The sequence below is a fragment of the Streptomyces sp. GLSS-08 genome (assembly GCF_056387915.1).
Map to the genome: position 1 here is coordinate 452,679 of NZ_JBWJAQ010000002.1, position 53,268 is coordinate 505,946.

58 protein-coding genes and 3 pseudogenes (2 of these 61 running past the window's edge) are annotated in these 53,268 nt (G+C 71.3%); 35 read left to right on the forward strand and 26 right to left on the reverse strand.

Translation table 11 applies throughout. The features are described 5' to 3' along the window. Window positions 1–115: the end of a hypothetical protein gene (locus tag AC0ZLC_RS04775; RefSeq protein WP_476750588.1), read on the forward strand. Its footprint begins 182 nt before the window's first position; 115 of the gene's 297 nt are visible here — the last part of the coding sequence; its start codon lies off the left edge, out of view; it ends in the stop codon at window positions 113–115. 500 nt (window positions 116–615) lie between these two features. Here AC0ZLC_RS04775 and AC0ZLC_RS04780 read toward each other — a convergent pair whose 3' ends face one another. Continuing rightward, window positions 616–1,089 (reverse strand): MarR family transcriptional regulator, encoded by a 474-nt coding sequence (locus AC0ZLC_RS04780; protein WP_476750589.1) that lies wholly within the window; start codon window positions 1,087–1,089, stop codon window positions 616–618. A gap of 92 nt (window positions 1,090–1,181) precedes the next feature. Between AC0ZLC_RS04780 and AC0ZLC_RS04785 the strand changes: the two genes are divergently transcribed. After that, window positions 1,182–1,571 (forward strand): HGxxPAAW family protein, encoded by a 390-nt coding sequence (locus AC0ZLC_RS04785; protein WP_476750590.1) that lies wholly within the window; start codon window positions 1,182–1,184, stop codon window positions 1,569–1,571. A 327-nt stretch (window positions 1,572–1,898) separates the two neighbouring features. Here the strand turns inward: AC0ZLC_RS04785 and AC0ZLC_RS04790 are convergent, their stop codons facing one another. Then, window positions 1,899–2,306 (reverse strand): DUF6355 family natural product biosynthesis protein, encoded by a 408-nt coding sequence (locus tag AC0ZLC_RS04790; protein ID WP_476750591.1) that lies wholly within the window; start codon window positions 2,304–2,306, stop codon window positions 1,899–1,901. Then, window positions 2,305–2,478 (reverse strand): annotated as a pseudogene (locus tag AC0ZLC_RS04795) (HD domain-containing protein); the annotation flags it as partial. The pseudogene AC0ZLC_RS04795 and the gene AC0ZLC_RS04790, both read right to left, overlap by 2 nt. 324 nt (window positions 2,479–2,802) lie before the next feature. Between AC0ZLC_RS04795 and uppS the strand changes: the two are divergent. Both uppS and AC0ZLC_RS04805 read left to right on the forward strand, forming a co-directional pair. Next, window positions 2,803–3,504: a polyprenyl diphosphate synthase gene (gene uppS / locus AC0ZLC_RS04800; protein ID WP_476750747.1), complete on the forward strand. Its 702-nt coding sequence runs from the start codon at window positions 2,803–2,805 to the stop codon at window positions 3,502–3,504. Then, window positions 3,501–5,012 carry an oxygenase MpaB family protein gene (locus AC0ZLC_RS04805; protein ID WP_476750592.1) on the forward strand — a complete coding sequence of 504 codons (1,512 nt, stop codon included), beginning with the start codon at window positions 3,501–3,503 and terminating at the stop codon, window positions 5,010–5,012. Before uppS ends, AC0ZLC_RS04805 begins: the two co-directional genes overlap by 4 nt. 58 nt (window positions 5,013–5,070) lie before the next feature. Here the strand turns inward: AC0ZLC_RS04805 and AC0ZLC_RS04810 are convergent, their stop codons facing one another. Continuing rightward, a complete protein-coding gene (locus AC0ZLC_RS04810) occupies window positions 5,071–6,087 on the reverse strand; it encodes an NAD-dependent epimerase/dehydratase family protein (protein ID WP_476750593.1) in 1,017 nt (338 codons plus the stop codon). Between the two features lie 548 nt (window positions 6,088–6,635). Between AC0ZLC_RS04810 and AC0ZLC_RS04815 the strand changes: the two genes are divergently transcribed. From AC0ZLC_RS04815 to AC0ZLC_RS04825, 3 genes are read left to right on the forward strand one after another with little or no spacing between them, the layout of a single operon-like run. After that, entirely contained in the window at window positions 6,636–7,241 is a 606-nt protein-coding gene (locus AC0ZLC_RS04815) for a hypothetical protein (protein ID WP_476750594.1), read from the forward strand. Between the two features lies 1 nt (window position 7,242). Continuing rightward, window positions 7,243–7,650, forward strand: a complete 408-nt coding sequence (locus tag AC0ZLC_RS04820) for a phage holin family protein (protein WP_476750595.1) — start codon at window positions 7,243–7,245, stop codon at window positions 7,648–7,650. Next, a complete protein-coding gene (locus AC0ZLC_RS04825; protein WP_358852545.1) occupies window positions 7,626–8,306 on the forward strand; it encodes a DUF3618 domain-containing protein in 681 nt (226 codons plus the stop codon). The genes AC0ZLC_RS04820 and AC0ZLC_RS04825 overlap by 25 nt, the downstream gene beginning before the upstream one ends. 304 nt (window positions 8,307–8,610) lie before the next feature. Here AC0ZLC_RS04825 and AC0ZLC_RS04830 read toward each other — a convergent pair. Beyond that, window positions 8,611–9,702, reverse strand: a pseudogene (locus AC0ZLC_RS04830) (vWA domain-containing protein); the annotation flags it as partial. A 108-nt stretch (window positions 9,703–9,810) separates the two neighbouring features. On the opposite strand from AC0ZLC_RS04830, the gene AC0ZLC_RS04835 reads away from it, so the two are divergent. Then, complete coding sequence (locus tag AC0ZLC_RS04835) at window positions 9,811–10,308, forward strand: cupin domain-containing protein (protein ID WP_476750596.1); 498 nt, start codon at window positions 9,811–9,813, stop codon at window positions 10,306–10,308. Window positions 10,309–10,444: 136 nt separating this feature from the next. On the opposite strand, the gene AC0ZLC_RS04840 is transcribed toward AC0ZLC_RS04835, so the two are convergent. Further along, window positions 10,445–10,630: a hypothetical protein gene (locus tag AC0ZLC_RS04840; RefSeq protein ID WP_476750597.1), complete on the reverse strand. Its 186-nt coding sequence runs from the start codon at window positions 10,628–10,630 to the stop codon at window positions 10,445–10,447. A 164-nt stretch (window positions 10,631–10,794) separates the two neighbouring features. Continuing rightward, entirely contained in the window at window positions 10,795–11,682 is an 888-nt protein-coding gene (locus tag AC0ZLC_RS04845) for a LysR family transcriptional regulator (RefSeq protein ID WP_476750598.1), read from the reverse strand. Between the two features lie 92 nt (window positions 11,683–11,774). Between AC0ZLC_RS04845 and AC0ZLC_RS04850 the strand changes: the two genes are divergently transcribed. The 4 genes from AC0ZLC_RS04850 (at window position 11,775) to AC0ZLC_RS04865 (ending at window position 14,626) form a co-directional block, all read left to right on the forward strand. Further along, window positions 11,775–12,638: a PhzF family phenazine biosynthesis isomerase gene (locus tag AC0ZLC_RS04850; RefSeq protein WP_476750599.1), complete on the forward strand. Its 864-nt coding sequence runs from the start codon at window positions 11,775–11,777 to the stop codon at window positions 12,636–12,638. Between the two features lie 229 nt (window positions 12,639–12,867). Further along, a complete protein-coding gene (locus AC0ZLC_RS04855) occupies window positions 12,868–13,347 on the forward strand; it encodes a carboxymuconolactone decarboxylase family protein (RefSeq protein ID WP_476750600.1) in 480 nt (159 codons plus the stop codon). 201 nt (window positions 13,348–13,548) lie between these two features. Further along, complete coding sequence (locus AC0ZLC_RS04860; RefSeq protein ID WP_358852537.1) at window positions 13,549–13,752, forward strand: cold-shock protein; 204 nt, start codon at window positions 13,549–13,551, stop codon at window positions 13,750–13,752. Between the two features lie 178 nt (window positions 13,753–13,930). Further along, window positions 13,931–14,626 carry a DNA alkylation repair protein gene (locus AC0ZLC_RS04865; RefSeq protein WP_476750601.1) on the forward strand — a complete coding sequence of 232 codons (696 nt, stop codon included), beginning with the start codon at window positions 13,931–13,933 and terminating at the stop codon, window positions 14,624–14,626. 441 nt (window positions 14,627–15,067) lie between these two features. On the opposite strand, the gene AC0ZLC_RS04870 is transcribed toward AC0ZLC_RS04865, so the two are convergent. Further along, window positions 15,068–16,366: an MFS transporter gene (locus AC0ZLC_RS04870; RefSeq protein ID WP_476750602.1), complete on the reverse strand. Its 1,299-nt coding sequence runs from the start codon at window positions 16,364–16,366 to the stop codon at window positions 15,068–15,070. A 74-nt stretch (window positions 16,367–16,440) separates the two neighbouring features. Between AC0ZLC_RS04870 and AC0ZLC_RS04875 the strand changes: the two genes are divergently transcribed. The 6 genes from AC0ZLC_RS04875 to AC0ZLC_RS04900 all read left to right on the forward strand — a co-directional run bounded on the left by AC0ZLC_RS04875 (window position 16,441) and on the right by AC0ZLC_RS04900 (window position 20,542). Beyond that, window positions 16,441–17,010 (forward strand): TetR/AcrR family transcriptional regulator, encoded by a 570-nt coding sequence (locus AC0ZLC_RS04875; protein ID WP_476750603.1) that lies wholly within the window; start codon window positions 16,441–16,443, stop codon window positions 17,008–17,010. 191 nt (window positions 17,011–17,201) lie between these two features. Beyond that, window positions 17,202–17,570, forward strand: a complete 369-nt coding sequence (locus tag AC0ZLC_RS04880) for a sortase-dependent protein (protein WP_476750604.1) — start codon at window positions 17,202–17,204, stop codon at window positions 17,568–17,570. Further along, complete coding sequence (locus AC0ZLC_RS04885) at window positions 17,567–18,184, forward strand: class F sortase (protein WP_476750605.1); 618 nt, start codon at window positions 17,567–17,569, stop codon at window positions 18,182–18,184. The genes AC0ZLC_RS04880 and AC0ZLC_RS04885 overlap by 4 nt, the downstream gene beginning before the upstream one ends. Before the next feature lie 99 nt (window positions 18,185–18,283). Beyond that, window positions 18,284–18,775 carry an RNA polymerase sigma factor gene (locus AC0ZLC_RS04890; protein ID WP_476750606.1) on the forward strand — a complete coding sequence of 164 codons (492 nt, stop codon included), beginning with the start codon at window positions 18,284–18,286 and terminating at the stop codon, window positions 18,773–18,775. A gap of 591 nt (window positions 18,776–19,366) precedes the next feature. After that, window positions 19,367–19,879, forward strand: coding sequence for a peptide-methionine (S)-S-oxide reductase MsrA (gene msrA / locus AC0ZLC_RS04895; RefSeq protein ID WP_476750607.1), 513 nt, complete (start codon window positions 19,367–19,369; stop codon window positions 19,877–19,879). Window positions 19,880–20,050: 171 nt separating this feature from the next. Continuing rightward, a complete protein-coding gene (locus tag AC0ZLC_RS04900; RefSeq protein ID WP_476750608.1) occupies window positions 20,051–20,542 on the forward strand; it encodes a DUF5949 family protein in 492 nt (163 codons plus the stop codon). Between the two features lie 149 nt (window positions 20,543–20,691). On the opposite strand, the gene AC0ZLC_RS04905 is transcribed toward AC0ZLC_RS04900, so the two are convergent. Continuing rightward, window positions 20,692–21,546 (reverse strand): helix-turn-helix domain-containing protein, encoded by an 855-nt coding sequence (locus AC0ZLC_RS04905; protein ID WP_476750609.1) that lies wholly within the window; start codon window positions 21,544–21,546, stop codon window positions 20,692–20,694. A 245-nt stretch (window positions 21,547–21,791) separates the two neighbouring features. On the opposite strand from AC0ZLC_RS04905, the gene AC0ZLC_RS04910 reads away from it, so the two are divergent. After that, window positions 21,792–22,196 (forward strand): hypothetical protein, encoded by a 405-nt coding sequence (locus AC0ZLC_RS04910; protein ID WP_476750610.1) that lies wholly within the window; start codon window positions 21,792–21,794, stop codon window positions 22,194–22,196. A gap of 376 nt (window positions 22,197–22,572) precedes the next feature. Continuing rightward, entirely contained in the window at window positions 22,573–23,952 is a 1,380-nt protein-coding gene (locus AC0ZLC_RS04915; RefSeq protein WP_476750611.1) for an APC family permease, read from the forward strand. A gap of 65 nt (window positions 23,953–24,017) precedes the next feature. Here AC0ZLC_RS04915 and AC0ZLC_RS04920 read toward each other — a convergent pair whose 3' ends face one another. From AC0ZLC_RS04920 to AC0ZLC_RS04935, 4 genes are read right to left on the reverse strand one after another with little or no spacing between them, the layout of a single operon-like run. Next, window positions 24,018–24,545, reverse strand: coding sequence for a MarR family winged helix-turn-helix transcriptional regulator (locus tag AC0ZLC_RS04920; RefSeq protein WP_476750612.1), 528 nt, complete (start codon window positions 24,543–24,545; stop codon window positions 24,018–24,020). A 59-nt stretch (window positions 24,546–24,604) separates the two neighbouring features. Next, on the reverse strand, window positions 24,605–25,081 hold the full coding sequence (locus tag AC0ZLC_RS04925) for an STAS domain-containing protein (RefSeq protein ID WP_476750613.1): 477 nt from the start codon (window positions 25,079–25,081) through the stop codon (window positions 24,605–24,607). Continuing rightward, window positions 25,078–26,163, reverse strand: a complete 1,086-nt coding sequence (locus AC0ZLC_RS04930) for a cobalamin B12-binding domain-containing protein (protein WP_476750614.1) — start codon at window positions 26,161–26,163, stop codon at window positions 25,078–25,080. The genes AC0ZLC_RS04925 and AC0ZLC_RS04930 overlap by 4 nt, the downstream gene beginning before the upstream one ends. Next, window positions 26,160–27,758, reverse strand: a complete 1,599-nt coding sequence (locus tag AC0ZLC_RS04935; RefSeq protein ID WP_476750748.1) for a PP2C family protein-serine/threonine phosphatase — start codon at window positions 27,756–27,758, stop codon at window positions 26,160–26,162. Before AC0ZLC_RS04935 ends, AC0ZLC_RS04930 begins: the two co-directional genes overlap by 4 nt. A gap of 767 nt (window positions 27,759–28,525) precedes the next feature. On the opposite strand from AC0ZLC_RS04935, the gene AC0ZLC_RS04940 reads away from it, so the two are divergent. Together AC0ZLC_RS04940 and AC0ZLC_RS04945 are read left to right on the forward strand one after the other, a co-directional pair. Then, complete coding sequence (locus tag AC0ZLC_RS04940; protein ID WP_476750615.1) at window positions 28,526–29,686, forward strand: PP2C family protein-serine/threonine phosphatase; 1,161 nt, start codon at window positions 28,526–28,528, stop codon at window positions 29,684–29,686. Window positions 29,687–29,836: 150 nt separating this feature from the next. Further along, window positions 29,837–31,048, forward strand: a complete 1,212-nt coding sequence (locus AC0ZLC_RS04945; RefSeq protein ID WP_476750616.1) for a PP2C family protein-serine/threonine phosphatase — start codon at window positions 29,837–29,839, stop codon at window positions 31,046–31,048. Here the strand turns inward: AC0ZLC_RS04945 and AC0ZLC_RS04950 are convergent. Beyond that, entirely contained in the window at window positions 31,042–31,569 is a 528-nt protein-coding gene (locus AC0ZLC_RS04950) for a MarR family winged helix-turn-helix transcriptional regulator (RefSeq protein ID WP_476750617.1), read from the reverse strand. The genes AC0ZLC_RS04945 and AC0ZLC_RS04950 overlap by 7 nt on opposite strands. A 396-nt stretch (window positions 31,570–31,965) precedes the next feature. Here AC0ZLC_RS04950 and AC0ZLC_RS04955 point away from each other — a divergent pair, with 396 nt between their 5' ends. After that, entirely contained in the window at window positions 31,966–32,250 is a 285-nt protein-coding gene (locus AC0ZLC_RS04955; RefSeq protein WP_476750618.1) for a hypothetical protein, read from the forward strand. A 92-nt stretch (window positions 32,251–32,342) separates the two neighbouring features. On the opposite strand, the gene AC0ZLC_RS04960 is transcribed toward AC0ZLC_RS04955, so the two are convergent. Next, the gene (locus AC0ZLC_RS04960) at window positions 32,343–33,332 is read right to left on the reverse strand and encodes a magnesium and cobalt transport protein CorA (RefSeq protein ID WP_476750619.1); all 990 of its coding nucleotides are present in this window, start codon (window positions 33,330–33,332) and stop codon (window positions 32,343–32,345) included. Window positions 33,333–33,536: 204 nt separating this feature from the next. Continuing rightward, a complete protein-coding gene (locus tag AC0ZLC_RS04965) occupies window positions 33,537–34,160 on the reverse strand; it encodes an NAD(P)-dependent oxidoreductase (RefSeq protein ID WP_476750620.1) in 624 nt (207 codons plus the stop codon). Between the two features lie 669 nt (window positions 34,161–34,829). Here AC0ZLC_RS04965 and AC0ZLC_RS04970 point away from each other — a divergent pair. Continuing rightward, window positions 34,830–36,545 (forward strand): PP2C family protein-serine/threonine phosphatase, encoded by a 1,716-nt coding sequence (locus AC0ZLC_RS04970; RefSeq protein ID WP_476750621.1) that lies wholly within the window; start codon window positions 34,830–34,832, stop codon window positions 36,543–36,545. A gap of 106 nt (window positions 36,546–36,651) precedes the next feature. Here AC0ZLC_RS04970 and AC0ZLC_RS04975 read toward each other — a convergent pair whose 3' ends face one another. Next, window positions 36,652–37,365: a GAF and ANTAR domain-containing protein gene (locus AC0ZLC_RS04975; protein WP_476750622.1), complete on the reverse strand. Its 714-nt coding sequence runs from the start codon at window positions 37,363–37,365 to the stop codon at window positions 36,652–36,654. A 364-nt stretch (window positions 37,366–37,729) separates the two neighbouring features. Here AC0ZLC_RS04975 and AC0ZLC_RS04980 point away from each other — a divergent pair, with 364 nt between their 5' ends. Then, entirely contained in the window at window positions 37,730–37,954 is a 225-nt protein-coding gene (locus tag AC0ZLC_RS04980; RefSeq protein ID WP_476750623.1) for a hypothetical protein, read from the forward strand. 72 nt (window positions 37,955–38,026) lie between these two features. Here AC0ZLC_RS04980 and AC0ZLC_RS04985 read toward each other — a convergent pair whose 3' ends face one another. Next, on the reverse strand, window positions 38,027–38,464 hold the full coding sequence (locus tag AC0ZLC_RS04985) for an ATP-binding protein (protein ID WP_476750624.1): 438 nt from the start codon (window positions 38,462–38,464) through the stop codon (window positions 38,027–38,029). Window positions 38,465–38,771: 307 nt separating this feature from the next. Here AC0ZLC_RS04985 and AC0ZLC_RS04990 point away from each other — a divergent pair, with 307 nt between their 5' ends. The 4 genes from AC0ZLC_RS04990 to AC0ZLC_RS05005 are packed head-to-tail and all read left to right on the forward strand — an operon-like array spanning window position 38,772 to window position 42,325. Beyond that, complete coding sequence (locus AC0ZLC_RS04990) at window positions 38,772–41,174, forward strand: Orn/Lys/Arg family decarboxylase (protein WP_476750625.1); 2,403 nt, start codon at window positions 38,772–38,774, stop codon at window positions 41,172–41,174. Window positions 41,175–41,209: 35 nt separating this feature from the next. Further along, on the forward strand, window positions 41,210–41,356 hold the full coding sequence (locus AC0ZLC_RS04995; RefSeq protein ID WP_476750626.1) for a hypothetical protein: 147 nt from the start codon (window positions 41,210–41,212) through the stop codon (window positions 41,354–41,356). Continuing rightward, a complete protein-coding gene (thpR, locus tag AC0ZLC_RS05000; protein ID WP_476750627.1) occupies window positions 41,353–41,961 on the forward strand; it encodes an RNA 2',3'-cyclic phosphodiesterase in 609 nt (202 codons plus the stop codon). Before AC0ZLC_RS04995 ends, thpR begins: the two co-directional genes overlap by 4 nt. 55 nt (window positions 41,962–42,016) lie before the next feature. After that, entirely contained in the window at window positions 42,017–42,325 is a 309-nt protein-coding gene (locus tag AC0ZLC_RS05005; RefSeq protein WP_476750628.1) for a hypothetical protein, read from the forward strand. A gap of 332 nt (window positions 42,326–42,657) precedes the next feature. Here AC0ZLC_RS05005 and AC0ZLC_RS05010 read toward each other — a convergent pair whose 3' ends face one another. Next, the gene (locus tag AC0ZLC_RS05010) at window positions 42,658–43,467 is read right to left on the reverse strand and encodes an inositol monophosphatase family protein (RefSeq protein WP_476750629.1); all 810 of its coding nucleotides are present in this window, start codon (window positions 43,465–43,467) and stop codon (window positions 42,658–42,660) included. Between the two features lie 127 nt (window positions 43,468–43,594). Here AC0ZLC_RS05010 and AC0ZLC_RS05015 point away from each other — a divergent pair, with 127 nt between their 5' ends. Continuing rightward, on the forward strand, window positions 43,595–44,500 hold the full coding sequence (locus AC0ZLC_RS05015) for a LysR family transcriptional regulator (protein ID WP_476750630.1): 906 nt from the start codon (window positions 43,595–43,597) through the stop codon (window positions 44,498–44,500). Window positions 44,501–44,611: 111 nt separating this feature from the next. Here the strand turns inward: AC0ZLC_RS05015 and AC0ZLC_RS05020 are convergent, their stop codons facing one another. Together AC0ZLC_RS05020 and AC0ZLC_RS05025 are read right to left on the reverse strand one after the other, a co-directional pair. Beyond that, window positions 44,612–44,782 (reverse strand): DUF5670 family protein, encoded by a 171-nt coding sequence (locus tag AC0ZLC_RS05020; RefSeq protein WP_358852507.1) that lies wholly within the window; start codon window positions 44,780–44,782, stop codon window positions 44,612–44,614. Window positions 44,783–45,065: 283 nt separating this feature from the next. Continuing rightward, window positions 45,066–45,671, reverse strand: a complete 606-nt coding sequence (locus AC0ZLC_RS05025; protein ID WP_476750631.1) for a sigma-70 family RNA polymerase sigma factor — start codon at window positions 45,669–45,671, stop codon at window positions 45,066–45,068. Between the two features lie 78 nt (window positions 45,672–45,749). Between AC0ZLC_RS05025 and AC0ZLC_RS05030 the strand changes: the two genes are divergently transcribed. Together AC0ZLC_RS05030 and AC0ZLC_RS05035 are read left to right on the forward strand one after the other, a co-directional pair. Continuing rightward, window positions 45,750–46,586 carry an alpha/beta fold hydrolase gene (locus AC0ZLC_RS05030; protein WP_476750632.1) on the forward strand — a complete coding sequence of 279 codons (837 nt, stop codon included), beginning with the start codon at window positions 45,750–45,752 and terminating at the stop codon, window positions 46,584–46,586. Between the two features lie 378 nt (window positions 46,587–46,964). Then, a pseudogene (locus AC0ZLC_RS05035) lies at window positions 46,965–47,111 on the forward strand (fasciclin domain-containing protein); the annotation flags it as partial. Between the two features lie 52 nt (window positions 47,112–47,163). Here the strand turns inward: AC0ZLC_RS05035 and AC0ZLC_RS05040 are convergent. The 3 genes from AC0ZLC_RS05040 to AC0ZLC_RS05050 form a co-directional block, all read right to left on the reverse strand. Continuing rightward, window positions 47,164–47,580 (reverse strand): hypothetical protein, encoded by a 417-nt coding sequence (locus AC0ZLC_RS05040; protein ID WP_476750633.1) that lies wholly within the window; start codon window positions 47,578–47,580, stop codon window positions 47,164–47,166. A 28-nt stretch (window positions 47,581–47,608) separates the two neighbouring features. Continuing rightward, window positions 47,609–48,031 (reverse strand): arsenate reductase ArsC, encoded by a 423-nt coding sequence (locus AC0ZLC_RS05045; protein WP_476750634.1) that lies wholly within the window; start codon window positions 48,029–48,031, stop codon window positions 47,609–47,611. Window positions 48,032–48,102: 71 nt separating this feature from the next. After that, window positions 48,103–48,468: an ArsR/SmtB family transcription factor gene (locus AC0ZLC_RS05050; protein ID WP_476750635.1), complete on the reverse strand. Its 366-nt coding sequence runs from the start codon at window positions 48,466–48,468 to the stop codon at window positions 48,103–48,105. Between the two features lie 179 nt (window positions 48,469–48,647). Here AC0ZLC_RS05050 and AC0ZLC_RS05055 point away from each other — a divergent pair, with 179 nt between their 5' ends. The 3 genes from AC0ZLC_RS05055 (at window position 48,648) to AC0ZLC_RS05065 (ending at window position 52,369) form a co-directional block, all read left to right on the forward strand. Next, window positions 48,648–50,030 (forward strand): FAD-dependent oxidoreductase, encoded by a 1,383-nt coding sequence (locus AC0ZLC_RS05055; RefSeq protein ID WP_476750636.1) that lies wholly within the window; start codon window positions 48,648–48,650, stop codon window positions 50,028–50,030. A gap of 112 nt (window positions 50,031–50,142) precedes the next feature. After that, window positions 50,143–51,246, forward strand: coding sequence for a right-handed parallel beta-helix repeat-containing protein (locus AC0ZLC_RS05060; RefSeq protein WP_476750637.1), 1,104 nt, complete (start codon window positions 50,143–50,145; stop codon window positions 51,244–51,246). Window positions 51,247–51,340: 94 nt separating this feature from the next. After that, window positions 51,341–52,369 carry a methyltransferase gene (locus AC0ZLC_RS05065; RefSeq protein WP_476750638.1) on the forward strand — a complete coding sequence of 343 codons (1,029 nt, stop codon included), beginning with the start codon at window positions 51,341–51,343 and terminating at the stop codon, window positions 52,367–52,369. Window positions 52,370–52,478: 109 nt separating this feature from the next. Here AC0ZLC_RS05065 and AC0ZLC_RS05070 read toward each other — a convergent pair whose 3' ends face one another. Beyond that, window positions 52,479–52,811: a TcmI family type II polyketide cyclase gene (locus tag AC0ZLC_RS05070; protein ID WP_358853351.1), complete on the reverse strand. Its 333-nt coding sequence runs from the start codon at window positions 52,809–52,811 to the stop codon at window positions 52,479–52,481. A gap of 19 nt (window positions 52,812–52,830) precedes the next feature. Continuing rightward, window positions 52,831–53,268, reverse strand: partial view of an SRPBCC family protein gene (locus AC0ZLC_RS05075; RefSeq protein WP_476750639.1) — the 3' portion only. Its footprint extends 42 nt past the window's final position; only the last 438 of its 480 coding nucleotides appear in the window; its start codon lies beyond the right edge, outside the window; it ends in the stop codon at window positions 52,831–52,833.

The following is a 53,268-nucleotide window of genomic DNA, read 5'->3' on the forward strand; positions in this document are numbered from 1 at the left end:
CCGTGATCGGCAGCACCGCTGGGAGCGCCGCTACAACCGGCGGCACCAGGCGCGGTGGATCCGCGAGGAGCGGCAGGACCGGCGACACGACATCCGGCCGACGAGGCATCACTGACATCCATCGGTTCCGGCAGCTTCGGCCACCCCGGACCACCGACCGTCGAGAGGTACAGCCATGTCGCGTACCACCATGCTCCCCGAGGGGATTGGGACCTGAAGGCCGAAGCCTCGTGGACCAATGAGCCGCCGCCCAGGCAGAGTGTCGCCTGCCTGCACGCCGAGATCGTCCGGCTGCGGCGGGCGCTGGAGGCCGTGCGGCCGTCGACCAGGCCCGCGGATTCGTGATGGGTGCTGACGCCATGCCGTCGGGCCGCTGCCAGGAACCTGCTGATCGAAGTCTCCCGCCGGTGCCGCGTCGGGCTCCCGGAGACGGCCGCAGCCGTGGTCGCGGCCTGGGAGGGAAAGCCACTCCCGCGTGAGCCACCCCCGCGTGAGATGCAGCAGGCCCTCGCTGTGTCTTGGCGTGGCGCCGCTCCGCCGGGCCTCACGGCCGGCCCGACCGGCGCCGGGTCGCCGGGCCGCATGATCCACCCCTTGACTCCGAGCCCCCGGCGGTCACTGTCCTCTGATCTCGTCGAGCGAGATCTGCATCTCGGCACGCGCGCGCACGAACCAGTCCGCCAGGACGGCCGTCTCCTCGGGGGTGTAGTCGGCGAAGAGCGCACCGAGCCGTTCGTAGTGCGGGCCGTACACGGCGAAGACCCTGGCGGCCGCCGACGCGTCGAGGACGACCCGCACGCGACGCCGGTCGTCGGGGTCGGGCTGCCGGTGCACGTAGCCGGCGCGTTCCAGGCGGTTGAGTACGCCGGTGACGGCGCCCGTCGTCAGGTTCGCGCGCTCGGCCAGATCGCCCGCGTTCAGGTGCTGCTCGCCGGCGCCGATGACGTGGCCCAGGCAGGTCAGGTCGGTGACGTTCAGTCCCAGCCGCTGCGCGATGTCGTGCTGCGACACCAGGGCGAGCGCGATCATCTGGTCCATCGCGTCCAGTGCCTGCTGCGGTGTCGCTTCGGGACGGGACTTGCCCTTCACCGGAATTCTCCTTAGCATCTAAGTTACTTAGCTCGTGAGATAAAGCACCTCTCGCGTTGCGACGATACAGAGAGATCGACCCGAGGAGACCCATGAGCGGCATGCACGGCGACCACGACCTGGGCCACACGGTCGCCGGATGGACGGGCACCTGCATCGCCCTCGTCGGATTCATCCTCTCCGGCGCCGCCATGATCGCGGCGTGGGCGCCGGGTTTCTGGCTCGGCCTCGGCGTAATCGCTCTCGCCGCCTTCGTCACCTGGGCGCTTCACCTGAGCGGATGGGGGAAGCCCAGCGGTCCGCGTCCGGCTGCCGGGCAGCACTGGCGCAGCAGGGACCGTGCGGCAGAACAGGGCCACCCGAACTGCCTGGGCTGTCGTGCTGCGGGACGCGGGCGCGCTCGCACCGGGCGCACCGGGCAGCCGGCGACCGCGACCACCCGGGCTCCCTCGGCGGGCGCGGCACTGACGTCAGCCGAGTAGACGGCCCCGGGCCCGGCTGCCCCGCGCGGCAATCGGCCCCGGGGGAGGCGCCGGGTACCCCTCCCTGACGCGAGATGACGCCTTGGCCATCTCCACCGCGGGACAGCGGTACGACGCATGAGCGGAGCGAAGCCGTGGCGGCGTAGGCGACCTGCCGGACGCACGTGGGTGTTCGGTACCCCTTCTCGTTCCGGCGACGGCCTCAGTGATCCACGGCCATGTGCCACGAGTGCCGACTGGGGCCACCAGGCTGTGGAAGCCGAGCCTCGCTGTGCCGCAGCAGCCGGGACGGCGGGCGGCGGAAGCCCTGCCCGAACCGGTGTGAATTCAGTGAGGGGTGTGCCCGGTGCGCGTTCCGCTTCGGCATCCGGCGGCACCGATGTAGTACGCGTTGAGATAATTCGGACCCGCACCCGGTAGCTGGGTGGGGCCGGGCCTGACGCACAGGTGGTAGTCGTTCGTGCTGCCGCCTTCTCGGACATCGACGTGGACCAGCACTGTCGTGTCACAGCAGTGGTTGTACCCGGCGAACTGGGACTCGCGGACGCGGTACCGGAAGAAGCCGCACGGGGTGAGGGAACTCGCCCCCGCTGGACGCGCTTGCGGCCCGCGCCCGGACTCGGCGTTGGCCGGTCCCGGGAACGCAAACAGGGCCAGCGCGGTGAGGGCGCCCGACGCTGCCGCCGTGGCGGCGCGAACAGAACGAGGGGAAGGCTTCACGAACACTCCGCGCATCCGTCTCGACACCCGCCGTCGTCGACGCGATCTCCGGGGCCATCCTGTACGGCACCTCCGGCGTGGTGTGCAGAGCGATGGCCGTCCAGAGCGTGTCCGCGGCGCCGTCGGACAGACCGTGCGTCAGCAGGAACGCGCGCGTCTGGTGGGCGCCGTCCAACTCGAAGCGCTGCCGCCGGAGGCCCGCCAGGACGTACCGGCTCCGCTAATCGTCCACCCGTGCGGCCGGGGGCGCGCGGGAGTGAATGCGCGGGGATTGCGGCGTGCCGGGGTCGCGGCCACGGCACGCTGCTGCTCGTTGATCCGGACAGCGCGGCCAGGGGCCGTCGAGAGCGGAACGGGCGCGTGCTCGTCGAGGGGGACCGTGTGGTGGCAGCCGTGAGGAGCAGGCGTGACAGTTGACGGAGCCGTCGGAAGTTCCGCCTCGCCGCCGGTCGCTGCCCCGTGCCGGGGCCCCGCTGACGAGGACCGGCAGTCACGGACGCCGCCGCGGCACGTGGCCTGCGTGATGGACGGGAACGGCCGCTGGGCGGCACGGCGGTCACTGCCGCGGACCTCGGGGCACCGGGCGGCCGAGGCGACGGTGATCGACGTGATCGAGGCGGCCCGGACGGCAGGGGTGCAGTGGCTGAGCCTGTACGCGTTCTCCACCGAGAACTGGCGACGCCCGGGCAACGAGGTCGACTTCCTCATGCAACTGGTGCGCCGCGTCGTGCGCAAACACGCTCCGCTGCTGCACGCCCGGGGCATCCGCTGCCGGTTCCTCGGCGTGACGGACTCCAGAATCCCGGCGGTACTCGCCCGGGACTTCGAGGACCTGATGACGCTGACCGGTATGAACCGCGGCATGACGCTGACCGTGGCGTTCGACCACGGCGGGCGCGGGGACATCGTCGAGGCGGCCCGGTCGCTGATCCGCGGCGGGGTACCGGCCGACGCGGTGACCGAGCAGAGTTTCGCCGCCCATCTGCCCTTCCCCGACACACCCGACGTGGATCTCGTCATCCGGACCTCCGGGGAACAGCGCATCTCCAACTTCATGCTGTGGCAGGTCGCCTACGCCGAGTGGATGTTCCCGCCGGTGCTGTGGCCCGACTTCCGCGCGACGCACTTCGTGGAGTGCCTGCACACGTATCAGCAGCGCGATCGCCGCTTCGGCGGCGTCACGCCGACCGCGAACGGAGCACCCTTACCGTGACCGAGACCGCCAGCACCCACTCCAGCAGCGCCGACTCCGGTACCGGCGGCCCCGGCGGGGGCCCGTCCCGGCCGGCGTCCGAGGCAGCGGCCGGGCCCCGGTCGGGCACGGGGTCGCAGTTCCACGAGTTCTTCAACGACCCGCGCTGGGCGCTGGCCATGGTGCGGGCGACCGTACTGGAGGCCGCCCACCCGCAGATCGGCGCTGCCCTCCTCGACAACTCGACCTTCGTGGCACATCCGTGGCGCCGGCTGCGCAACACCTTTGTCAGCATGCAGCGCATGTTCGGCGCCGACGAGCACGCCCGGCAGCGGGAGGCGGCGCGGCTCAATCGTCTGCACGCACGGCTCAACGGCACCGACGCGCACAACCGGCCCTACGACGCGATGAATCCGAAAGTCCGCGCCTGGGTCGTGGCGACCCTGTTCGAGAGCGCCGTCACCCTGTGCCGACTGGGCGGCCAGCCCCTCGAACAAGGCACCATGGACAGGCTGTACGCCGACTTCCAGGCACTACTCGCGGCGATGGGCGATCAGGCCGGCCATCTGCCGCCCACCCTGCAGGAGTTCTGGCAGTACTTCGACCACATGGTCGAAGAGGAACTCGAGAACACCGAGGCACTGCGCATCATCCTCTACAAGCTCTTCGACCATCTCCCGGCGCCGCCCCTGCTGGACGGGCTGCCCACGGTGTGGGCGGCCGGCCGGGCTCTCGCCGGTCCCGTCATCGGAGCCATCACGGTGGCGTCCCTTCCCGAATCCTTCCGCCGCCGCGCAGGACTGCCCGAGATCCCCGGGGCCCAGACGCTGATGCAGAGCGCCTACCTGGCCGTCGGCCTGGCGCGCTTCCTGCCGGAGGGCTGGATCCAGGCGGAACGCATCGCCGGCCTCCTCTCGCTCTCGCCCGACAGCGACGACCCCCGCGCGCGGAGCATCACGGCGGTGCGCGACGGGATGAAGCGGGCAGGCGCCCTGATCAGACTGATCACCCCGCTGCCCGCGCAAGCCGATCCCGCCGGGGCGAGCGAGCCGCAGCGCAGCGCCGAGGAGTTCTTCGACGCGGTACTGGACCAGACCGGCGACGGATTCCTGGACTGGCCCGACCTCGCCGCCATGGCCCGGGAACTGTCCGGCCGCCTCGACCTCGACGAACCGGAGGAGACCAAACTCTACGACGCGTACGCCGACTGGTGGCGGGAACTGCAGGCCGCCCTCGACACCGACGGTGACGGCCGCATCAGCAGGGCGGAGTACGCCGCCGGTGTCCCCTCGCTGGCCGGGCCCGCGCTGATCAGAGTCGCGGAAGTCCTCTTCGACGCCACCGACCGGGACGCCGGCCAGACCATCGACGGGGACGAGTACCGGGCCCTGTTCCGGACAGGGTTCCGGCGTGACATGGCCGACGCCGAGGGCACGTACTCCCGCAGCGCGTTCCTGAAGGACTTCCTGTCCTTCATGTCGGGCCGCCGGCGCTCGAGCGCCTTCGACCCCCTGCTCAGCGAAGCGTGACCCCGCCCGCGCGAGGATCTGGACCCCGCGCGCAGGCAGCGGGCTGCCGGGCGCATCCCTACGCGTCCGAGGGGCGGGTCACCGCGTGGGGGTGATCGTCGAGGTAGTCCCGTACCACCGACAGGAAGCTCGGGTCCGGTTCCAGCCCGAGCGAGGTGGCGCGCGTGTTGTCGAAGACGGCCGGCCATGAGCCGACGACGGCCTCGATCGCCGGGTCGGGGGCGATGGTCACCAAGTCGGCTGCGGATCCGGCCACTTGTCGCAGGACGGCGAGCATCTTTGCGACGGAGACCGTGAGGGCGGGGAGGTTGACGGGCAGCGGGCCCTCGATCCGCCCCGGTCCGGCGCCCCGTTCGGCCTCGGCGACGCGGAGGATCCCCTGCACCGTGCGTCGCGGTGAGGCCAGAGCCACGCGCTGGGCGGGGTCGACCGGGCAGGTCGCCGGGAGTCGGGCGAGAGGCTCGCGGATGATGCCGGACAGGAAGCCGGAGGCGGCCGCGTTCGGCGTGCCCGGCCGCACGGCGACGGTCATCAGGCGAGCGACGCGTCCGTCGACGAAGCCACGGCGGGTGCAGTCCGCGACGAGATGCTCGCAGGCGAGCTTCTGTGTCCCGTAACTCGACTGCGGTGTCGGCAGGGTTGTCTCACTGACCACGGGCGGCAGGGGCATCGCCGGGTGGGATCCGTAGACGGCGAGGCTGCTGGCGAAGACCATCCGCGTGACGGGCCCGCCGGCCAACGACCGGGCCCGTGCGGCTTCCAGGAGGGCCCGGGTGGTGTCCAGGTTCACGCGCATCCCGAGGTCGAAGTCCGCCTCGCACTCGGCCGACGCCGCGGCTGCGAGATGGAACAGCACGTCAACGCGTCTGGCGAACAACTCGCCCAGTCCGTCGAGCAGTTCACCGTGCACGATGTCCACGAGCGGGTCGGCCGTCTGCGGGAGGTCCGGGTTCACGACCCGGTCGGCGAGCACCAGCCGGGTGATCGGTTCACCGCCGAAGGCGCGCGTACGCAGCAGGGCCCCGGTGAGCAGGTGCCCCAGGAAGCCGTACGCACCCGTGATGACGATCCTCATGTGACTTCTCCTCGGAGCCGGCCGACGAACGGGACGTGCGCGCCGTAGTGCTACCCCTTCGCGGAGCGCGACAGGCACGCGTCGACCGGCGAGCGCCGTGCGGTGGGCTTGAGGGACGGGGCGGCGGGGCATCGGCACCGCGTCCTTGACGGCTTCGGCAAGCGGGCGAAGTGGTCGCCGGCTCTGTGGCCCCTGGCGGAAGCCGCTTCGCGCTGCGGCGTCCGCGTACTCACCGGGGAAGCCGGTGACCGCGGGCGTGCGGGCGTGCGTATGCCCGGAGGGTGACTCGCTCCGGTCCCCAGCCCCGCTCCGGGCCCCGGCGCGACCTGGCCGACACCGGAGTGTCCTATTTATGCGCATCAAGGCTGTTTCGCATGGAATGCCTCGGATACTCGCAAAGAGTCTCAATCGGTACATGAGCACATAGGCGCGGTAAGGCCCCTTCACCGAGTCGAGAGACGACCACCGTGGCGAGCGGGTGGTAGCCCCCGCACGGTCTTTCACCGAAGCATGACGGCCGATCCGCGCCCGGAAAGAGGGTGAGGGCCATGAGTACTCAGTCCGCCGACGGCGGGGCCGGGCGCGTACAGGCGGCCGGACAGACCGCGAGAGAACAGGCATCGGCCACAGCGGGCCAGGCCAGGGACGCCGCGGGCGAGGTGGCGGGGACCGCGATGGATCAGGCCAGGACGGTTGCCGAGACGGCACGCCGCCAGGCCGAAGGCGCCGTGGGAGACCTGCGGGACCGTGTGACCGACGAAATGCAGGGTCAGACGCAGCGGGCAGCCGAGACGGTACGCCAGTGGGCGGACGACCTGTCGGAACTGACGCGCAACGCTCCCGGCGATACCCCGGCTCGCAGCATGGTGTCCCAGGCCGCGAACGGTGGCCACCGGGCAGCGGACTACCTGGAACGGCACGGCGTGGAAGGCATGGGCGAGAACCTGAAGGGGTTCGCGCGGCGCCGGCCGGGAGCCTTCCTGGCGGGGGCGGCACTGGCGGGGTTCGCGGCCGGCAGACTCGTCAAGGCCGGCGGCAAGGCGCAGTCCGGACCGGGTTTGGAGGAGGCCCGCACCCCGGTACCGGACGTGGGGCCGCCCGGACCGCCGCTGGCGGCCGTTCGGGTCGAGCCGCACGCCTACCCGGAGGTGTGACATGTCGTCTATGGCACCGGAGCCGCGCGGTCAGGACCCCTCGGTCGGGGAACTGCTGTCGGAAGTGGCCTCCGACGTCCAGACGCTCTTCCGGCAGGAAGCCGAACTGGCCAAGATCGAGATTCGTGAAGAGGCCACCAAGGCTGGCAAAGCCGCCGGAATGTACGGGGGAGCCGGATTCGGCGGCTACATGGTCGCCCTGTTCGCCTCGCTCGCGGCGATGTACGGCCTGGCCAACGTGATGGACACCGGATGGGCGGCCCTGATCGTCACCGCCGTATGGGCGATCGTCGCGGCAGTGCTGTTCAGCAAGGGCCGCTCCCGGATGCGGGAGGTGTCCCCGAAGCCGGAGCAGACCATGGAGACCCTGAAGGAGGACGCGCAATGGGCACGTCACCCGACCAAGTGAGAACCGATATCGAGGCCACCCGCGGGCGCCTGTCGGAGAATGTCGACCGGCTGGCCGACCGCACCAGCCCCGGACGGATCGTGCGTCGTCGCACCGGTCGAGTCCGCGGAGCGTTCTCCGGAGCGCGCGAGCGCGTCATGGGCACCGCTTCCGGAACCACGCAGAGCACCAGGGACCGCGGTCAGCAGGCCGCCGCGTCCGTCCAGGACAGCGTCGGGCAGGCCGCGGGCACCGTGCGCCAGAAGGCCGGTCAGGTCGGTGAAGCGGTCGGCGGCGCCCCGGAGCAGGCCGTCCGGCAGACGCAGGGCAATCCGCTGGCGGCGGGTCTGATCGCGTTCGGCGCCGGGCTGCTCGCCGCCTCGCTCCTGCCCGGCTCGCAGGCCGAGGAGCAGGCGGTCTCCCAGCTCTCCGAGAACGCCGGTGAGGTGATCGAACCCGTCAAGCAGGCGGCGATGGAATCCGCGCAGCATGTGAAGGAGGACGCCACGGAGGTGGCCAAGCAGGCCACTCAGGAGGTCAAGGACAGCGCCGCGGAGGCTGTCCGGACGACCAAGGAGGCATCCACCGACCAGGCGGGTCAGGTCACGGAGCAGGCCAGGCAGTCCGGCCAGGAGGTGGCCGACGAGGCCCGGCGGCAGTCGCCCGGCGCCATGTGACCACCGTCGCCGGGGCACCGCGGGCGGAGGGGGGCAGGGGTGGGGGCATGACGCACCACCTCCGACCGAGCCGCCGCACCGGCGCCCTCGCCGTATCCTGTCGCCGGCCCAACAGGTCCCACGGGCCGGCGACCCCGGCATGCACGCCTGGTGAGTCTGGCCACTGACCTGCGGTCGGCCCCCCACTCCGCTTGTAGGTCGACGAAGGGGGAGTGAGCGCTGCCCGCCGCACCACGGTGCCGACAGCCGTGAGCTCCCCAGCGGTCGCCAGTGACGATCAGCGTGTACCTCAGACCCGACTCGCTCAACTGATCGTGACGACACGCGCCCAGGCCGGTGGCGTGTCCGGGACGTACTCGGGGTTCGCCTCGTTCGCGCCGTGGGCGGGGCGGGGAAAGAGGCCGACGACGGTGCGGCAGGGCGGCGCCACGGAGGGCCAGGGTGTCAGACCGTCCGTCAGTGCCACGATCACGTCGGGGCGGGGCCCGGAGCGGAACGCCCGAGCGAAACCGGAGCGCAGATCGGTCCCCCCGCCGCCGATCAGCTCGATGTTCTCGGCGCGGCAGAGCGGGACCGCGACCCCGGCCGCCGCGTCGCATGAGATCACCGAGACCAGGTCGCGTCGCCCGCCCACGGCCCGTGAGATCGCGGCCACTTCCAGCAACGCGCTGCCCAGCTCGGCGTCGCTCACCGACCCTGAGGTGTCGATCACGACGCAGACCCGGGGCGGCGTACGGCGCAGGCTCGGCAGCAGCACCTTGGGGACACCAGCCGAGCGGCGGGACGGTCGCCGGTAGCTGTGGTCCTCGCCCGTGCCCGGCGCACCCGCCGCCGAGCGGACCGCGGCCCCCAACAACTGCCGCCAGGGCTGGGGCGGATGAAACGCCTCGTCCGCCCACCGACGCCACCCCTCCGGCGCGTCGCCCGGCCGGCCCTTGATCCCCTCCGCCACGCGGAAGCGGACCGCGTCCTGCTGCTGCCTGCTCAACCCGTGCGCCCCGTCGGGACCCCACTCCCACGGCCGCTCCTGCCCGTCGGCACCGCTGCCGCAGTCCAGCCAGGCAAGGTCCGCGGTGAGTGCGGACATCGAGGCCGTCCGCAGGTACTCCTCCATCAGCAGTCCCTCGGGCAGCCGCAGCAGCGACGGCAACACCGCTCCCGTCGGCCGGGGCAGGCCCTCACCGTAGATGTCGTCGTTGATCTCGAAGTCGGCGGCGATGTTACGGCGCAACCGCTCTCCCGGCCCGTACTCCTCGTGCTGCCGCGCGTACCGTTCGCTCCGCCCGTGGTGGTCCCTGAGCAGATGGGAGACCTCGTGCACCCAGGCGCCCGCCAGTTCCTCCACCGGCATGCGCGCCACGAACCCGGGAGAGACGTAGCAACGCCATGATCTGTCATTCCCCTTTCCTGCCCGTCGGCCCAGGTCGCGGCACGCCGCAGGCGGGGCGGCAAAGGAGGACGGCCCCGTCGGAGAACTGCACGACCACCGGGTGACAATGTCCCGATGACCGACCACGAAGCCCACGCTCCCGCACGTGCGTTGCTGCGCCGCCCCCAGGACGGTGAACTCATGGACGTCGCCGGTGTCGCACACTTCTTCCGGCTCACCGGTGAGCACACGGGCGGGCACTTCGCCTTCGAGGAGTTCAGCCTGGCTCCTGGCACGATCGGCGCCAGGCCGCACGTGCACGACGGGCACGACGAGTACTTCTACGTGCTCGAAGGCGAGTTGACGCTGCACACCGGGGGCGGCGAGGTGACGGCCGGCCCGGGCAGCCTGCTCGCCGCGACCCGCGGCGCCCCACACGGTTTCCGCAACGGAAGTGCCGTTCTCGTCCGCGCTCTGTGTCTGTACACCCCCGCCGGCTACGAGGACTACTTCCGTGACGTCCATGCGGCTGTCAGCGCGGGGGCCGAGGCGACCGATGAGCTGCTCGCCGAGTTCCGCAGCCGTTACCGGACCTGGTCCTACGAGGGCCCGTCAGGCCGCTCCGAAGTCTGAGGACACCGTGGCGCTGAAGCGTCCTCCCCGCCGCCGCTGGGGTGCTCCGGTCCGCCCGCTCGACGGCGCGTCGCCCGGCCGCCTTCCCGTGAGAACACGTTGAACTGGCGGGATACCTGATCGACCTGTCTGGCATCTACTCACCCCGAAAGATCTGGGCGCGCAGTTCCAGCAGATCAACGCAATCACGGAGATCCGGCCGTGGAAGACCGGCGCGCTCACGCATCAACGCGATGGCCTGGATATGGCGTCCATCGGCAACCAGTTCGTCCACATGCAGCTGGTCCCCGACCGGGAGGCGATCCCACAGAGCATCGTTCATCCTCACATTGAACCGCTCCAGAGCCGCTGGCTCACCAAGTTTCTGCAGGTCAGATAGCGGCCTTGACAAACATCACCACCAGGACAAGACGCTCTTACGGAGGCGCGGCAGAGCGGGAAGCCGTGCGTCGGCGGCGGCTCCCGCCCGATGTCGTGGCACCTGCCCTACGCGGTGGCGAAGTGCTTCGTCAGGGTCTCGACCACGACGCGGACCGCGGGCGAGGTCCAGCGCTCCCCGTGGCGCACCAGTTGGACGCAGACGTCGGGGAGGGCCGGGCCCCTGATGACGGTCAGGCGCTCTTCCCGCAGCGCGTTCTCGACCGCCGCGGCGGGGAGGATGCTGATGCCGAGGCCGGCCATGACGCAGTTGCGGACCGCTTCACTGCTGCCCAGCCGGGTCAGGCGGGTCCGGGCGCCGGATGCGGCCTGGAGCAGGCCCGCGATGCGGTCGCTGTAGGAGCAGCCCTCCTCGTGCAGGAAGACGTCCTCCTGCGCGAGTCGGGGCCAGTCGGCGGGCTTTCGCAACGAGGCCAGGGGGTGACCCGGCGGCCCCACGAGGGAGAGAGGCTCAGTGGCGATCACGGATGCCGTCAGACCGGGGAAGGCAACCGAGTCCTCCAGGAGGAGGGCAAGATCCAGACGTCCGCTGCGCAGCCCTTCGACCGCCGCCTGCGTGCCGGCGGGAAACAGATGCACAGCGATGTTCGGGTGGCTGCGGCGCAGCGCGACGATCACCTGCGGAAGGTGCGCGGAGCAAAGAGTGTCACCGGCCGCGACGGCGACTGTCCCCGAGGGCTCCGAGTCCGCGGCGGCCGCCCGCAGCCGCGCCTCCGCTTCGAGGACCGCGTCGGCTTCCGGCACCAGCCGTCGCGCCGCCGCCGTCAGGCGGGCACCGCGCGGCATGCGGTCGAAGAGCTGGACTCCCAGCAACTTCTCCAGGGTCTTGACCTGGGCCGTCACGGTGGACTGCGACAGATGGAGGTCGGCTGCGGCCGCGGTGAAGTTCTCCGTCCGCACGACGGTCAGGAAAGTCCGGATCAACTGCGTCTCCACACCAGGACTGTACGCCGGAAATCGGAACCGTCGATGGGGATCATCGACAATCATCGTTTCCTTCGATGGCTCGTAGGTGGCACCGTGGGGGCATGACAGCGAGCCTCACCGACGCGGTACTCCACTACACCGCATTCACCGCAGACCCTCGGGGCGGAAATCCGGCAGGCGTCGTCCTGGACGCCACGTCGTTCGACTCCGCCCGCATGCTGGCCGTCGCCGCCGAAGTGGGTTACTCCGAGACGGCGTTCATCACGGAACACGATGCCGAGCGGCGCCGCTTCACCGTGCGCTACTTCAGCCCCCTCGCCGAGGTCGACTTCTGCGGGCACGCCACCGTCGCCGCGGCCGTCGCCCTCGCCGAGCGCATCGGTCCCGGAACGCTGGTGCTGGACACTCCGGTGGGCGAGGTCCCCGTCGTCACGGTCGCCGACTCCGCCGGGGCCCTCCACGCGACGCTCACCAGCGTCCCGACGCGCACCCGGCCGGCCGGTGAGGCCGAGCTGGACGAGGCGCTCGCCGCCCTGGGGTGGGCGAGGACGGACCTCGACCCCACGCTGCCGCCGCATGTCGCCTTCGGCGGCGTGCAGCACCTCATCCTCGCCGCCGCCACCCGGGCGCGACTGGCCGACCTGGCCTACGACTTCGACGCCCTCGGCGACATCATGCGCCGTCACGGCTGGACAACGCTGCAACTGCTGTGGAAGGAGTCGGACGACCTCTTCCACGCCCGCGACCCGTTCCCCGTCGGGGGAGTGGTGGAGGACGCGGCCACCGGCGCCGCGGCGGCCGCGTTCGGCGGCTACCTGAGAAGTCTCGGCCTGGCACCCCGTGGCCGGACCGTGCGCATCCGCCAGGGCGAGGACATGGGCAGCCCCAGCCTGCTCAGTGTCGACATCGATCCTGCGGACCCGCGCATTCGCGTCACCGGCCAAGCGGTGCCGCTCACGCGGTAGGCGCGTCACCGGCCAACCGGTGCCGCTCGGGCGGTAGGGCCGCGTCGCCGCATCCGCGACGTACTCCTTCCCGGGCCGGCCGACCACGACCGTTCGGCACCCGCAGTCAGTGGCGCCCGTCACATGAACCCGTTGTCACTGGGGGTTGGGGCGGCGGTGTCTCCATGTCCGTAACCGCGCCGCGCGTACGGATCGCGCGGCACTCCATCCCCCGAGTGAGGACGACGGCATGAAACCCCGTTTCAACCTGTTCGACAGCCCGACCGCCGCGAAGATCGCAAAGCGGTTCTACAACGTCTCCTCGGTCCTGGAGCAGTCGCCGCTGCCGAAGACCCTGCGGGAACTGGTGGAGCTGCGGGTCGGCCAGATCAACGGCTGCGGCTTCTGCGTGGACGTCCACACCAAGGAGGCGGCAGCCGCCGGTGAAACCGCGCTCCGGCTCAACCTGGTCGCAACCTGGCGCCACAGCACGGTGTTCACCGAGGCCGAGCGGGCGGCGCTGGCACTCGCCGAGGAGGGCACCAGGCTCGGTGACCGCGGCGTGTCCGACGAGACCTGGGCCGAGGTGCGCGCGCACTACGACGTCGACCAGGTCGGTGCGCTGGTCTGCCTGGTCGCCCTGATCAACGCGGCGACCCGGATGAACGTGATCGTGCACAATCCGGGAGGTTCGTACGAGCCCGGCATGTTCGCCGACCTGTCGAGCTGACCGGGGGGACGGAACCTGACCCGGACCCGGACCCGGACCCGGACCCGGAGCCGGACCCGGAGCCGCGGCACGCTGCGACCGGCGGAAAAGCCGGATACCGAGCCGTCGACGGGGTAGAACGGATGCCGGGTGCCGTCCGGTCGCGGAGGGCCCTGCCAACAGACCAGCCGGGATGCCCGGCGATATCGAAGGACGAGCAGCATGGCCAGCGGTACCGTGAAGTGGTTCAACTCCGAGAAGGGCTTCGGATTCATCGCCCAGGACGGCGGCGGACCGGACGTCTTCGCCCACTACTCCAACATCTCCGGCAACGGCTACCGGGAGCTTGTGGAGGGCGAGCAGGTCACCTTCGACGTGGGCCAGGGCCAGAAGGGCCCCCAGGCCGAGAACATCGTGCGCGCCTGACCCGCCCGCAGGAGGGGCCCGGCGCACCGCCGGGCCCCTGCGCCCTGCCAGGAGCCGTCCCTCCCCGGGACCGGCCGACGCACCGAACGGGTGCGCTGCCGACGTCAGATGGCACACTCCATCACGTGCGGGTCAGCGGGTGGAGGTTCCCGCGCCCGGAGCGCTAGCGTCCGTCAGCATGACGACTGGCACTCTGCGGAAACTGCGGTCCGAGCTGAGGGAACAGGCGCAGCCGGCTGTCCGGGCGCAGCTGGTACGGGTGCTCAGCCGCGCGGAAGACGACGAGCTGCTCGGCGTACGCGTTCCGGTGATGCGCCAACTGGCGCGCCGGTGTCCTGAGTTGCCCTTGGAAGACGTGGATGTCCTGCTGCGCAGCCGAGTGCACGAGGAGCGGTTCACCGGTCTGCTGATTCTGGCCGAGCGGATGCGCGGTGCCCGTGGTGTCGACCGGAAGGCGCTGGTCGACTTCTATCTGGCCCGCACCGACTGCGTGGACAACTGGGACCTGGTGGACGGTTCCGCCCATGTCGTGCTGGGGCCGTGGCTCCAGGACGGCCCACTCGACGTGCTGGACGAACTGGCCGCGTCGCCATGGCTGTGGGACCGCAGGATCGCCGTGGTGGCCACCCTGGCGCTGATCCGGGCCGGCCGCTTCGAGCCGACCCTTCGGCTGGTTCTCAGGCTGCGGCGGGACCCGGAGCCGCTGATCCACAAGGCGATGGGGTGGATGCTCAGGGAGATCGGCCGCCGGAACGAGCAGGTGATCGTGGACTTCCTCGACCGGAATCTCGCCGAGCTGCCGAGGATCACGGTGCGGTACGCGACCGAGCGCCTGGCACCGGACAGGCGGGCGCGGTTCGTGAGGACGCGGTAGCCCTCCGTCCGTCCCGACAGCGACCGGCCATGCGGAGCCCCGGCGTCTGATGCACGCCGGCAGAAGGGGTTCCGGTCCGGGCGGTGCGCACCGTGCCGGGCGGCCGGCGTGCATTCGGTGAGGACGCCCGCCGACGCGGACTCCAAGGCTGCGCAGTGGTCCCTGACGAGTGCCCAGCGGCAGGCGCTGAGTGAGCAGGGCACCCTCGTCGTGGGCGTCCATGCGAGCTTCGTGGACACGGACTTGAGGGCGTGGACGGACGCGCCGAAGATCAGCGCGGCCGACGTGGCCGAGCGGACCGTGCAGGACTTCGTCCAGGTACGGGACGTGGCGGCGGCCAACGTGGCGGCGCTGGAGGCCGGTTCGCCCGACGGCACGTCCACCGCGTACAACACGGACCCCCGGCCGGCCGGTCCCGCGTCTCGGCGTGCCCATTACTGGTCACGTCTGCGGGCAGGTTCCCGTGCCGGCGGTGCGGTGGGAGCGCAGCCACTGGGCCAGCAGGGCGAGGGCGGAGAGGAGGGCGACCGTCGCGGCGTAGACGACGGACGTCTCGTGCAGGCCCGCGTGGGTCGTGGCGATCCCGGCGACCACCGCGGGCACGCTGAAGGACAGGTACGAGATCACGAAGGCCACGGAGAGCAGTTCGCCGCGCTCGGCCGGGGCGGCGATACGGGTCAGGGTGCCGAAACTGGCGAGGGCCGAGCCGCCGAAGCCCACCCCGGCGATCATCGTTCCGACAGCCGCCGTGACCAGGGAGTTCTCCTCCACTCCGGCGAGGGCGACGGCCGTGCCGGCCAGTAGCAGGCTCGCGCCGAGCGTGAGCGTGCGCGCGGTGGGCCAACCGCGCAGGGCGAGGGCGGTGAGGGAGGCGGGCACGGTCAGCAGGGTGACCACCAGACCGCCGACGACGTGGCTCGACAGGCCGAACAGGCCGACGGCGACGGAGGGGCCGAGCGAGAGGTAGAGACCGCCGAGGGCCCAGCTCGCGACGAGGATCGGCACCAGGCCGAGCAGATCGGCCCTCAGATGCGGCGCTACCCTGAGGCGTGGCTGGAGCGAGCGGGCGGCTCCCGGACGCCGGAGCGAGGTCTCGGGCAGCGCGAGGAGAAGGGCGCCGGCCAGCAGCAGGGCGCCGAGCAGCAGCGCGTACACGAGGCGGGTGGGGTGCGGCCCGTACTCGACGAGGAAACCGGTGCCCAGGGAGCCGAGGCCCAGCCCGAACGTGGGTGCCGCACCCGTGACGACACCGGCGCGGTGGGGTGCGTGGGCCGGGTTGAGGTCGGCCAGGGCCGCGCCCAGGGCGGTCATGGCGGCGCCGGTGGCCACGCCCTGGACCAGCCGTGCGACCAGCAGCAGGGAGACGTCGTCCGCGGTGAGGAACAGGACCATCGACGCCGCTTCGAGCGCGATCGCGGACAGCAGGACCGGTCGGCGGCCGAGGTGGTCGGACAGGGCGCCGACCACCAGGAGCGCCGCGATCATCCCGATGACGTACACGGCGAACACCGTGGTGAGGATGGTCGCGGAGAAGCTCCACTGCTGCTGGTAGACGACGTAGAGCGGCGACGGCGCGCTGGACGCTGCCATGAACAGGACGAAGACGACCGCCAGGGCGGCGAAGGCCGCCGGATGCCCGAGCCGGCGGGAGCCGCCGCCGGTGGGGGAGGTGACGGGCGACTGCTGAATGGTGGCGGGCGACGCGGACCTATGGGGCTGGGAAGGGGCGGTAGGGGGCACGTTTCTCTCCAAACGCAGTGATTGATGCGTTAAGACGCCCACGCTAACGCAACGATCAGTGCGATAATTCCGGCATGGTTGACGCTTCAGCTCAGGTACGTCCCGGCGGCCGCTCCGCGAAGGTGCGGGCGGCTGTGCACCGCGCCGTCGCGGACCTCCTCGCCCTGGAACCCGCGGAGGCTCTGACGATCCCCGCCGTCGCCGCCCGCGCCGGTGTGCACGCCACCACCGTGTACCGGCGCTGGGGGTCGGCCGCCCAGTTGTTGAACGACGTCGCCACCAGCCGCTTCAGCGGCGACGTGGTCGTCCCCGACTCCGGTTCGCTGGCCGGCGACCTCGAGCGGTGGATGGAGGACGTCGCCACCGACCTCGCCGACCCGGACACGCTCGCGCTCATGCGCGCCACCATCGGGTCGGGGCCCGAGGGCGGCTGCGCCTGCACCGCGGACCGGCACGAGCAGCTCGGCGCCATCATCGAGCGCGAGCGGTACCGGGGCGGCGACGTACCCACGCTCGGGAGCGCGGTCGACTTCCTCCTCGGCCCGCTGTACTACCGCGCCGTCTTCAGCGCGCAGCCCGCGTCCGGCGAGTGGGCGCGGGAACTCGTGACCACGTTCCTTGCGGCGTCCCGGGCGCTGCGCTGACCACCTCGGCGGAGTGCAGGAGGTGGGTCATGCTCCGGCGCGTCCGGCCCCGCCGCGCGCGCCGGAAGAATCCGTCGCCACGCCTTTGCCTGCTCTTTACAACCCGGTCGCTCGCTGCCTCGTCTCTCCGCTCGACCTGTGACCCGGTCCGCCAGTGTCCTGGCGGGCCGACGGAAGAAGGAGAGCACCTCATGCGCCGAACTGCCCTGGGGACCATGACACTCGCGTGCACCGCCCTGCTGGCGGGCGCGGTACCGGCATTCGCCGACGGAGCGACCCCGACCCAGGCCCCGACCGTCCCTTCGGCGCGCCCGTCCGCCGCTCCGACGCGCGCCCCCAGCGACGCGGCCCCGAGCGCAGTCCCGAGCGCGGCCCCTACCCGGGCCCCGGCTCCGGGTCAGGTCAGCCGAGTTCCGCAAGGCGCGCCCGAGACCGGCGTGGCGCCCGCGGCCGAGCGGACCGGGAACGGGGGAGCGGTGGCCGGCGGTGCCGCGGCGGCGGCCGTCGTGGGCGGCGGCGTGTTCCTCGTCGTACGCCGTCGGCGCGCTGCCACGGCATGACGTCACCCTCCAGGCGGGCCTTCACCGCTGCCGCGCTGGGCTCGCTGCTGGCGGGCTGTGGCGGGCACGAGGACGGCAGCCCCCGAACTGCCCGGCCGCGCACCGCGCCACAGACCTCGCGGTCCGGCGCCGCGGCCGAACCGCAGCGGTCCGTGGGCCGTTCGGCCCCCGTCAGGTTGCGGATCCCGGCCATCTCGGTCGACACCCCCGTCATGCGGCTGGGGTTGACCGGGGACGGCAGGGTGCAGGTACCGCCCGTCACGGCGCACGACCGCGCGGGCTGGTACCGGCACTCACCGACGCCGGGACAGACCGGACCGTCCGTGATCCTCGGTCATGTCACGGTCGGCGCCTACGGGGACGGGGTCTTCCGGCACCTGGGCCGGCTGCGGCCGGGCGACTCGATCACCGCGACTCTGGAGAACGGCACGGCGGCCGCCTTCGCCGTGCGTTCCGTACGGACGGTCGCCCAGGCCGACTTCCCGGCGGACGACGTCTACGGGGACGTCGACCGTCCGGAACTGCGGGTCATCACGTGCGGCGGCCCCCGAACCGGTGGCCACTACCGCGACAACGTGATCGTCTTCGCCGCACTGAAGTCCCTGACCCCCTGATTCCCACCGGATCCCGGGCGGACGGAACGTACGCCTGCCGCCCGGGATCCTCCCCCACGAGCCACACGGCACCCCGTGCGGTCACGACCATGGAGAGCGTTGAAACGGTCCCGCGACAGGGCAGCGTCCGAGCTGTTCACTGCCGTCTACCCACGGCTGGCCGGCTGGTGCCGCCGGCTGGTCGACGACGACGAGACGGCCCACGAGATCGCCTCGGAGGCCTTCACCCGGCTCTGGGCCCGCTGGACATCGGTGGAAGAGCCCCGCGGCTTTCTGTACGTGACGGCGGCCAACCTGGTCCGGGACCACTGGCGCAAGACGGAGCGCGAGCGCCGCGCGGTGCGTCGTGTGACCTCCGAGGCCGCCGTCCGTCCGTACACAGAGCAGACCGACCCCTCGGTACGCCTGCTCGTGCAGTCCCTGCCGGAGCGTCTGCGGGTCCCTACGCTGCTGCACTACTACGCGGACATGCCCATCCGGGAGGTGTCCGCGCTGACCGGACGCAAGGAAGGAACCATCAAGGCCGACCTCCACGCGGCCCGAGAACTGCTCCGCGCCCACCTGGGGAGAAGCCTTGATCGCACACCATGACGACGGTCCGGACCCGGACCTCGAGCTCGACGACCCGCTCGCGGTCATCCTGCGGCCCTCCGCCGGCTGTCTGAGCCCGCCCCCCGGCCGGTACGAGGTGGTCCGGCGAGGTGCGGCTCGCCGCAGGGCGGTGCGTGCCGCCGTCGGCGTCGGACTGTCCTGTGCCGTCGCGGTCCTCGTCGCGCTGCCGCTGAGCACGGGCGCATCCGAAGCACCGGTCTCCCCGACGGTCCCTCTCGCACCGCCGCCGGTGAGCAGCCCTCCGGCCGGCACCTCCGCGCCGGCATCACCCGGGCCGGTCCGCCCCGCACCGAGCCACAGCGGCCCCAGGAGCGGCTCGAATCCGACTCGCGGACCGGCCGCGACGCCGTCACGCGAGGGCAGCACAGCGGTCCCCACCCGGCCTGCCGCGCGGAGCGGCTCGGCCGTCGGGGAATGACTGATCCTTCCGCGGTGTTCGACGATCTGCGTCACCGGTGCCGGCTCGCGCCACAGTGCGCCGCAGGGGCCTCTGACGCACCGGAGGCACGTCGCGAAGTCGTTGTGCACCGACGGAAAGTCGTCCTGCACCGACGGAAAAGGAGACAGATCATGAGTAACGAAGGGCAGCGGGCGCTGCTGGCGGGCGGCTGCTTCTGGGGCATGCAGGAGCTGATCCGGTCGCTCCCCGGTGTCATCGGCACGCGGGTGGGATACAGCGGCGGTGACGTCCCCAACGCGACGTACCGCAATCACGGCGACCACGCGGAGTCGATCGAGATCACCTTCGATCCGGCGGCCACCGACTACCGCGCGCTCCTGGAGTTCTTCTTCCAGATTCACGACCCGACCACGAAGAACCGCCAGGGGAACGACATCGGCGCCAGCTACCGCTCCGCCATCTTCTACCTCGACGACGAGCAGCGGCGCGTCGCGCAGGACACCATCGCCGACGTCGACGCCTCGGGTCTGTGGCCCGGCAAGGTCGTGACCGAGGTTGTGCCCGCCGGCGCGTTCTGGGAGGCCGAACCGGAGCACCAGGACTACCTGCAGAGGTACCCGGAGGGTTACACCTGCCACTTCCCGCGGCCGAACTGGCGCCTGCCGAAGCGTGCGGAGCGTTAAGAAGGCGGTGCGCGCATCCCCCGCGGGCTTCCGCTGCCGGCTCCCGGCTGCCGTCGCAGGCGCCTTCGGACGCCGCACGCCGTCCTTCGTTCGGGTAGAGGACTCGTGGGGCGTCACCCGGTCGAGTGAGTGGACCCGAAGGTGCCGCGGTGGCGCCGATACGGTGACGCGGTGACCTCGAACTCAACAGAAACGCGCCCCGTGCGCTCCGCGGAGCTGGGGACCCTCGTCGCCATGTCCTGGAGCCGCGACACGCCACAGGGCGGCGTTCCCTACGTCCTCGCCTTCTCCCTCGGAGACGGCGAGAACGGCCCCGAAGGCTCCTCGGCCGCCGTCGAACAGCTCATGCACAACGCCGGGCTCTCCATGGACGAGGGCCTGGTCGACGCCAGTGCCCGGCCGAGCCTGCCGGTCGGCCTGCTCGTCGTCGAGGGCTCGGCGGTCCTGACCATGCCGCAGATCAACGCGCAGATCGTCCCGTCGGCGGCCTGGCTGGCAGCGATCGCCGAGCGCGGCTGTGCCTGCCTCGTCCTCACCACGCGGCCCTGGCCGGGCGGCGAACTGGACGACAGTGACGCGCTGGCCGCCTTCGCCAACGACGAGGAGACCCTGAAGTCGTCCGCCACCGTCGTGCTGCCGGCCCGCAAGCTGCGCGACCGCTGATCCGGCCGCCGTGCACCCACCGTGCCGACGCGGCCACGGCCGCCGTCGGCAGCCCTGCATCCACCTCTGCCGACCGGGCTCCTCAGCCCCCCTCGGCCGGGCCGTACCTCCGCACGCCGGTCCCGCCGCCGACCCGTCCGACCCGGCACCTACGCATGGTCCGTTAGGACCGCGCTCGTCACCTGCCCCGGCACGAAGTCCTGAGCGTCATGCGGGGAGGCGGCGGTGCGGTTCGCGTGGAAGGCGGTGGGTGTGCGGCCCGTCATCGCCCTGAACGTGCGGTCGAAGTGCGGCTGATCGTGGTACCCGGCCCGGGCCGCCGCATCGGACCAGTTCGCGCCGGTCTCCCGCAGCCGCAGAGCCGTCTGGAGCCGCATCACCTGTGCCGCGCTCTTGGGGGTCAGCCCGATCTGACAGCGGAAGCGCCGCTCGAGGTGGCGGCGGCTCCAGCCGGTCTCGGCCGCCAGATCCTCGATACGGATACACCCGTGCGTCCGCTGGATCCGCCGCCACGCCCAGGCCACCTCGGGGCTGCCCGCGGGGCCCGCGGCGAGTGCCTCGTGCAGCACGCGGTCCAGCAGGGCGAACCGGCCGTCCCAGTCCGGGGTGTCCGCCAGCCGGGCGGGCAGCCCGGCCCACGGCCGACGGCACAGCTCCTGCGGGGCCACCGACAGCCGGGACCACTCTGACATGGGCACCCGGAACAGCCGGTGCGCGGCGAGTGGAGTCAGCAGGACGGTCACGCCGCGGATCAGGCCGGTGTGCTCGCCGATCGCGGCCGTCGCCCGGATGCCGTTGGCCAGGGAGACCCCGCTGCCGGAACACGCCGGGTCGCAGGGGTCCACCACCCGCAACGGGTCACCGAACCCCAGCATCACCTTCACCACTCCGTCGGGTACCAGCAGCCGGCGCCGGCTCCCGGTCACGTCGAAGCGGAAGCCTCGGTACCCCAGCACCTCTCCCCGCAGATGTGTCGCCGCAGGCCGGCTGAGCAATTCGTGCATGGCCCGATCCCCCATCGGTCAACGCGAACATGACAGCAATCGTAGAAGGCGCGGCCGTCAGGCAGGCCCAGGCCCCACAAGATGGCCGACAACCGGTGCCGCACAGCAGTGGCGCACACCGTAGGTCGCATTCGTACAAGCCCTGGCGGCACGGTCTCGGCGACGCTGCTCACCGCGGACGACCGGTGCGGTTCCACTGAAGCACCGGTCGGTCCGGCCGAACACCGACGAAAACTGGGGGATCAATGACGAAGACCAGGCGACTTGCCGCCGTACTCGCCGGGACCGCGGCCGCGCTGGCAGTGGCTGTCGTGCCCGTGCAGGCCTCCGGGGCGCCTGCCACGGCCGGCGGCGCCCTGTCGTGCTACGGGTCGGCCTACTCCTACTGGGCCGAACCCGGCGTCAACGGCGACTACGCCCACTACCCGAGCTACGGCAACTGGGACGTCGTGGACGGCAACTGCAACGACGTCAACATCAAGACGGACGCCACCCGCACCGTGCGGGTCTGCACCGTGAACAAGTGCCACGGCTGGATCACGGCCACGAAGGGGACCTGGACGGTGATCTTCAAGGACTCGCGTCCCGGAGCCTCCTACTACCTCCAGTTCCAGGGCTCGGGCTCCAACACCGGGCTGCTCGCGAGCTGACGGACAGGCGGTCCCGGCCTCTCGCGGGCCGGGACCGGTGCCGCGCGTACGTCCTCGAGACGGCTGCCGTCCGCCCGTCGTCGGCGTCCGTCCCGCGCACCCACCGCACGCATCGGCGTCCGGACGCGCTCTCGTGCCCGCTTCCGTTTCCCTTCGGTCCGACGGGCTACTCACCAGCACATGGACAGAGCTACTGATCTGCGACTCGGTACGACGACGGGCGACCGGGCCGAGACCGCCGCGACCCGGCCGGAGGCAAGCGGACGGCCGACCACGCCCCGACTGTTCCGACAGGCGTCGCGACCGTCACCCGGACGGCACCGCACGAGTCCCCAGCGCGCGACGGGGCCCGCCGGACGAGAGGCGGCCTGACCTCATGGACGCTCCCAACACCTCGGTACCGGGCCGGCCGACGCAGGGCGGGGGGCAGCCGGACACCCGGACGCCGTCGCCCAGTCCTCTCAAATCCGCTCTGTCCACTCCGCTGCTCTACTTCTTCATCCTCGGTGACGTCCTCGGCGCCGGCGTGTACGTCCTCGTGGGACAGATCGTCGCGGCCTCCGGTGGTGCCGTCTGGGTCCCTCTGACCGTCGCCCTGTGCCTGGCCCTGCTGACGGCCGGCAGCTATGCCGAGCTGGCGACCAAGTACCCGCGTGCGGGCGGCGCCTCGCACTACACGACGCTGGCGTACGGTCCGTTCGCCGGGTTCCTGGCCGGGTTCTGCATGCTGGCAGCCGGGATCGTGTCCGTCGCCGCGCTCGCCCGTGGCTTCGCCGGTGACTACCTGACCGCGTTCGTCTCGCTGCCCGTGGCCGCGGTGGTCGTCGTGTTCCTGGTGGCGCTCGCGCTGCTCAACGCCCGCGGCATCCAGGAGTCCACCCGTGCCAACGTCGTCGCGACGCTCGTCGAAGTGGGCGGTCTGCTCATCGTCGTCGTGCTCGGCGCGTGGATCGTCCTGCGCGGTGACGGACACCTCGGTTCGCTGACCGACCTCGGCACCCCGCACGAGAGCGCGGCCGCCGCCGTACTCAGCGGAGCGGTGCTGGCCTACTACTCCTTCGTCGGCTTCGAGACATCCGTCAACGTGGCGGAGGAGACGCGCGACCCCGTCCGGTCCTATCCGCGGGCGCTGTTCGGTGCGCTCGGCACCGCCGGGCTGATCTACGGTCTTGTCGGGCTCGCGGCGACCGCCGCCGTTCCCGCGAAGACCCTCGCGGGCTCCAGCGGACCGCTGCTCGAAGTGGTCAAGGCGGCCGGAGGTGTACCGGAGCGGCTGTTCAGTGCGATCGCCCTGGTCGCCGTCGCCAACGGCGCGCTGCTGACCGGCATCATGTCCTCCCGCCTCGCCTTCGGTATGGCCCGGGACGGACTGCTGCCCCGTCAGCTGGCGACCGTGCTGCCGCAGCGTCGTACCCCTTGGGTCGCGATCGCCGTGACCACGGCGCTCTCGCTGCTCCTCGCCCTGACGGGTGATGTCGCCACCCTGGCCTCCACCCTGGTCCTTCTCCTGCTCGTGGTGTTCTTCATGGTGAACACGGCCGCGCTGGTCCTCCGCAAGGATGTCGTCGACCGCAAGTACTTCCGGGTGCCGGCTGTCATCCCGGTGCTGGGTGCGGCGTCCTGCGTCCTGCTCGCGACCCGCGTCGAGGGCGAGGTATGGAAGCGTGGACTCGTCGTACTGGCGGTGGGAGTCGTCCCCGCCCTCGTCGCGGCCCGCCGGCGCCGCCGCGACGATCGCGCCGCCCGGCCGGAATGAGGGCGACCGCGTCGCGAGGAACCACCTCAGCCACACCACCCGCGCGGTGGCGGGTGCATCCGGGCTCAGGCGGACTGCGCCGTGTCCCGCGTGGCGGGAGCCGGTGCGGTGTCCGGGTGGACGAGGCGCAGCATGGGCTGCTCGACCAGCGCTCGACGGAATCCGGTGAGGCCTTCGGCCAGTGCGTCGCGCTCGTGTGCGGGCATGGCGTCGAGGGCCTGGACGAGGAGTTGCTCACGGCGTTCGCGGATCCGGGCCAGGTGTGTGCGGCCGGCGCCGGTCACGCGGAGGGTTACTTCACGGCGGCTGTCGGGGCAGGGCATGCGTTCGATGAAGCCGAGGGCCTGGAGACGGTCGACCAGTCGGCAGACCGAGGGAGGCGCGGCGCCCAGGAGCCGGGTGAGGGCGCGCATGCGGATGCCGTTCTCCCGGTCGACGAGGTACATCACGCGGAGTTGGGAGGCCGGGATGAACGGGGCCGGGGTGTCGTTGCGTGCCTGCTCCCACATGACGTCGAGGAGTTCGACGACGCCGCCGGCCTGGCGGGCCGCTGCGCGGACGGATTCGTCGGTGGAGCGGGTGGGTTCGGGCATGCGTTTCCCCTCCGAGGGGCCTGATCCCCCCGATGCTGTCGTGCGCGCGCGTTCGAATGTCAGCTGCTGGTGTCCGGTCTGGCGGGAGCGTGACCCGGGGCGGTGCGGTCCGCGGGCATGCCGTCCTGAGGCGTACGACGGTATGCCATGCGGTGGGACCCGGCGTAATCACCGGCCGGTTCGCCCTCGTGGTCGGGGGCGAGGCGGTCCAGGGCGCCGGTGATGTCCAGCATCCGTTCGAGTGCCGGCCCACGGTCGTCGAGGTGCAGGACGACCTGCGCGGCGGCCGTGCGGCGGTGCAGCATCAGGAGCGCGGCCAGGCCCATCGAGTCGAGGCCCTCGAGGGCGCCGCAGTTCAGGCGCAGCGCCCGCAGGCCGGGGCTGTCGGCCAGGTGCCCGGTGGCCGTGGCCAGGAAGGCGTCCGAGCTGTCGTGGTCCAGGAACCCGTGCACCTCCAGGCGCAGAACGTCTTCGTCGGTGGCGGGTGACGTGGTCAGGCGCAGGTACGTGGACTCGGACCCGGCGGGCGGCGTCATGCGGTGTTCCTGGTGTGCGAGGCGGTCGCGGAGCCCGTGCAGGCGAGGCGGTCGGAGGCCCGGCCGAGGAAAAGTGTGGCGCGGGGGAAGTCCTTGAGCTGTTCGCCCAGGATGTCCAGCGCCGGGTGGAGGGAACGAGCGGGTACGCCCCGGGCGCTGAGGATTGCGGCGGTCCGGACGAGGAAGTCGGTGAAGAGCTCCGGGGCGTCGGTGTAGAGGGCCGTGGAGAGGAAGTCCACGATGTGGGCGATGTCCTCGGCCGTGTGCGACCGCTGTGCGGCCCTGTGGTCGCGCATGGTGGGGAAACGCTCTTCCAGTCCGTCCATGACCGCGCGCACCAGGCTGGTGCCGGTGCGGGCGACCATCGTGTATTCCTGGTCGGCCAGGTGCGGCAGGTCGTCGATGGGCTGGTGCGCGGCGGTGGGGCGGGGCAGCGGACCCTGGGCGAGGCGGTCCGCGGCGGCCCTCGCGTCGGGGGCCCAGGCGTCGGCGCCGAGCCGGCGGGCGTACTGGCCGTGGCGGCCGAAGGCGGCTCCGCCGGCCAGGACCGGGGTGCCGGTGGCCTGGACCGCGGTGATCGCGGCGTGCGCGGCCGGCAGCCGGGTGGTGATCGAGCTGGAGAGTGCGACCAGTTCGGGGCCGGTTCGGTGGACATGGGTGATCAGGTGGCTGGTGGGGACCTGGGCGCCGAGACAGTCGACCCGCCGGCCGCGCAGTTTGAGTACTTCCGCCAGCAGCCGGGCGGGCAGACCGTGCCATTCCCCGTCCACGCAGGCCACGACGACCGTGCCCCGGTCGTCGGCGGGGCGGGCGGAACAGCGGTGGGAGAGGGCGGCGATGGCGCGGTCGCTGATGGCGGAGGCCGCGTGTTCCTGGGCCACGCTGATGCGGTTGGCGGCCCACTCCTCGCCGACTCGGCGCTGGACCGGGGCGATCAGGTCCAGGAGGACACTCTCGGGGGGAACGCCGTCCTCCAGTGCGCCGAAGACCGTGGCCGTGGCCGTCCGCTCGTCGCCGGCGGTGGCTGCCTCCCACAACCGGTCGATCCGGTGCTCGGGCAGGACGGTCGCGGTGGGACTCATGCGGTGAACCTGCCCCGGGTGTGACCGCCCACCGCGCTCAGGTGGTGGGAACTGGGAGCGGCGATGACCATGACGGCCATGTCGTCGTGGGGTTCGGAGCCCACCCATTGCGCGGCGAGCATCTGCACACGCTCCACGATCGCTTCGGCCGGCAAGCCCGCGCACTGGGCCAGCGCGTCCTTCAGCCGTCCCTCACCGAACATCTCGTCCCCCAGCGGACCGCCCACCGCTTCGGTGATGCCGTCGGTGAAGAGCACGCAGAACTCACCCGGCGCCAGCGTTTCGTGCGTGGTCGTCGCACGGGCCTGGGGGAAGACCCCGACCAGGGTGCCGCGGGAGCGTCCTTCCTCGACGGTTCCGTCCCGGCGCACGATGAGGGCCGGCGGATGTCCGGCGCTGGTCACCCGGAGGCGTACGGCGCCCGCTTCGCGCACTGCGGAAACCATGACGAGGGTGGCGAAGCGCGTGTGGTGGGAGTTGAGGAGTGCGCCGTTGAGCAGGTCGATCATCCGCTGGTGGTCGCCCGCCATCGGCAGCAGCGCGTGGAGCGTATTGCGGATCTTCCCGGTCAGGACGGCGGCCTCAAGGCCCTTGCCGCAGACGTCGCCGAGGACCGCGAAGGAGGCCTCGCCCTCGGTGGCGGCGGGATGGACGTCGTAGAAGTCGCCGCCGATGCGCTCGTGGTCGTTCGAGGGACGGTAGCCGCCGGCGAAGTCCACGCCCGCGACCTGGTGCAGGTCCGGCGGGAGCAGTTCGCGCATCAGGGTCTGGGAGAGCGACGACTGCTCCGCGTACAGGCGGGCGGCCGACATCGCGGCGCCGGCGCGGGCGGCGAACAGACGGGCGAAGACCTCCTCCGCCTCGGTGAACGCCGTCTCCCCGCTGCGGCGCAGCAGGATCAGGGCCCCGGCGGGCACGCCGTGTCCGGGCAGCGGAGTGACCACGATCGAGCCGACCGCGCCGAATCCCTCGGGCACCACCCAGTCGGGGGCGGAGACCGGGTCGATCCACCGGGAGGGGACGGGCGGGAATCCCTGGAGCGCCTCGGCCAGTCCCGGAACGTCCCGCGGGTCGGCGTTCCGCTGGGCGCGCTGCGGTTCACCGCCGTCCAGGCAGCCGACGAGCGGCAGCCGGTGCCCGCTGCGCGGTGCGACGACCAGCGCCGCGTCGGCGAGGTGCTGGGCCGCCAACTGCGCGATCACGTCCATGCACCGGTCCAGGTTCAGCGAGGAGAGCAGCGTGTTGGACGCCTGGATGAGGAACGCGGTCCGCTCACGTTCCATCCGCAGGGCTTCGCGGACCAGCCGGTTGTCGGTGTCGTCCACGAGCCACCACACGACATCTCCGTCGGCCTGCGCGGTGGGGTGGGCCTCGAAGCTCCGCTCTCCCACCGGGCCCGACGCCACCGCGGTCCCGCCCGGACCACCGGCCCCCCGGAGCGTGTGGGCGTCGGCCAGCCATGCTGGTACGTTCCCGGCCAGGCGCACGCCGGGACCCATGCCCGGGAAGAGTCCGGCGGCCTGCGGGTTGACGTGCCGTACGGTGCCGACGGGATCCACGACCAGGACGGGGTAGGGCACGGAGGTCCATGCCATGTGCGCCGACGCGTGCGCGCTCTCGGCGTGTGCCTGCTGGGTGGAAGTCACAACCACGAAGGCCCGCTGCGCGAACCCCTCACCTCATCCGGTCGAAGAATTATTGCCGTTCGGCAACCATCCTCCATCGGCCCCCTCCTGTGCAAGCCGCCCTCGCCGGTACCCCCGTTGAGCAGGCATCCCGGCGGCGTAGGGCCTGTCCGGGGAGGTGCGAACCGTCTGTCCGGTGGTGGAGCAGTGACGTTTTTCCTCGTGATCCATGCAGGTCAGTGGCCGGACAACCCGTTCCGGTGGGGTGTGCGATGCTGCCCGTACACAAGAAGTGAAGAACCTGGGGAGAAGCTGAAACGGTCAAGGCCTCCGGGCCTCACCCGCCGTCGGCGGCTTCGGTCGCGAGTCGCTTCGGTACAGGCCGGGTCGGCGTCGGCCGCTTCTCCGGCGTATGCAGGAACGATGCGTTCAGCGGGACGCAACTCTTGCCGTTTGACAATCATGGCCGACAGGCAACAAAGTGGCCGCGGCGGACGCGGGGGAGAGGACTGGAATGTTCCGATGGACCGGCACTGCTCGGCGGGGCGCCGGCCGCCGGCGCCCCGCGCGGCCGACGGAACCGGTGCCGCGGCGCGGGAGTTCAGGCGGACCGGGCGTCGGCGTACCGGGCGCGTGACCCGGCTGCGGATGACGTGAACGAGCGGCAGGGCCTGCCAGACGGCTCGTCCCTGAGCGACGCCTTCAAGACCCGGCAAAAGATTGGTGCTCCCCCCATCGTGAACAGATTTGTGGCCGCCGAACGCGCCCTGCGTACGGCGGCACCCCATGAGCTGCTCGATGCCGTCCGGCGTGTGCTCGCCGAGCGGTATGCGGCGGAATCCGTCGAACTGTTCATGGCCGACTACGGTCTGACCGTGCTGCAGCCGGTGTCCGTGCTCCCGCACACCATGGAGCCGGTCTCGGCCCACAGCAGTCCCGCGGGCCGCGCTTTCGGCGCGCAGGAGCCCTTCGTGGAAACGGCCCCGGGTGACCTGGTACGCGTGCACCTGCCGGTCACGGTGCGCGGTGACCGGCTCGGCGTGCTGTCCGTCACCCTGCCCGGGGGAGACCACGTCGAGGACACCCTGGCGGAACTGACGGACATCGCGCAGGTGCTCGCTCACGAGGTTGTCGTGGCCGAGCGGGACACCGACCTGTACATGCAGGCGCGGCGCAAGGACCGGCTGACGCTGGCCGCGGAGATGCAGTGGCAGCTGCTGCCCGGCCGCTCCTGCGCCCGGCCCGAGTACGAGCTCGGCGCCCAGCTGGAACCCGCGTACGCCATCTTCGGGGACAACTTCGACTGGTCCGCGACGGCGGACCACCTGATGCTCTACGTCAGTAACGGCATGGGGGAGGGGATAGAGGCCTCCCTGCTGACGAACCTGGCGATCAACGCGCTGCGCAACGCGCGACGGGCCGGCATTCCCCTCGCGGACCAGGCGGCCCTGGGAGACCAGGCCGTCTACGCCCATTACCGGGGTGAGCGCTACCTCTCCGTGCTCATGCTCGAGTTCGAACTGGCCACCGGGCGGGTGTCGGTGGTGGACGCCGGATCGCCCCAGATGCTGCGGCTGCGCGGAGGCACGGTGGAACGCGTCCTCCTGGACGCGCAGCTGCCGCTCGGCATGTTCGAGGAGACGGACTACGTCATCCAGGAGTCCCACGTCGAGCCGGGCGACCGACTGATCTTCGTCAGCGACGGGGTCTACTCGGTGGCGTCACCCGGAGGGGAGGCGTACGGGGACGCCGCGCTGGCCGCGGCGATCCAAGCCACGCGCCTGCTGCCCGCCGCCGAGGTCCCGCGCGCCATCCTGCGTGAACTGACCGGTCACCGCGGCCGGTCCGTCCCGGAAGACGACGCGCTGGTGGTCTGTCTGGACTGGCTGGGGCGTTGAACGAGAGGTGATGCACCCAGCTGACGTGAGCTGTGTCGATGCAGTATCGGAGCAGGACGCGTCCCGGGCGCCGGCGGCTCGGAGGCACGCGATAGCGTGGGGACTGCCAAGAGGAACGTGGGGACTGCCGAAGAGAAGAGGGTGGTCGCCATGACCGCAGCGCAACCGGAGCCATCCGCCGAAAGCCTGCTGCGGGCGGCACCGCCACACGCTCTCGTCGCCACGGCACGTCAGCTGCTGACCGACCGGTTCGGAGCCCAGGAGACGACCCTGCTCCTCGCCGACTACGGACTCAGTGTTCTGCAGTCGGTCACCCACCTCCCGCACACGGAAGCCCCCGTGTCCGCACACGAGGCGCCGGCGGGCCGGGCCTTCGTCACCCAGACCCCGGTCGTCGAAGTCACCGACCGCGCCTCGGCGTCCGATCTCGTCCACCTGCCCATGACCGTCCGGGGCGATCGGCTCGGAGTCCTGTCCGTGCGCATGCCGCGCTCCGCGACCGGTACGGCCACCGTGCTGCGCCTCGCCGAGTTCGCCACCGCGCTGGGACACGAGGTCACCACCGCCGACCGCGACACGGACCTCTACCTCCAGGCCCGGCGAACCCGGCGTCTCACGCTCGCGGCCGAAATGCAGTGGCAGCTCCTGCCCGGCCGTGGCTGCGCCCGCCAGGAGTACGTCATCGGCGCCCACCTGGAACCCGCCTACGCCGTCGGCGGAGACAACTTCGACTGGTCGACCGGCGCCGACCACCTCACCCTCACCGTCACCGACGGAATGGGCTGGGGCGTCGACGCCTCCCTTCTGACCAGCCTGTCCGTGGGCGCACTCCGCAACGCCCGACGCGCGGGCCTCGGTCTCGCCGACCAGGCCTGCCTCGCCGACCAGGCCCTCTTCGCCCAGTACGGCGGCAAGCTCCACGCCTCCACCCTGCTGCTGGACTTCGACCTGGACACGGGAGCGGTACTGGCCGTGGACGCGGGCTCGCCGCAGCTCTTCCGGCAGCGGGGCGGCACGGTCGAGCGCATCGCCCTGGACGCACAGCTCCCGCTGGGCATGTTCGAGGAGACCCCCTACGAGGAGCAGACCTTCCAGGTGGAGCCGGGCGACCGGCTGATCGCCGTCAGCACGGGGGTGCACGGCGCACGCTCCGCCGACGGAGACCTCTTCGGCGAACGGGCCCTGCGCCAGACGCTCGGCGCCGTCCGGGCGGCTCCACCGCACGAAGCCGCGCGGGCTGTCGTCTCCGGCCTGATCGAGCACTTCGGCAGCAAAGCCCTGTCGGCCGACGCGGCCGTGGTGTGCCTCGACTGGAACGGCCGCCAGGCCGGTACGGCCCGGCGCGACAACCCGGATCAGTGACCGGCCGGCGTCACACCGGTCCCAGCCCCAGCCCCCCCGGCAGGCTCGCCCCCGCGCTCTGCCGCCAGGAACGCCTGCATCCCCCGGTTCAGTGCCGCCCGGTCGGCCTGTGACATTCCGTACAGCGCCGTCGCCAGCGCCGCCGTCCGGCGGCGCGCCACGCTGTCGAGCACGTGCCGACCCCGCGCGGTCAGACTGAGCCGCACTTCGCGACGCCGGAGCGGGTGAAGGGTGCGTTCGAGCAGGCCCGCCGCCTCGAGCCGGTCGCACAGCCGGCTCGCCGTGGACAACCCCAGACCGAGCCGCTCGGCCAGCGCGGTGAGGTTGACCCCAGGGGCTGCGGCCAGCGTGTGCAACGCCCGCAACTGGTGCATGGACAGACGGAGCGGCGACTGTTGGACGGCGGCCGACCACAGGGTCGTCAGACGTTCCACGGCATCGGCGATGCCCAGGGCGACAGCCTCGGCGCCGTCTCCCGCTTCCCGCGGCCGGTCGTCGGCAGGGACGTCGCGGTGAGTCACTAGACGCCACTTTCATCAAACTTGGTCTCTCGATGCACATCAGGCTGGCACCCGTGCAGACGCTGCTACCCGCAAACGCCACGTCCAAGCCGGGCGGAGGACACAGAACCGGGGTGAACGTACCGTGTGCCGGTTGGTCACGATCGTCGCCGAGTACCAATCCGCCCGGCTCCACGCAACGGATCCCCTTGGAGGTGCCGTCGGATCGGACCCGTGACATCGGTGACGCACGCCGCGTCACCGGCTCGCCGACGGCTCCGGTGACGGCCCGCGGACAGGAGCACCATGTCGGACTCGGATCATGAACGACCGCACGTGCAACGCCTCACGTGCCCGGACTGCACAGCCGGTCCCAGCCCCGAGAACACCTCTGTGCGGACCGGCTGTCCCGAGGGCATGACCGAGATCTGGCACACCGCCGACTGCCCTGAACTCGCCGTGCAGTGCATCCTCACCGAAGACCGGATGCGCCGCGCCGGAGAAGCCGACGCGCAGAGCGCGTTCTCCGTCGGCGTGCAGCGCCTGCACGCCGCGGTGATCGACTTCGACGCCGATCCCGCCGCCGCGCCGTTCATCTCCGCGCTGTTGAAGCTGGTCGGCACCCAGGCCCGGAACGTGGACCGCCCGGTGCCCCTGAGCCGATGGGCGGAGATCCTGGACGAGTTCTTCCCGGACGGATGAGACGCGGTCGGCCACACGCACGGCGTCCAGGGGTCCGGCCCGGTACAAGGCTTCCCGTGCTGTGAAGCTGTCACCGGGCCGCGTTCGGGGCGTCACAGCCAGCCGTTGCGGCGGAACGTCCGGTGCAGCAGCGTGGCGGCGGTCACCATGAGGGCGATGGCGAGCGGATACCCGTACGTCCAGCTCAGTTCCGGCATGTGCGCGAAGTTCATGCCGTAGACGCCTGCGACGAGGGTGGGGGTCGCCAGGATCGCGGCCCAGGCCGAGATGCGGCGCATGTCGTCGTTCTGCCATGTGCCCACCCGGGCGAGGTGCGCGTCGAGGACCGAGTTCAGGAGTTCGTCCAGTGAGCGCACCTCGGTGTCGGTCCGGTGCAGGTGGTCGGACACGTCGCGGAAGTACGGAAGCATCTCCGCGGGCCACTCCGCGCGAGGGCCGGCGAATTCCTGCACGACCGGCACCAGTGGCTGCACGGCATCCTGGAACTCCAGGACCTCCCGCTTGAGCGAGTAGATCTGCTCGGTCAGATCCTCCCGGCCGGGTGCGAAGACGCAGCGCTCCAGCGCGGTCAGGTCGGTGCGGACCTGCACGGAGGCCTCGAGGTAGGAATCTACGACCGTGTCCAGGACGGCGTGCAGCACGGCCGTGGGACCGAACCGCTGCATCTCCGGGGTCCGGCTCAGCCGTCGGGCCGCCTCGACGGTCGGATCGACCGAGCCGTGGCGGACGGTCAACGCGAACCGGGGTCCTGTGAAGACCATGACCTCACCGGTCTCCACGTCGTTCCCGTCATCGAGGTACCACAGCGTCTTCAGCGCCACCACGAGCACATCGCCGTACCGCTCCCGCTTCGGACGCTGGTGCGCCTGGACGGCATCCTCCACCGCCAAGGGGTGCAGTCCCAGCGGGACCGCCAGCTCCTCGAGGTCTGCCGGGTCCGGATCGTCCAGGTGCACCCAGCAGAACTCCCGCTCCCCGACGCGCTTCAGGCTCGCCAGTACCGCAGGCAGGCCGCCGTCGGTCTGCTCACAGTCCACCTGCTCAGGCGGTTCCGGCAGCTCGCGATAGATAAGACACCTCATTCCTCACACCTGCACCGATGCGGCGGATGCATGCCTGTCATCTGCGGCCCGCGCCTCTTCGTGATCCGGGCTCGGCAAGAAACAGAAGATCAGCGGCTGGGATCCGCGCACGACGCGGGCGGGAGCCGCGCCTGAAGGTTTCCGCCCGCGGTCCCTACCGCGGTGCCCTGTGAGGCCCGCCACCCGAAGGCCTGGAGGCCCGGCTCAGCGGTTCTCGAACAGGGCGACGGTGTCCGCGTCGGCGAGTTGCGGGGTTACCGCCTCCGCGACCATGAGGGCGGCGACGCCGGCACGCGGTGCCCTGGGCGGGATCGTCCGAGGCGAGAACTCCCCGGCGCGGATGAGGTGTCCGTTGCCCCGGTAGGGCCCATTCGTCAGTGGCCCGGCGTGGACGGTGGTCCCGCCCGCGTCGCGGACCGTGCGGCCGGCGACGTCCTTGGCGTCCCACTCGTGGCGCAGGACGCGCTTGAGGAGGGCTCCGTTGAACGCGCCGAGCGCCCCTTGGGTGGCGCCCAGACCCAGCGAGGTCAGCCAGATGACGCGGGGCCCGGCCGACACGATCTGGCGGGCGCCCTCGACGAGAATCGCGGGGTCTTGCTTCTTGGTGATGCCCAGGGCGCTCACGACGACATCGGCGCCGTCGACGGCCGCGGTGACACTGCCGGGTTCGGTCACGTCCGCGCGGACCGTACGCAGGTTTCCGGAGGCGGACGCCTCGATCTGCTCCGGTCGCCTGGCCAGGGCCAGGACGTCATGCCCGAGCTCCAGTGCGTGCGCGATGATCAGGCGGCCGGTCTGTCCGGTGGCTCCGAGTACGGCGATTCTCACGGGGATCTCCAATGGCGGCAGCGGGGGAGGGTGGGTGGTGCGGGGCGCGGAGGCGCGGTGCCGCCGGCAGCACCTGGCCTCCGCGGGGAATTCGGACCGCGGGGCGAGTGAGGCAGGTCGGCCCGGACCGGGCGGTGCGATCAGCGCAGGTCGCTCGGGGGAGGGGCGCAGGGGCTGACCGTTGAGGAGAGCCCCCTGCCCTGGAGGCGGAGAAGGCGTTTCATGAGTAGCTCCTGACGCAGAAAGGGAAACTCGGCCTTCCGACCGCTCGCCTTCGACGTTAGAAGCAGGCGCGATTAACTTCAAATGCAATCTGGTTACGACTGGATTTACCCTCATGCAACTGAGTTTTATTCTGATCCGCTCACCGCGCTGGACGCGCTGCTGGAGGAGGGCAGCGTGACGGACTGCGCCCCCGCCTCTACGTCTCGGCCCCGGCGATGGAACGAGCCGTCTCCTGCACGCCGGTCACCCCCGCGCCGGGGCCGTGCGCACACTGGAACGCTCACGTGTCGTCATCGCGGAGCGGGCCCGGGCACGGTGACATCGTCCAGGACGCCGGATGAGCATTCCCCGCCGCGACGGGGCATACGGAATCGGACGCGCGAGGGTTTCTGTTGCGCAGAGGCGGCCAATGACGGGGCCGCCCGACCACCGAGGAGGCAGCACATGGCGGAGCCGGACAGCGCGGACAGACACGAGAGGCGGGCCCGGACAGCGTCGTCCGCCCGGCTCCGGGGTGCGCTGGACGCCATCGGGACCGGTGCGTACGTCGTGGACGAGCAGGGCCGCATCCTCGCGGTGAACACCTGCGCCGAACGCATGCTGGGCCGGTCCGCCGCTGAACTCGTCGGCCACGACGCGCACGATCTGCTGCACCGGGGGCCCCAGGGCCAGCCGCTGTCCACGACCCGGTGCGGCATGCGGCACTCGCTCCACGCCGGACTGCCCGCGCAGCACCACGATGACCACTTCGCCCGCGCCGACGGAACCCTGCTGCACATCTCCTGGCTGATCACCCCCTACGCCCTGGACGACGGCGCGAACGGCACGCTCGTCGTCTTCCACACCCCGGAACAGGCACCCTCGGCCGGCCCGGACACGCAGCGGACCGCCGAACCGCTGAGCGAACTCGAACGGCTCGCTCTGCTGGCCGAGACCACCACGCGCCTGACAGCCACTCTCGACGTCGACGAAGCGCTGCGCCGACTGGTCGCGCTCGTCGTGCCCCGGCTCGCGGACTGGGTCGTCATCGACCTGATCACCGAGCGGGACGAGGTGTGGCGTACCGCCGTGGTCCAGGCCGACGGCGGCAGTCTCGTGCACCACGACGAGCTCCAGGGACCCATGCCGCCGATCCCGGAGGAGTCCCTGATGCCGCTGTCCCGGGCCCTGCGCGGTGCCGCATCGACCTTGACGGGCCCCGAGACCTACCAGCGCGACCCGGACTCCGGTATCGCCGTGGAACAGCGGCGGCTGTTCGATGCCACCGGCATCCACTCCGCCGCCATCGCGCCCATCCGGAGCACCCGGGAGGTCCTGGGAGCCCTCACGCTCGGCCGGGCCAAGACGACGGGGAACTTCACCGGCGCCGATCTCTCCCTGCTGGAGGACATCGCCCGCCGCGCCGGCCTGGCTCTGGACAACGCCCGTCTCTACCAGCGGCAGCGCAAGGTCGCCGAGACGATGCAGAATCACCTGTTGCCCCAGATGCCGCGCGTGGCCGGACTGGAGATGACGGTCCGCTACCTCCCCGCCCCGGACGCGTCACAGGTCGGTGGCGACTGGTACGACGCCTTCGCCCTGTCCGACCGCGCCACCGCGCTCGTCATCGGGGATGTCGTCGGGCACGACCTCGAGGCAGCGGCGGGGATGGCGCAGCTGCGCAACATGCTCCGCGCGTACGCGTGGTCGCAGAAGGAACCACCCAGCAGGATCGTCGAGCGGCTCGACGAGGCGATCATGCCCATCACCGACGTCACCATGGCCACCCTGATCTTCGGCCGGGTGATCGAGAGGGAGGACGGCCGCTGGGAACTGGCCTGGACCAACGCGGGCCACCCCCCGCCCCTGCTGGTCACCCGGGACGGCCTGGCCCGCTACCTGACCGAGGACCACGGGCTCCTCCTGGGCACCGGCGTCCGCCAGTCCCGGCCGGACGCCAGGACCGAGCTGCCGCCCGGATCCACCCTCGTGCTCTACACCGACGGCCTGATCGAAGTACCCGGCCGCACCCTCGACGAGGGCCTGGACCGGCTGCGTCAACACGCCGCCGCCCTCGCCCACCGTTCCCTGGAGTCCTTCACCGATCTGCTCCTGCACCGAGTCCACCCGCCCGGCCACGACGACGTCGCCCTCCTCGCCCTGCGGACACCCCACCCGTAGGACCTTGTTCAGGGGAGCCTTGTTGCGGCGCGTTGAGAGCCGGCCGGGCGGCCCGATCAGGGGGCCTGCGGGTCAGGGGTACCTGCGGGCTGGGGGCGTGCGGGGCCTACGGGGCCTGCGGTGGCTCGCGAAGGATGTCAGCGGTGATGTCCGCGAGCGACCCGCCGGCGCGGAAAGCCTCGGCACGCATGAGCGCCAGCGCGTCCTCAGGGGTGAGTCCGCGACGCGCGACCAGGGCGCCGACCGCACGCGCGGTGTCGAACCAGTGGGCACGGACGACCTGTTCCGGCTCCCAGGCCGGAGCACTGTCCCCGCTGAGGAGCATGTCGCGGGTCGACATCAGAGCGGCCGACACGGCCTCGGCCACGTATTCCGCCTGATCGAGTTCCTCTGTGCTGAGAGCGTGGGTCCGAAGCGACAACAGGTCCACGGCTCCCAAAACGTAGTCGCCGAAGAAGATGGGCAGCGCGTAGACCGCGCCGACCTGCGGCAGCCTTTCCCGCATGCTTGCCCCGAACAACGGCCAGGGCGTCAGCTCGTGACGCAGGTCGTCCACCGCGACCGGCTCACCCCGGTGCGCGGATGTGATGCAGGGGCCCTCCAGCACGGTGAACTGGATCTCCTCCAGCACCAGGGCGGTGTCGTTCGAGGCGGCGAGAAGCTGGCGGGAGGGGGTGTCGGTGAGCAGCGACAGGGTGGCTCCGTCCATGCCGAGGCCCTCGGACACGGCCGCACACACCTGCCGCGGCAGCTCCTCGGCACGGGCGTCGGCCGCGGCCTTCGCGACGAGCCGTGCCGTCTCCATCACCCTGGCCGTCATCCGGCACTCCGCGCGGGTGACGCCGCCCGAGGTACGCGCCTCGCGCGGTCGTCGCCTGCGCGACCTGCGACGCGCCGGTGGTGCGCGAGGCGTGGTGTTCCCGCCGGGTACTGAGGAGATGCCATGCGAGCGAAGTACCCGGCCACGCCTGGGTCACGCCCGACGGGGCTGCGGCCGGCCTTCCCGCCGAAGGCGTGGGCGGCGCCGACGCTGAGTACCAGGTCGAAGGAGTGCGCCGGGGTGAAGCCGTCCCCCGTCCTGTTCCTCCTGTCGGCCTACGCCAAGTCGCCTGTCCGGTCCTCGCGGGTTCTCATCGACAGGGGGTGCGAGGCCCCGCCGACCGGAATGCCAGGAGGGCACGCCGATGTACGAGATGCACGCGGAAGCGATGCCAGGCCTCGGCGGGCTGGTCTGGCATGTGATCAGCAAGGAAACGCGCGCCAGCGCCCTGTGCGGACGCCGACTGGCGTCACCCGTCCCGCTCGGTCCGTCGGACGGCGAGACACGCGAGGAGCAGTACTGCTCGTCCTGCATGGCGGTTGTCGGCTCGGCGGTGGCGAGCGACCTGCGGCGGCAGACCACCACCTGAGCCGCGCCCGCTCACTGCTTCGGACAGCTACCCTGCCACGGCTGCTGGCCCCGACGGCGCACGCCTTCCCGACTACCAGGGGAGGATGGTATGGACGGTCTTGCCGCCGCTGCCGGCAACGACGATGACTTCGTCGGCGACGGTGTTGACGAGATGCCAGCCCATCCCTCCGTGACCCGTGAAGTCCGCGGGCCGTGCCGTGGGTGCGGTGGGGTTGGTGTCGGTCAGCGAGATGTGCAGGGCCCCGGTCATCAGGGCCTGCAGGGTCAGGGTGAAGGGCCCGGGCGCGAACGCCACCGCGTTGGAGGCCAGTTCGGTGACGACGAGCAGGGCGTCGTCGTACGCGTCCGGTGCGGCGGACGGGTGCATGTGGGCCAGTTGGCGGAGGAAGCCGTCCGCCCCGGCGCGGGCGTCGGCGACATCGGCGGCGGCTCCGTCGAGGCACCAGGTCTGTTCGAGACTGATGGCGGTCAGCAGCTCGGCATCTGCGTCATGTCGATCGGCAGCCACGTCGTGCCCCTTCTCTGGAAGCTGGAGCTTTAGTTACTTCCCGGACATTTCGACTTTATGCCCGACCTCTGTGGGTCCTGCCTAGCCGGTCCCCGAGGAAATCGTCATCCCGCGAGCGTGACCGGACCCGACGGACCGCGCCGGCGGCCATCGGCACCGCCTGTGGTGGCTGGCCGGCCTCCTCCCGGGTAAAGCGCAGGCCCGCCCGTTCCGTCGTGCGGGTGGTTTCGACCGTTGGGCCACACTTCCACGCTGTCGGTGCTCGGACACTGAGGCAGAGGCGGCGCCGGCCGCCGAGAGGGGTGTCATGGCGGACAGCAGGATTTTGCTCGCGGTACGGGAACGTCCACAGGATGAAGATGCCGGCGCGGAGCAGCTGGTGCGCATCGGTGCGGCGATCGAGAAGCACGGCTTCGACGTGCGATGGGCCGCGGGCGTCACGGACGCCGAGGCGGTCCTGCGCACGGAGGCGGGGCTCACCGCGGCACTGGTCGCCTGGGAACTCCCGGGGCAGGGGCAGGACGGCGAGCCGGGCGGCGCCGCGGTACTGCGCTCTGTCGGACGGCGCTTCCAGAACCTGCCGGTCTTCCTCGTCATGTCCGACGACGGCGTACGGGACCTGCCGCTGTGGGTCTCGGAAGCGGTCGTCGGCTACGTGTGGCCGCTGGAGGACACTCCGGGCTTCATCGCGGGCCGGATCACCACCGCGGCGCGGACCTACCAGGATGCCGTCCTGCCGCCCTTCTTCCGTGCGCTGCGCCGATTCGACGGCGCCCACGAGTACTCCTGGCACACCCCGGCCCACTCCGGCGGCGTCGCCCTGCTGAAGTCGCCCGCGGGCCGCGCGTTCCACGACTACTTCGGCGAGCGGCTGCTGCGCAGCGACCTGTCCATCTCCGTGGGGGAGCTCGGCTCGCTGTTCGAGCACACGGGCCCGATCGGTGAGGCGGAGCGCAACGCCGCCCGGGTCTTCGGCGCCGGGCTCACGTACTTCGTGCTGCACGGAGACTCCACCTGCAACCGCGTGGTGGGTCACTTCAGCGTCACCCGCGACGAGATCGCGCTGGTGGACCGCAACTGCCACAAGTCGGTGCTGCACGGCCTGGTCGTCTCCGGCGCCCGTCCGGTCTACCTGATCCCCACCCGCAACGGCTACGGCCTGGCGGGGCCGCTGCCCCCGGCGGAGCTCGCAGCGGACGCCGTCGCGGCCCGGATCGCCGCCAACCCCCTGACCCAGGGCGCCGTCTCACCGCACCCTCAGTACGCCGTCTTCACCAACTCGACGTACGACGGCCTCTGTTACGACGCCCCAGCGGCGGCACAGGCGCTCGCGGCGAGCACGCCCCGGCTGCACTTCGACGAGGCATGGTTCGCCTACGCCCGCTTCCATCCCCTCTACGCGGGCCGGTACGGCATGTCGGTGGACGAGGACACCTTCCCGGGCCCCGACCGGCCGACGGTCTTCTCCACCCAGTCCACCCACAAGCTGCTGGCCGCCCTCTCGCAGAGTGCCATGGTCCACGTCAAGCCCGCCCCCCGAGCACCCGTCGAACACGACCGGTTCAACGAGGCGCTGATGATGCACGGCACGACCTCCCCGCTCTACCCCATGATCGCCTCACTGGACGTGGCGACAGCGATGATGGACGGGCCGCAGGGCCGCTGGCTGATCGACGAGGCCGTGACCGAGGCGGTCCGCTTCCGTCAGGAGATGGTCCGCATCCGGCGCCGTATCGAGGAAGCCGGCGACCGGCCGCCCTGGTTCTTCGGCGTGTGGCAGCCCGACACGGTCACCGACCCGGCCACCGGCACCCAACTGCCGTTCCACGAGGCCCCCGCCGACCTGCTCCGCACCGAGCCCGCCTGCTGGCAGCTGGAACCGGACGCCGCCTGGCACGGCTTCCCGGGACTCACCGACGGTTACTGCATGCTCGACCCGATCAAAGTCACCCTGACCTGCCCGGGCATCGACGCGACGGGCGAGACCGGCGAGTGGGGCATCCCCGCGCGCGTGCTCACCGCCTACCTGGCCACGCGCCACATCGTCGTCGAGAAGACCGACAGCTACACGACGCTCGTACTGTTCTCCATGGGCATCACCAAGGGCAAATGGGGCACTCTCCTCGACGCGCTGATGGACTTCAAAGCCCTGTACGACCAGGACGCACCCCTCGACCGGGTCCTGCCCGAACTGGTCGCCGAGCATTCCAGGCGGTACGCGGGACAGACTCTGCGCGAGCTGTGCCAGGACATGCACGACCACCTGCGCTCCGTCCGCCTCGTCGACCTGCTCGACACCGCGTTCCAGCAGCTGCCGGAACCCGTCACCCCGCCGCAGCTGTGCTACCAGAGCCTGATCCGTGGCGGCACCCACCGCGTACGCCTCACCGAGGCGTCCGGCCAGGTGGCCGCCGCCATGATCACCGTCACGCCGCCCGGCATCCCCGTCCTCATGCCCGGCGAGAGCGTCGGCGCCCCCGACGGCCCGCTGCTGCGCTACCTCGCCGCCCTCGAATCCTTCGACCGCCGCTTCCCCGGCTTCCGCAGCGAGACCCACGGCGTGACGCTCGACCCCGACACGGGCGACTACCTCATCGAGTGTCTGCGACCGACAGCCGACGCGGGCGGAGCCGGCACCGGCACCCAGGCACACGGCACTGTGACGCCTGCCCAACGCAGGCACCCCGAGGAGGCCCGCGAGCGGTCCTGACGGAACCGCGGGGGAAGGGCCGGAGGGTGACCCCCATGCCGGTGCCGACAGGGCACCCTCCGGGCGCGGTCCCGGCCGTCGCCTTGCCGGCGGTCACGGACGAGGAGATCGCCCGTCTCGTCGCCGCGGATCAGCCCGCGGTGGCCGCCGCGACGAAGGATGCGGTACGAAGTCCCGTGTGAACGATCAGATCAAGTCGACGACGGTTCGTGTGTTCATCGCCCTCGCTCCGCCTGACGACGCGAAGGAGGAGCTGTCGCGGGAGCTGCGCCCCGCCTATGACACGTACCCGCACATGCGGTGGAACCGCATTCAGGACTGGCACATCACCCTGGCGTTCCTCGGGGAGCTGTCGGGCGAGGCCGTCCCGCTCCTGCGCCCGCCTCTCGCCGCCCTGGCAGCGGACCGCCAACCGTTCTCCCTTGCGCTACGCGGCAGCGGGGAGTTCGACGACCGGGTGCTGTGGAGCGGACTCGACGGAGACCTCGACGAACTGCACACGCTCGCGGCCGATGTGCGTACCCTCGTCCAGAACTGCGGGTTCGCCTTCGAAGATCGCCCTCTGCGTCCCCATCTGACGTTGGCCCGTGCCCGCCGAGGAGACCGTTCCTCAGCAGGAGAAATCGCCGAAGAGCTTGCCGGATTCGTCGGCCGCCCATGGTCTGCCGAACGTCTGCACCTGGTCGGCGGCAACGTCAGCCGCAGTCACGGGCCGATCCGCTACCGCGACATCGAGGCGTGGCCGTTCGCCGCCGGGCTCAACGAGATGGCTGGGAGGACCGGCTGACGTCGGACGGCGGCGTCGAGCGGCGCCGTCGCCGCTCGCTGGCAGACTCGTGCCGGTGACAGCCAAGGCGCGACCGGACCGCACCCCTGACGGGCGGTTCATCATCGTGGGCGGACGACGCTGGCGGGCGACGGACCCCCTCATTCCCGAGGAGGTCGCCGCACGGCTGCGTTCCCACCTCATGGCGGCCCGGCGCGCGGTCGCAGCCGCTCGGCGTGCCCAGGATCCTGCGGCTGAACGCGCCGCACGCGATCGCGTGAACCTGGCCAAGGTTGCCCTGGGGGAGCGTGGTACGCCCTGGTGGGAACAGAGCGACCAGGAGCGCCGTGCCCGCTGGCGCGAGGGGCTGACGGCACTCGACTGAGCCACGCCGTCGGGCACGCCGACCTTTCGGGATGGAAAGGCGCGAGATGGACGCAACCAGATGTCCTGCCGGATCGCAGGGTGCCGGCCGCGGCCGGCGTGCACGTGCCGAAGCCCAGGCCCTCTTGAACGGATGACGCAGCGCTGCTCGCGAAGTCGGTGTAGGCCATGATCTCGGTCAGCTCGGCGACGTCGCAGGGCACGGTGGTCGTCATGCGGTGTTCCCTACGCTCGTAGCGGTGTCTGGGGAAGGCGGTTGCGGACTGTGCGGGGGAGGTGCGGACTTCCGTGCCCGGTCTGGGGTGGGAGGGCCGGGGTGGTTCGGGCCGGGGGTCAGATCGAGGTGAGGACGTCGAGCGCGGTGGCGTGGATGTGGGGGGCGGCGGCCAGGAAGTCGCGGCTGGCCGCGTTCCAGGGCTTGCCGTCCAGGTCGGTGACGGTGCCTCCGGCCTCGGTGACCAGCAGGGCGCCGGCGACGAGGCCGGAGCGGACGTCGGAGAACTGCCAGAAGGCGTCCATGCGTCCGGCAGCGACGTGTATGAGCTGCAGCGTGGCCGGGACGGACACGCGCACCACGAGACCGGCGGTGAGCATGGCGGTGACCGAGGCGCCGATGCGGCGGAAGGTGTCGGTGCTCTCGCCGGGCCGCGCCTGGCCGGTGCCGATCAGCGCGGCACCCAGGTCGTTCTTCGCCGACACGGTCAGGGCGCGGCCGTTGAGGTGGGCGCCGCCGCCGGCGGTGGCGGTGTAGGTGTCGCCGGTCAGCGGGAGGTGGACGACCGTGAGGACCGGCTGGTTGTCACGCACCAGAGTGGCGGTGACGGCCCACTCCGGCATGCCGTGGACGTGATTGACGTTGCCCTCGGCGGGGTCGACGACCCACCACTCGCCCGACGGGAGCGCCCCGCCGGCCAGCTCGTCCTCCACCCATTGCGACCCCGGCCGCGTCCGCAGCAGCGGCTCGCGCATCACGGCGAGGACTGCGTCGTCGTTCGCGTGGATCTCGCCGACGACCTCCGCCAGGCTCACGCCCCGGGCGTGGGTCGTGTAGCGCTCCCGCAGGGTGACCCCGGCGTTCTCCACGACGGCGGTGACCGCGGGCAGGAGCGTGGCGTCGAGGTCGAAAGGCACGGCTGTGGTCATGGCGTACTCCCTGGATTCGGTGGAAGCGGGGGTGTTGCCGGAGGGTGTGTCCCTGCCCCGCATCTCGAAGGTAGAAGCCGTAGCTCTTAACAACAAGTGCATGGTTTTCACTCGTATAGTTACTGGCATGCAACTGGATCTGAATCTGCTCACCGCGCTGGACGCGCTCCTGGAGGAAGGAAGCGTCCAGGGTGCCGCGGCCCGCCTCCACGTCACCTCTCCAGCGATGAGTCGCTCGTTGGGCCGTATCCGCAAAGCCACTGGTGACCAGATCCTGGTCCGCACCGGACGCCACATGACTCCCACCACCCGCGCCCTGGCCATGCGCACCGAGGTCCACGCCCTGGTGCAGCAGGCCCACCACCTGCTGTCAGCTCAGACGGAACTCGACCTGGCGACTCTGGAGCGGGTGTTCACCGTCCGCTGGCACGATGCCCTCGCCACCACCTGCGGGACCGCCCTGATCGCCGCGGTGCACCGCCAGGCCCCCGGGGTGCAGCTGCGGCTGACCGCCGAGCCCGGTGACGACACCCCCGAGCTGCGCCGCGGCGAGGTCGACCTCGCCTCCAGTGCCGGCCCGCCGTCCCAGCCCGACATCCGCCACCGCCTCGTCGGCCGCGACCAGCTCGTCCTCACCGTCCGCCCGGGCCACTCCCTCGCCGAACAGCCCGTGACCGCCGAGAGGTACGCGGCGGCAGATCACCTCATCGTCTCCCGGCGCGGACGCCTCCACGACCGGATCGACGACGCACTGACCGCACTCGGCCACGAGCGCCGCGTCATCGCCTCCGCCCCCACCACGGCCACCGCGCTGCAACTCGCCCGCGAAACCGAGCTCGTGGTCACCCTCCCCGACGCGGCCACCCGCTCCGCCCGCCACCAGCTCGGCCTGACCACGCTGCCGCTGCCGCTCGACCTGCCCGAAGTACCCCTCCACCTGCTCTGGCACCAGCGCCACGACAACGACCCCGCGCACGCCTGGCTGCGCGAAACAGCCACCCGAACCCTCCAGGCCCTGTTCACACCCTCATAGCCGGCCACCCGTTCCACCGTGCACAAAGGCCGTGAGGGTGATCCACGGAAACGGGTGGGGGCGCACCGGTTGTCGGTGCGCCCCCACCCGTGGGTTGGCTGTGTGCGGCTGTTACCAGCGGTACCAGCGGCCTCGGCTGCCGCTTGCTCCGGTGGAGCGTGCGAAGAAGCCGACCAGCCAGATGACCAGGACGATCACGGCGATCCACCAGAGTGCCTTGAGGGCGAACCCGGCACCGAAGAGGATCAGGGCGAGCAGAAGAACGAGAAGCAGGGGAACCATAGTTATCAACCTCCGTTCCGCCGTATGCCCCGCCGAACCACCCGCACACCTGGAAGTTTTATGCGTTTCTTATCCGTCGGCAGGGGCATACGAACACGCTGCACGCGACCGCGCGTCACAGCAGCTGCCGACAGGGACCGTCCTCCGCCGGCAAGCGGGTCACCGGCGGCAGCCGTCGCAACGTCCAGCCGCGCGCGTGCGCGGTCCGGCCCGGGGCGCTCTCCAGGGCCGCAAGCGCTCTGCGTGCGGCCCCTCGCGCAGGACGCTGGCCGCCCTGTACGGGTCAGGTCTCGCCCCGGAACCAGTCGCGTTGGATCCGGTGCGCCAGGGCCCGCCGCACCGACGCCGTTCCGACGACGGGGGTACAGCTCGCTGGCAGGTCCAGCCCGCGGCTGATCTCGTCGTACGTCTTGCGGTAACTGCCGGGCAGCTCGCCCCGGTTCACGCGCAGGTCCTCCTCGACCAGCCGTCGCAGTTCGTCGACGCTCTGGGGCGTGAAGCGCTTCTTGCCGCGGGCCAGGGCCTCGACGCAGTGCGTGCAGCGGGCATCCGCGTGGCGGGCGTCGGAGATCTCCTCCGCCACCGCCCACAACCGTCCCTGGAGCCACGCCGCGTCGCCCTGGTCGAGGGTGAGCCGCGGCACCGGCACCGCAGCGTCCTGCGGGTGTCGAGCCAGGTGCTTGGAGACCGCCGGCTGGCTCATGCCGGTGAGGCGGGCGATCTTCTCCTGGGTCCAGCCGAAGCCGACGAACACCGGGATCAGTTCGGCCCGCAGCCTGCGCATCTCGTCGCCCGCCCTGATCACCTCGTTGATGCCGACGAGCATCGCCTCGGCCTGCTCCTCGCTCAATGCCGCGGGGAACGGGCTCGACCTCTCTCCAGGCGTCATACCCCGGTTATACACCCTGACCAGAGTGCTCCATAACCTGGTTGTACAACCGGGTTGTGAGTGGCAGGATCACCGGTCATGCCCACCTTCTGCACACCCGACGGAACCCGCCTGGCCTACCGCACCGCCGGCAGCGGCGAGGCACTCCTGTGCGTCCCGGGTGGCCCGGCCGACTCCCGTTACCTCGGTGACCTCGGCGGCCTGTCCGCGCACCGCCGCCTGATCGTTCCGGACCTGCGCGGCACCGGCCGCTCCCCGGTCCCCGAGGACCCCTCCTCCTACCGCTGCGACCGGCTGACGGACGACATCGAGGCGTTGCGCGAGCATCTGGGCCTGGCCCGCATCGACCTCCTGGGCCACAGCGCCGGTACGAACATCGCCACCCAGTACGCGGCCCGCCACCCGAGTCGGCTGCGCTCGCTCATCCTGGTCGGCCCCAGCACCCGGGCTGTCGGCCTGGAGATCACCGGGCAGATGCGCCGCGAGGTGGCACAACTGCGCGGCGATGAACCGTGGTTCCCAGCCGCGCATGCCGCCCTGACCGCGCTCACCGAAGGCGCCGGGGGTGACGTCGAAACCATCGCGCCCTTCTTCTACGGCCGTTGGGACCCAGCGGCCAAGGCGCATCACGCGGCGGGTCTGCCGGACAACGCGGATGGCGTCGCCCTCTTCGCGGCCGAGGGTGCTTTCACGCCGCGGGCCACCCGGGATGCGCTCGCGGCCTGCACCGCCCCCGTCCTGCTGCTCGCCGGACAGTTCGACGTCAACAGCCCCCCGCGGTCGGCGGCCGGCTTCGCGGCCCTGTTCCCCGACGCCCGGCTTGTGGTGCAGCCGGGCGCGGGTCACTACCCCTGGCTGGATGACGCCGGGAAGTTCGTGGCCGTTATGACGGCCTTCCTGGAGCGGACGGCGTAGGTTTCGCCGCCGCGGGGCACGCGGCTCCGTCCACGCAGTTCACTGAGGCATCGGTTCGTGGAGGGTTCCTTGCCGTCGGCCGGACGGCGGCGCATGAGGCAGGCCCGCTCCGAGCTGCATGCGGTGCGCTCGCTCCAGGTACCGCGCGCGAGGCGGTATCCGTTGCCGCCCGTGTCGGGGAGGGGTCGGTTCCATTCGTCGGCGTCCTGACGCTGCTGGCGCTCGTGCTCGGTGTCATCGGTACGTCATGGCGCACCCGCACCATCCCCGACGGAGCCAGTGGATGGCGCCCGGTGGTGGTCATCGTCGACTGACCGCGCCCGCGGGTGGTCATCGTCGACTGACCGCGCCCGCCCCCTCCACGACGCGTCCCTCCCCTCGACGCTGGAGAAGTCGAAGCCGACCGTCTCGGGCTCCGGCGAGTCCTGCACGGTCAACGACTCCGCCAAGGTCGTCCGAGGCAGCGTCAAGACCGCCAATGCTCACGTGTACATCACTGACACCGTCCTGATGCCCGAGAGCTGACCGGCGTCCGGTTCCGGCGCCACCGGGGGTGACGGGGAGGGGGTCGGGGGCGCTACCGGTTCAGCAACTGCACGATCCGCTCGGCTGTCTTCTCGCCCGCGCGCTGTTTGATCAGACCTTCCTTGGCGGCGGCCCGGAGGCGTACGCCGGTGCCGTGCGGTCCGTCGGCGTTCAGGCCGGCCGTGACAACCACCGGGTTCAGGCCGCCGAATCCGCCGCCGGCCAGGACGCGCAGCGTCGCCCTGTCCGGGCCCGACTCCGCGAGCCACGGACCGTTCCCGCCGGCGGCCTCGGCCAGTGCCCCGCGCACGTGGTCGAGTGCAAGGGCGAAGGGCAGCGGCACCAGCAGGTAGGCCTCACCGACGTTTTTCCTCAGACGCTTGGCCGTGAATCTCGCGCCGCTGCGACCCGGCCCCGCGAGTGCGCCCAGCGCCTCTTCCAGAAGTGTGTCCTCGGACTGCTCCTGCATCCGTTTCTCCCCCTTCGGGCTCAGGTGTTCAGGCAGCGGGCGTCGGGGCGATGTCCGCGATCAGGTCTTCGACGAGAGTGCGGATCCGGTCGCGGATGGGCCGCACGGCTTCGATGCCCTGGCCGGCGGGATCTTCGAGTTTCCAGTCGAGGTATCGCTTGCCGGGGAAGACGGGGCAGGCATCGCCGCACCCCATGGTGATGCAGACGTCTGATGTGCGGACCGTGTCGACGGTGAGCATCTTGGGGGTCTCCCGGGAGATGTCGATGCCGACCTCGGCCATCGCCTGGACGGCGGCGGGGTTGACCTGGTCGCCGGGGGCGGAGCCGGCGGAGCGGACGTCGACGCGGTCACCGGCCAGGTGGGTCAGCCAGGCGGCAGCCATCTGGGAGCGTCCGGCGTTGTGGACGCAGACGAACAGGACGGAGGGCTTGCCGGACGTGTCGGGCATGAAGGAGCTTCTCGTTTCGTGAGTCGTTGACCGGGGTGCCGGAGGGCTCGCCCTGCGGGTCGGGGGAGAGGTCAGGGGCGCGGAGCGAGCAGGGCGGACATGGCCGCCACCACGGAGGGGGCGACCTGGTAGTAGACCCAGGTGCCACGCCGCTGGGAAGTGAGCAGTCCCGCCTCGCGCAGCTTCTTCAGGTGGTGCGAGACGGTCGGCTGCGAGACACCCACGTCGGCGATGTCGCAGACGCACGCCTCGCCGCCCTCGTGCGAGGCGATCTTGGAGAAGAGGCGCAGCCGTACCGGGTCGGACAGTGCTTTGAACATGGCGGCCATCTTCTCCGCGTCCGCCTGCGACAGCTCGGCCGAGGTGATCGGCGGGCAGCACGGGAGGGCCTGCTCCGGTTGCAGGACCGGAAGCTCCACCACCTGAGAATTCGACATGCGTCTATGTTGACAGTCATCGATACCGGTGCCAAGCTCCAGACATCGAGAGACATCGATACATGTCGAAATAAGAAGTCCGGCCGGACCCGACGCAAGCCGCGACACCGGTCTGAGCCCGGAGCCCTCGCGTCCCGCCCGCCATCAGCTGCGATACGAACCGCGTACCGCCCCGCGTTATGAGGAGACCCGCCGTCATGAGTGAGCAGCAGCTTCCCGTCGTCGTCATCGGAGCCGGCCCGGTCGGCCTGGCCGCAGCCGCGCACCTCCTCCAGCGGGGTATCGAGCCGCTGGTCCTGGAGTCCGGCCCGGTGGCTGGGTCCGCGGTGCGGGAGTGGGGGCATGTGCGGTTGTTCTCCCCCTGGGGTGAGGTGACCGACGCGGCCGCGGAAAAGCTCCTGGCCCCGACCGGCTGGATGCGGCCGGACGCGGCCCGATACCCGACGGGCGCCGAGTGGGTGGAGCGCTACCTGCGGCCGCTGGCCGATGCCCTGGGCGGGCGGGTGCGTTACGGCGCGGAGGTCACCGGCGTCTCCCGCGCCGGCCGTGACCGCATCGTCGACGCCGACCGCGACGCCCAGCCCTTCGTCGTCCACGTCACCGGCGACGGAGGCGGTGAGGAACGTGTGTTCGCCCGCTCCGTGATCGACGCCTCGGGCACGTGGGGCCTGCCCGGCCCGGCCGGTGCCAGCGGCCTGCCCGCCCTGGGGGAGAGGGCGTCCGCCGACCGGCTCGCCCATCGCGTCCCCGACCTCGACGACCCGGCCGTCCGCGCCCGGTACGCGGGCCGGCGCACTGCCGTGATCGGTTCGGGCGCGTCGGCGTTCACCGCACTGGCAGGCCTCGCTTCGCTGGCCCGGGATGAGCCGGGCACGCGGGTGGTGTGGGTGTTGCGCCGGGGGATCAGCGGTTCCACCTTCGGCGGCGGCGACGCCGATGAGCTGCCGGCGCGCGGGGCGTTGGGCCTGGCGGCGAAGGCGGCCGTCGAGCACGGTGAGGCGGAGGCCGTGACCGGTTTCCGTACGGAGGCACTCCAGCGGGCGGCCGACGGGCGGCTGGTCCTGGTGAGCGAGGACGGGCGCCGGCTCGAGCCGGTCGACGAGGTCATCGTGCTGACCGGTCTGCGCCCCGACCTGTCCTTCCTGTCCGAGGTCCGCCTGGGCCTCGACGAGCGTCTGCAGGCGCCGGTGGAACTTGCGCCGCTGATCGACCCGAACCAGCATTCCTGTGGCACCGTCTACCCGCACGGCCACCGCGAGCTCGCTCATCCCGAAGCGGGCCTCTACCTGGTGGGCATGAAGTCCTACGGCCGTGCTCCCACGTTTCTGGCGATGACGGGCTTCGAACAGGTCCGATCGGTTGCCGCCGCGATCGCCGGCGACCTCGCCGCCGCGGACCGTGTCGAACTGACCCTCCCCGAGACCGGGGTGTGCGGCGGTGCCGGCCTCTTCGACGATCCCACCGCACCGGCGGAGGGCGGCTGCTGCACGCCGGTCCCGCAGTTCGTACAGATCGACACCCCCGCCGCCGGGCAGACGTCGTCCGGTGGCTGCGGAGCCTGAACCACCGGTGCCCGGCCACCCCTGCCGGGCATGTGGCCGGTGTCGGCGGGGCCACGCCGCCGGATGGCCCATACCACTGGTTTCGCGCCCTCGGCGTCATAACGTGCACGATATGAGGAAATGTCATATCGCACCCCTGGCATGCGCCGCGGCGCTGCTCGGGACGGCCCTCGGCGCCGCACCGTCGGCTGCCGCCCACCGAGTCCACCTGGTGAAACCGGGGGAGTCGATCCAGAAGGCGGTGGACTCCGCCCGGCCCGGCGACGTCGTTCTGCTGGCGCGCGGCACCCACCACGAGAGCGTCAACGTGACCACGCCCGGGCTCACCCTGCGCGGCATGGGCCGCGGCACGGTGCTCGAACCGGAGAAGGGCACGAGCACCGCCACCACAAAGCCGAGCACCGGATCGGGCGCCGCGAAAGCCGCCGGCAACTGCGCCGCGGCCGGGAACGGCATCTGTGTCGCGGGCACCAAGAACCACAACGTCGACTACGTCACCATCGCTTCCCTGACGGTGACCGGCTTCGGCAAGACCGGCATCTACGCCGACGAGGCCGACGGACTGACCGTGCGGAACGTCACCGCGGTGAAGAACGGCGTGTGGGGCATCGCCACGGAGCACTCGGCCCATGGACTGTTCCGCGACAACACCGCCCGGGACAACGGCGACGCGGGCCTGTTCCTCGCCAACACGGTGAAGGACGAGCAGGGCGCCACGGACACCGAGGGAACGGTGGTGGAGCACAACCGGCTGGAGGGCAACCGGATCGGCGTCACCGTCCGCCGACTGCGCAACCTGACCATCGCGGACAACCACCTCACCCGCAACTGCGCGGGGGTGTTCGTCGTCGGCGACGAGAACAAGCCCAAGACCGGCTTCGTGACCGTGCGCGACAACCGCATCGAGCGCAACAACAAGTCCTGCCCGAAGACCGCACGGCTGGACGCCCTCCAGGGGTCCGGCATCGTCCTGACGGGCGCCGACGACAACCTCGTCACCCACAACGTGATCAAGGACAACGCCGGCAAGTCCCCGCTGTCGGGTGGCATCGTCGTGTTCAAGAGCTTCGTGGGCGCGACCAGCGAGCGGAACCGGATCATCGACAACCTGCTACGGGACAACTCCCCGGCAGACCTGGTCAACACGGACCCCGGCAAGGGCAACACGTTCCAGGACAACTCCTGCCGGTCGTCCAAGCCCGCCGGCCTGTGCTGACCGCCATCGCCCTCCCCTCCGTGCACCCGGGAACACCACGCATGCCCGGTGAGTCTCGTGCTTCACGTGACCCGAAAAGAAAGGAAGGCGGCCGATGACAACCGCTCAGTCCGCCCCTCCGCCGTCCATGCGGCTGCGGGAACTCGCATTCGGGGCGGCATGTGCCGCCGCCCTCCGCGCGGCCGCCCGGCTGGGCGTCGCCGACGCTCTCGGTGACGACCCCATGGCCGTGGAGGACATCGCGGCCGCCGTGAAGGCCGAACCCCGCCCGCTGCGAAGACTCCTGCGGGCCCTGTCCTGCTACGGCGTCTTCGCCGAACGCCCGGACGGGACGTTCGTGCACACCGACGTCTCCCGACTGCTGCGCGAGGACGACCCCGACAGCCTCCGCGCCATCTCCCTGTGGTGCACGGAACCCTGGACCTGGGACGTCTGGCCGAATCTGGACGAGGCGGTGCGCACCGGCCGCAACGTGGTGGAGGACCTGTACGGCAAGGAGTTCTTCCCCTACCTCAACGAGGACGCCCCCGAGTCGGCCGACGTCTTCAACCGCGCCATGACGACCTCAAGCGTGCAGTCGGCGCGCGACGTCGCACAGTTCCTCGACCTGACGGGGAGCGCGTCCGTGGCCGACGTCGGCGGCGGGCAGGGACACGTGGTGGCGAGTCTGCTGGACAAGTACCCCTCGATGCGGGGGACGCTGCTCGACCTCCCCCGCGTGGTGGAGAACGCGGTGCCGAGACTGCGTGCGGGCGGCGACCTGGCGGACCGTGCGCGCGTGCTGCCCGGCGACGTCCGGACGGCCGTCCCGGTGAAGGCCGACGTCTACGTCATCAAGAACATCCTGGAGTGGGACGACGAGAGCACCGCCCGCACGCTCCGCAACGTCCGCGAGGCCGGCGGCCCGGGGACGCGGGTCGTGGTCATCGAGAACCTCGTCGACGACTCGCCCTCGATGCGGTTCAGCACCGCAATGGACCTGCTGCTGCTCCTCAACGTCGGCGGAGCGAAGCACACCACCCAGAGCATGGTGGACCGGCTGACCGAGGCGGGCCTGGTCATCGACGACATCAGCCCGGTCAACCCCTATCTGCACGCGTTCGACTGCCACGTCCCCGGCTGATCCGACCGCATCCGGCGGACCCGGTGATCCCGGGACTCCGCACCCGCAGACCGCCGGTCGCCGGGTCCGCAGCGTCGCGGACCCGGCGACCGGTGAGGGTTGGCGGCGGTCAGCCGGACGGCTCGCGCTCCCAGAGGTAGAAGCGCTGCGCCATGGCATCCTTCGGGGAACGCCAGGTCTCCGGGTCGTACGCGCTGACGTACGAGGCCAGCCGTTCGCTGACGTCCCGGAACTCGGGATGTCCGGTGATCTTGGCGATGGCGGGCCCGGGCTCACGCTCGGACTCGATCAGGTGCATGTACACATCGCCGAACTGGAAGAGGCTGCGCCGGGTCACGCCGACGAGTCGCGGCAGCTCCCCGCGATCGGACTCCTCGAACACCTTGGCGATGTCCGGTGCCGACCCCGGGGCCATCCGGGCGACGATCAGAGCTTGGTGCATGGGCTTCTCTCCGTCCGGCTCAGTCGGTCAGACCGGCGGTCGCACCGCGCTCCGCCGCCATCTTCTCGATGCGGTCGCGGATCAGGCCCAGCTGGACCTTGGAGTTCCGGTTGATGTTGTCGGTCATCCACTCGTCGTCGACCGGCGCCTGCGGCTTCATCGCGAAGTCCTGCGTCCAGACCATCCGCGTGCCGGCCGGTACCTCCTCGTACCGCCAGTGGATGTCCATATGGGCGAAGGGCCCCGTCTCGATGCGCCGGGCCTTGACGGTGAGCGCGTCGCGGTCCGGCTCGCGTTCGGAGACCCAGCTCCACACGGTGCCGTTCTCGTCCGGGTGCATCGTCAGCCGGAAGGTCGTCTTGTGGCCCTCCCGGGAGATGATCTCGACGGAGGCGTACTCGCTGAACAGCCGCGGCCAGTTCTCCAGGTCGTTGGTCACCTCCCAGACCAGGTCCAA

What these genes read in the sequence shown, in the direction of transcription:
- msrA (WP_476750607.1), top strand. Translation starts at nt 19,367, where the DNA reads ATGAGTAACGAAGGGCAGCGGGCGCTGCTGGCGGGCGGCTGCTTCTGG.
- AC0ZLC_RS04910 (WP_476750610.1), top strand. Translation starts at nt 21,792, where the DNA reads ATGACGAAGACCAGGCGACTTGCCGCCGTACTCGCCGGGACCGCGGCC.
- AC0ZLC_RS04875 (WP_476750603.1), top strand. Translation starts at nt 16,441, where the DNA reads ATGGTTGACGCTTCAGCTCAGGTACGTCCCGGCGGCCGCTCCGCGAAG.
- AC0ZLC_RS04975 (WP_476750622.1), bottom strand. Translation starts at nt 37,365, where the DNA reads ATGACGGCCAGGGTGATGGAGACGGCACGGCTCGTCGCGAAGGCCGCG.
- AC0ZLC_RS05040 (WP_476750633.1), bottom strand. Translation starts at nt 47,580, where the DNA reads ATGCAGGAGCAGTCCGAGGACACACTTCTGGAAGAGGCGCTGGGCGCA.
- AC0ZLC_RS05030 (WP_476750632.1), top strand. Translation starts at nt 45,750, where the DNA reads ATGCCCACCTTCTGCACACCCGACGGAACCCGCCTGGCCTACCGCACC.
- AC0ZLC_RS04915 (WP_476750611.1), top strand. Translation starts at nt 22,573, where the DNA reads ATGGACGCTCCCAACACCTCGGTACCGGGCCGGCCGACGCAGGGCGGG.
- AC0ZLC_RS04990 (WP_476750625.1), top strand. Translation starts at nt 38,772, where the DNA reads ATGGCGGACAGCAGGATTTTGCTCGCGGTACGGGAACGTCCACAGGAT.
- AC0ZLC_RS05070 (WP_358853351.1), bottom strand. Translation starts at nt 52,811, where the DNA reads ATGCACCAAGCTCTGATCGTCGCCCGGATGGCCCCGGGGTCGGCACCG.
- AC0ZLC_RS04920 (WP_476750612.1), bottom strand. Translation starts at nt 24,545, where the DNA reads ATGCCCGAACCCACCCGCTCCACCGACGAATCCGTCCGCGCAGCGGCC.
- AC0ZLC_RS04935 (WP_476750748.1), bottom strand. Translation starts at nt 27,758, where the DNA reads ATGGCATGGACCTCCGTGCCCTACCCCGTCCTGGTCGTGGATCCCGTC.
- AC0ZLC_RS04850 (WP_476750599.1), top strand. Translation starts at nt 11,775, where the DNA reads ATGACAGCGAGCCTCACCGACGCGGTACTCCACTACACCGCATTCACC.
- AC0ZLC_RS04855 (WP_476750600.1), top strand. Translation starts at nt 12,868, where the DNA reads ATGAAACCCCGTTTCAACCTGTTCGACAGCCCGACCGCCGCGAAGATC.
- AC0ZLC_RS05050 (WP_476750635.1), bottom strand. Translation starts at nt 48,468, where the DNA reads ATGTCGAATTCTCAGGTGGTGGAGCTTCCGGTCCTGCAACCGGAGCAG.
- AC0ZLC_RS04970 (WP_476750621.1), top strand. Translation starts at nt 34,830, where the DNA reads ATGGCGGAGCCGGACAGCGCGGACAGACACGAGAGGCGGGCCCGGACA.
- AC0ZLC_RS04930 (WP_476750614.1), bottom strand. Translation starts at nt 26,163, where the DNA reads ATGAGTCCCACCGCGACCGTCCTGCCCGAGCACCGGATCGACCGGTTG.
- AC0ZLC_RS04995 (WP_476750626.1), top strand. Translation starts at nt 41,210, where the DNA reads ATGCCGGTGCCGACAGGGCACCCTCCGGGCGCGGTCCCGGCCGTCGCC.
- AC0ZLC_RS04980 (WP_476750623.1), top strand. Translation starts at nt 37,730, where the DNA reads ATGTACGAGATGCACGCGGAAGCGATGCCAGGCCTCGGCGGGCTGGTC.
- AC0ZLC_RS04840 (WP_476750597.1), bottom strand. Translation starts at nt 10,630, where the DNA reads ATGAACGATGCTCTGTGGGATCGCCTCCCGGTCGGGGACCAGCTGCAT.
- AC0ZLC_RS04960 (WP_476750619.1), bottom strand. Translation starts at nt 33,332, where the DNA reads ATGAGGTGTCTTATCTATCGCGAGCTGCCGGAACCGCCTGAGCAGGTG.
- AC0ZLC_RS04825 (WP_358852545.1), top strand. Translation starts at nt 7,626, where the DNA reads ATGGGCACGTCACCCGACCAAGTGAGAACCGATATCGAGGCCACCCGC.
- AC0ZLC_RS04835 (WP_476750596.1), top strand. Translation starts at nt 9,811, where the DNA reads ATGACCGACCACGAAGCCCACGCTCCCGCACGTGCGTTGCTGCGCCGC.
- AC0ZLC_RS04880 (WP_476750604.1), top strand. Translation starts at nt 17,202, where the DNA reads ATGCGCCGAACTGCCCTGGGGACCATGACACTCGCGTGCACCGCCCTG.
- AC0ZLC_RS05055 (WP_476750636.1), top strand. Translation starts at nt 48,648, where the DNA reads ATGAGGAGACCCGCCGTCATGAGTGAGCAGCAGCTTCCCGTCGTCGTC.
- AC0ZLC_RS04790 (WP_476750591.1), bottom strand. Translation starts at nt 2,306, where the DNA reads ATGCGCGGAGTGTTCGTGAAGCCTTCCCCTCGTTCTGTTCGCGCCGCC.
- AC0ZLC_RS05015 (WP_476750630.1), top strand. Translation starts at nt 43,595, where the DNA reads ATGCAACTGGATCTGAATCTGCTCACCGCGCTGGACGCGCTCCTGGAG.
- AC0ZLC_RS04945 (WP_476750616.1), top strand. Translation starts at nt 29,837, where the DNA reads ATGACCGCAGCGCAACCGGAGCCATCCGCCGAAAGCCTGCTGCGGGCG.
- AC0ZLC_RS04885 (WP_476750605.1), top strand. Translation starts at nt 17,567, where the DNA reads ATGACGTCACCCTCCAGGCGGGCCTTCACCGCTGCCGCGCTGGGCTCG.
- AC0ZLC_RS05025 (WP_476750631.1), bottom strand. Translation starts at nt 45,671, where the DNA reads ATGACGCCTGGAGAGAGGTCGAGCCCGTTCCCCGCGGCATTGAGCGAG.
- AC0ZLC_RS04860 (WP_358852537.1), top strand. Translation starts at nt 13,549, where the DNA reads ATGGCCAGCGGTACCGTGAAGTGGTTCAACTCCGAGAAGGGCTTCGGA.
- AC0ZLC_RS05065 (WP_476750638.1), top strand. Translation starts at nt 51,341, where the DNA reads ATGACAACCGCTCAGTCCGCCCCTCCGCCGTCCATGCGGCTGCGGGAA.
- AC0ZLC_RS05045 (WP_476750634.1), bottom strand. Translation starts at nt 48,031, where the DNA reads ATGCCCGACACGTCCGGCAAGCCCTCCGTCCTGTTCGTCTGCGTCCAC.
- AC0ZLC_RS04865 (WP_476750601.1), top strand. Translation starts at nt 13,931, where the DNA reads ATGACGACTGGCACTCTGCGGAAACTGCGGTCCGAGCTGAGGGAACAG.
- AC0ZLC_RS04785 (WP_476750590.1), top strand. Translation starts at nt 1,182, where the DNA reads ATGAGCGGCATGCACGGCGACCACGACCTGGGCCACACGGTCGCCGGA.
- AC0ZLC_RS05010 (WP_476750629.1), bottom strand. Translation starts at nt 43,467, where the DNA reads ATGACCACAGCCGTGCCTTTCGACCTCGACGCCACGCTCCTGCCCGCG.
- AC0ZLC_RS05020 (WP_358852507.1), bottom strand. Translation starts at nt 44,782, where the DNA reads ATGGTTCCCCTGCTTCTCGTTCTTCTGCTCGCCCTGATCCTCTTCGGT.
- AC0ZLC_RS04925 (WP_476750613.1), bottom strand. Translation starts at nt 25,081, where the DNA reads ATGACGCCGCCCGCCGGGTCCGAGTCCACGTACCTGCGCCTGACCACG.
- AC0ZLC_RS04955 (WP_476750618.1), top strand. Translation starts at nt 31,966, where the DNA reads ATGACCGAGATCTGGCACACCGCCGACTGCCCTGAACTCGCCGTGCAG.
- AC0ZLC_RS04810 (WP_476750593.1), bottom strand. Translation starts at nt 6,087, where the DNA reads ATGAGGATCGTCATCACGGGTGCGTACGGCTTCCTGGGGCACCTGCTC.
- AC0ZLC_RS04905 (WP_476750609.1), bottom strand. Translation starts at nt 21,546, where the DNA reads ATGCACGAATTGCTCAGCCGGCCTGCGGCGACACATCTGCGGGGAGAG.
- AC0ZLC_RS04820 (WP_476750595.1), top strand. Translation starts at nt 7,243, where the DNA reads ATGTCGTCTATGGCACCGGAGCCGCGCGGTCAGGACCCCTCGGTCGGG.
- AC0ZLC_RS04815 (WP_476750594.1), top strand. Translation starts at nt 6,636, where the DNA reads ATGAGTACTCAGTCCGCCGACGGCGGGGCCGGGCGCGTACAGGCGGCC.
- AC0ZLC_RS05060 (WP_476750637.1), top strand. Translation starts at nt 50,143, where the DNA reads ATGAGGAAATGTCATATCGCACCCCTGGCATGCGCCGCGGCGCTGCTC.